The following is a 57,671-nucleotide window of genomic DNA, read 5'->3' as shown; positions in this document are numbered from 1 at the left end:
GGGTTCTGCCGCCGTGGCGCTGCTGCGGGCCGAGCAGCAGGCAAATGTGGACGGCGGCAACATCACCGCCGGCAGTCTGACTGCCCGCAGCGGGCTGAACGAAGGCCTCGACCACATGAAGTATGTGGACCTTGACAAACTGCCCGGCGGCAACATCGTGGCAGCTCCCGCCGAGGATGTGGACGCCAGCGAGGAGAACGCAGCCGTCTTTGCCGGCCTCATCACCGGCAGCGGCGGGGCCGTCTCCGCCGTGGTCAACGTGGCCGCGGCCTATGGCCGGGCCCTCACCCAGGCCGTGGCCGCGCCCTTCAGCCTGACCCTTTCCGGCAAGGCGGACGTGTTCGCCGGCGGCACCGCCAACGTGCTGGCCCAGAGCTTCAACCAGAGCGCCGGGGCCATCACCGCCGCGGTCATCGTGAACACGGCCTATTCCCAGAGCGAATTCTCTGCCATCCTGGACATCCCGGCGGGCAGCAGCGTGACGGCGGGCAGCGTGTCCGTCGCCACCGGCTACACCGCCAGCGCCGTGGCGGCCCTGGCCCCCAGCGCCGGCGGCGCGGACCTGAGCGGCGCCGCCCTGCAGGTGAACGTGGGCGTGGCCAACGCCGACAGCCGCGGCACAGCCGCCGTCACCGGCGCGGGCCTGCTTACCGCGGGCGCCCTCTCCGTCACCGGCCAGGGCGTCGCCACCTCCCGGGTTTACAGCGTCACCCCTGTGGCCAGCCTCACCGCCGTCAAGATCGCCGCCAACGTGCTGGCGGCCCTGCTGGACGCCGAGAACCTGGCCTACATCCAGGGCGTGGAAGTGGAGAATGCGGCCATCACCGTGAACGCACGGCTGAACGCCGCCGACGGCCAGGGCGCCAGCGCCCTGCTGGCCAACAACATCAAGGGCAGCGGCGTGAGCGTGAGCCTCGCCTCCGCCCGCAGCAACACGGCAGTGGCGCTGAACCGCAGCGTCAACAAGGCTTTCATGGATTCCGTGAAGGTCACCGCCGGCGCGGCCCTTTCGGTCATCGCCACCGCAAACAGCCTGGCCAGCGCCAGCGCGGCGGACCCGGGCACCAGCGTGGAGCTGCTCTCTCTGGGCGTGAACGTGATCATCGCCCGGGCGGACGGCACCTTTGCCGCCTACATCAATATGGCGGAAGACCGGCCCGTCTCCGCCGCCTCCGTCACCGTCACCAACATCTACAACGCCCGGGCCGAGGCGGTGTCCCGCCAGCCCAATCAGGGCGTGGGCCTGCTGGATGCGGGCACCAACGTGGCCTATGCCAACGCGGGCGCCGTGGCCGAAGCGGCCATCAAGGGCAGCGCGGGCAGCGTGACCACCGGCGGCGCGGTGAGCATCCTTCTCACCGGCAAAGCCACCGCCGACGCCCGCATCGCCGGCGCCAAGGTGAATGTGCAGGGCGCGAAACTGGCCGTGAACGTAGTGAACGCCATCGTCAGCGCCTGCCAGCAGGCCTACATCGGCCAGCCGGAAGGCGGCGCAGCCAGCGCGGTGAACGTGACCGCCATGGGCGGCATCAGCATCAGGGCCAGCCTGAACGACGCCGCCGGGACCGGTGCAAAGGCTGTCGTGGGCAGCAACGGCTCCGACCGCTCGGTGGCCGTGTCCATCATCGGCGGCAAGGCCTCCGAGGCCAACGCACGCATGGAAGGCGCGTCCAGCGCCCACATCCGCACCACCGGCAGCATCGTCACCGCCGGGCAGCTTGCGCTGGTCAACGCGGCCCGCAGCTGGGCCAAGGCGGACATCGACGACGCCAGCGTGGACGTGACCCTGGTCAATGCCACCCTGCTGCTCACCGAGGTCGTGGCCGGCGGCAGCTTTAAGGCCCTGGCCCAGACCGGCGCTTTGAGCGCGGGCAGCGTGGACATCCAGAACGTCTATTATGCCGAATCCCATTCCGCCACCGGCCCCGCCGGCGGCGTGGGGGTCAATCTGGTCAACACCGACGCCAACCGCGCCGACGCCGAGACCAGCGCCACTGCCGACGCCTCCCTGAAGGTGACCGGCAGCGCCAGCGTGACCAATTCCGTGAACATCCAGAACCTGGGCTACCTGCTGGCCGAGGCCCTGGGCCGCACCCGCAAGGTGAACGTTTCCGGCGTGAGCATCGCCGTCACCGTGGTGGACGCGGTGCTGAAGACCGGCCAGACCGCCGGCGCGCAGTTTGACGGCGAGGCCGTCATCGGCGGGCAGCTGAACGTGAACTCCGAGATCGTGCGCTCCGGCGGCTATGGCATCGCCACCGCCCAGGCGGGCGGTTCCGGCGGCGCGGATGTGAGCCTGGTGGGCGCGGGCGTCAACGACGTCACCGCCCAAAGCGCCACCACCAACACCGCCTCCCTCACCGGCGCGGGCACCCTGAACGCGGGCAGCGTCAGCGTGCGGGCCAAGAGCCTCACCGAGGCCGAGGCCACCGCCAAGTCCAGCGTCAGCGTGGGGCTGGTGCTGCTGGGCAGCCTGAACGCCGCCTCCTCCACCCACGACAAGGTGGATGTGCTGGTGGAAGACATCGCCGTCAAAACCTCCGGGGCCTTCACCGCCGAGGCGGTGGGCAACACCGTGTCCGAAGCTGTGGCCGCCAGCGAGGGCGGCGGCGGCGGCCTGGTGACCGCCGGCGTGAACACCGCCACCGCGAAGGTGGGCGGCTCCGGCGCAGCGCCCCAGACCGTGCGCGTCACCGTGAAACGCAGCTTCATCGAAGCCGCCCGGGACGTGACCCTGCGGGCCTACAACACCGGCGATGCCCGGGCCAACATCGAAAAGGGCCTGAACATCGCCGCCGGCAGCCTGACCGTGAGCGTGCTGCCCACCAACGCCTGGTACGACACCGGCGTGGACGTGCTGGAGGGCGCCGTGGTGCGCTCCACCGGCGGCAGCGTGAGCGTGCTCAGCGAGGACGCCCCCAAGGGCCGCAGCGAAGCCCGGGGCACCACCATCGGCATCGGCGTGAACGCCAGCGTCACCTACGGCGAGAACACCGCCGACACCACCAACACCATCCGGGTGAACGGCACCCTGGACGCCGGCGAGGCCCTCACCGTGGAGGCTGTCTCCGCGGCCCAGCTGAACGCCGCCACCTACGCCGACGGCGGCGGGTTCTTCAGCGGCACCACCCTGTGGTCCAAGAACACCCTGAACCGGGCGGTGTCCATCCTCATCGGGGACAACAGCACCCTGCTTGCCAACTACGGCGATCTGACCGTCAACGCCGTGGGCGGCGCGCGGGACAGCATCAACACCCGCTCCGAGGTGTCCTCCGGCGGCGTGGTCGCCCTGGGCACCGCCACCGCCCTGGTGAACATCGACAGCGACGTGAAGGTCCAGATCGGCAAGAACGCCCTCATACGGGCCCGCTTCAGCACCGTGAACATCATCGCCGACGCCTCCCAGGCGGGCGTGGAGACCAACGTCAGCGCGGACGCCTCCGGCCTGGGCGTGGCCCCCAATTCCTCCGCCGACGTGAATACCAGCCTGGATGCCGACGTGGTCATCGCGGGGGCCGCCGGCGAGCCCGCGGTCATCGAAGGGCGGGACGTGGAGATCATCGCCCGCAACGGCGAATTGTACATCTACACCTACACCTACGCCAAGGGCTCGGCCCTGGGCGCGGCGGTGAACGCCCTCAGCAACCCCAAGACGACCCTGAACGCGGATGTGAACATCGCCGGGGCCGACATCACCGGCCACGACAGCCTGCACATCTACGCTTCCGCCAAGCCCGCCTACCGGGACGCCAACATCGACGTGCGGGCCACCATCCAGCTGAACGCGGCGGGCGAGGCCCTGGCCAAGGCTGGCGGCCGCACCAGCGCCAGTTCCAACACCGCGCTGGGCGGCGGCGTCATCCTGCGGGGCGCCACCGTGGCGGTCACCCGCTACGGATTCGACCGCAGCCGTATCCGGCGGGACGCCCGCAAAGGCGGCTTCATCATCAAGAAGACCAGCACCAGCCACCCCTTCACCAGCGACGGGACCGTCGCGGTGAACGGCGGCACCGCCCTCTATCTGGGCGACGCGGCGGGCGGCGTCTACATCGACATCTCCGAGCACAAGGGCCAGCGGACCGTGCGGGAAGTGGGCGTCAAAGACCCCGGCAACTTCTACCAGGTCGTCGGCGGCAACACCGTCACCCTGCGGGACATCAGCAACAACCTGCCCGGCGTGGCGGACTTCACCCACGACGGCAAAAACGCCTCCGGCAGCGTCATCGTCTACAACCAGGCGGTGCTGCCCCGGGTCATCATCACCAACAGCTCGGGCTTTGACGTGCAGCTGAACGGCATCTACGTTTCCAACAGCGGCTTCATCCAGCCCTCCGTGTTCGGCATCAGCCACACCATCAACAATGTGGCCTATGACAAGCCCGAAGTGCGCACCGAGTTCAGCGGCACCGGCGGCGTGCAGGTGAGCGGCTTTGTGTCCAACACCGACGGCCATGTGGAGTTCGTCTGGACCGGCGAAGAGGGCGGCGCCCTCACCGGCGTGGACAGCGTGGCCGACATCTCCTCCGGCGCCACCGTGTCGCCGGTGTGGGCCCATGACCTGCTGGTCAAGGGCGCGGCCAGCGTGGGCACGGCGGACCAGGCCTTCAACGCCTATGTGTTCTCCGGCTCGAACGGCGTGGTGAACATCGAGGCCAGCGGCGACGTGTTCGTGAACATCGTGCCGGTGACCCTCATCATCGTGGATAAAAACAACGCCGTGCTGGAGCGCCACGACGACCCGGTCTACATCGAGCGGGTGGTCTCGCTGAACGGCAACGTGGAGATGGACCTCCAGGAAGGCGTGCAGGCCACCATGATCGCCGGCGCCACCACCGTCACCATCCCGGTGCCCGGCACCCTGAGCTACATCACCACCGTCACCGTGGAACTGGCCTCCAACTACACCCTCACCGGCAAGGACGTGCTGGACTACTACCTCCAGGGCTACGACGCCGCCGAGCGGCTCTACCGCTACCTGCTGCCCAACGGCACCCTGTTCTACATGGACGCCTGGGGCAATGTCTCCCGCATCGAAGAGGGCGGCGCCGAAACGGCGGTGGGCGACTTCGAGTTTGTGAAGGACGCCTCGGGCAATGTGGTGGAGATCAAGCTGAGCGAAGGCATCTCCATCAACCTGTCCACCGGCTATCTCACCGTGGAAGAGGACGCCTCCTACGAGGTGCTGCTGGAGGCCGTCAGCGCCAGCTGGTTCACCTCCAAGGGCCTGCTGCAAGGCGGCGGGGAAGCCCGCATCCGCCTGGTCACCGCCGGAACGGTGACCGGCCCGGGCGGCGAAAACCTCACCGACGAGGACACCCTGAAGGAAATGGACGTGCAGGTCATTTTGGCGCTGAGCACCGCCGACATCGACTACTACTACCTCAGCGGCCTGCAGCCCACCATGGACGCCATTGCCGGCGCCTCCGACAAGACTTACTACTACTTCCTGCTCCACGACAAGAAGAGCGACAGCCTGCGGTTCTACGCCTTCACCGGCGGCAGCACCGAGACCCAGGATGTGGACCAGGTGAACCAGGACAGCCTCAACAGGGAGCACCTCAACATCTCCAATGACCGGCCTGTGACCAACCACCTCAGCGACGGCGTGACCTATTACGAAGCGAAGTACGACGACGCTGCACGGCAGCACGAGTGGCGCGAGGCCACCCATGTGGGCAAGGTGCGCCGGGACGCTTCCGCCGACTCCTTCACCGTGGAAAACTTCCTGGGCACCGGCTACGAGGTGGTCTGGGATCCCGACAACATCATGACCATCGGCGGCGCCAGCGTGGGTCTGGTATATATCAATGGCCTCGGCTACACCGTGGCCCCCGGCCAGACCCTCAGCGGCGACGCGGCGGGTCTCTATCAGGCGCTCAGCGGCGTCTACTGGATGCCCAATGTGGAGCGGACGGTGGAGAGCAGCGTGGAAGTGGACGGCATCACCTACACCGCCAACGGCAAGAAGAACGGCAGCGACGTGTTCAACTTCGCCGAGTATGCCTGGACGCGGAAAAACGATGACCCGAACAAGCCCACCACCCAGAAGTATCAGACCCGCACCTACACCATGTACAGCTACTCGCTGCAGTTCACCTATGTGAAGATGCAGCCGGTGACCTCCAGCCTCTCCACCGAGTACTACACCAGCGGCGTGAAGTACACCGGCTTTGACGAAGAGATCTACGAGCGCCCCGACGGCACGCTGTACGAGCACTACGACGTGATCCGGGACGAATACACCGGCAAGCTGACCCCCGAGGCCGAGTACCGGCTCATCAGCCAGGTGTACTACATGCAGAACGCCGCCGGCAGCCGCGTCACGGTGGACGGCCAGGAGATCTGGTCTTACCTGAGCGAGGCCACGGCCCAGACGGTGAACGGCAAGACCTACTTCCTGGTGGACAGCCACTCCGGCAGCGGGCTCTACCTTGAAAAAACCACCCAGAACGGCGTCACCGTTTACACCCTGGTGCGCCAGAGCACGAGCGCCCCCGAGACGGTGCTGCCGGCAGAGGAAAACTACCAGCACGACACCGGCAAGGTGACCTTCACCTTTAAGGTGGAGGGCGAGAACGTCACCGTTACCCTGACCCCGAACAACGCCGCCTCCGGCGAGACCGAGTACACGGACCAGACCGGCAGCGACGGCAAGACCTACACCATCGTCTACAAGCCCGGCGAGAACGGCGCGGCGGGCAAATGGTATCTGCGCACCGCCGGCGAGAGCGGCACCACCGACACCGGGCTGGATGACCCCGCCAAGGTGCTGGCAGACACCGGCTGCGCGGTGCTGAACCGCTATGTTTACGATGCAAGCGGCAACCCCACCGCCGGTACCACCGGCTTCCTGCTGAACGGCCTGCAGGCCTACATCGACTTTGCGCCCGGCAGAAACAAGGCCGGCGTCAACTACCGGATCGGCACCCTGAACGGGGAGGGCACGCTGGTGCCCGCCGCCTCGGGCCTGTATGCGATCTGGGACGGCAGCCGCTACCTGCTGTTCGACCCGGCGACCATGTTTGAAATCTACGACACCGAAAACAGCGGCCTGGCGGCGGAACTGGTGGAAAACAGGGAAGCCACCGGCAACACCCTGCTGAAGACCGAAGACGGCGCGGTGTTCAAAAACGCCGCGGGCGACACGGTGTATCTGAACCAGATGGAAAAGGGCAGCTACAGCACCGCGGAGGACGTCTCCGACGGTCTGCTCATCCTGCGGCCCGGCAGCCCCGTGGGCGACGATGAGGAGCCCACCGTGCTGGTGATGGGGCCGCTGGAGGACATCCCCGTCAAGGAGATCACCCTGCCTGCCAACAATCAGGTGAACGGCGGCGGTTACCGCGTCACCGACACCCTCTACCTCACCAGGAGCGGCCTGGTGCTGACTCTGGTGCTGAACGCGGACGGTCAGGTGACCTTCAGCGCCAGGTTCGACGGCGTCACCTACACCTCCGACAAGATCGTGGCCACCGATTTGGGCGACCTGGGCACCCTGCGGGAGTACACCCTCAACGAGGAAGGCAAGCGGGTCTACACCGTGAACGGCAAGGCCACCGCCTACACCCTCAACGGCGACCAGCTCTCCTATATCGACGAGAACGGCCAGCTGGTGGTGCTCACCCCCGAAGAAAGCATGGCGATCCTTTACGAGGCCATGCCCGAAAACAACGACGCCAGCATCACCATCAAGGCGGGCGAGGAAGTGTATCTCGAACGCCTCACCGACCAGATCGCCAAGGACCTGGCGGGCAATTACTACTATTCCGAAAACGGCGAAAGCGGCTGGGCCAAAGCGGACTTCACCCCACTGACCGGCAGCAGGACCTACCATTACGCGGGCGAGGACCACGAACACCAGCTGAAGGGCACCGTGAGCGTGGGCGGCACCGTCTACCTCACCATCTCCGAAGCGATGGACGCCAATGAGACCAGCGCCACCTTTGGCTGGACCATCCTCTACTACGAGCTGGACCAGAAGGAAATTTTGGTGGGCTCCGACGGCAGCGTCACCCTGCTGGGTGAAAACAGCCGCACCCTCAAGCTGGAGCCCAACGCCGAAGTGGAATATCTGTTCGGCTATGTGAGCGCCGGCGAATACCTGGACGGCGCCGACCCCGCAAACAAAAAGAGCGTCACCATCCAGCTGAGCAACGAAAAGGGCTCCCTGGTGGATGGCGACACCGTGACCGGCCATGAGGACGACACCGACATCTGCACCAACGGCGGCGACGTGATCATCCTGGTGCCCAAGAGCGCTGCCGGCACCATCGGCACCGCGCTGGATGCGCTGGAGATCGACATGAACGGCGGCGCGCTGGTGATCCAGAGCTACGTTTCCGGGCAGGAGCCTGTGGACGAGATCGTGATGGATACCTTCATCAATTCCAGCGAGGACGTGACCCTGAAACCCACCGTGGTGGACGGGGCCGAGTTCCATGTGGACACCGAAGGCAGCATCACCGGCGAGGCCCTGGACGTGGTGAACGGAGGCACCGCCGACCTGGACGCCGGCGGCAGCATTTCCATGGGCGACATCACCGCCGGCGGCGGCAGCACTGTGGACTTCGACGCCGAGGGTTCGGTGGAGACCGGCGATATCACCGCCGGCGATGGCAGCACCGTGGACATCGACGCGGGCGAAGACTACACCGGCGGCGACCTGGAGCTGACCGACGGTTCCGAAATGGACGTCACAGCCGGCGGCAGCGCCGGGACCGGCGACGTTTCCGTGAGCGACAGCCGGCTGACCATCGACGCCGAGGGCCCGGTGGAGACCGGCGATATCACCGCCGGCGATGGCAGCACCGTGGACATCGACGCGGGCGAAGACTACACCGGCGGCGACCTGGACCTGACCGACGGGTCCGAACTGGACATCACCGCCGGCGGCAGCGCCGCCATCCCCACCGCCACGGTGGACGACAGCACCTTCACCGCCCAAACGGGCGACGACTTCCGCTTTGAACGCATCACGGGCGTGAGCGGCGACGGCAAAAAAACCAACGTGACCATCTGCGCCAAGGGCGTGGTGGGCCGCCTGCTGCCGGACGGCAAGGACGCGATCATCTCCTTCGGCGAAGGAGCCAACGACACCAACGCCATCCTCTCGGTGAGCGGCGAAAAGAGCGTGGGCGAGGCCGACAGCCGCCTGCAGCTGGACATTCCCGAAACGCTGACCATGTGCATCCCCAAGGCCGGCGACATCTGGATCGACGGCATCGTGGAAGGCGAAAAGGACGCCGAACAGTTCACCGGACGGGGCGAGGACGGCACCATGCTCACCGGCGATGTGATCGACGCCATGGAAGGCGACGACACCACCGTGGGCGTGGAGCTGAACGCCCAGACCCCCGAGGAGATCGCCGCCCTGCTGCTGGAACGGGCGCTGGACGAAGCCGACGCCACCGGCAAGGCCGAACAGCTCCTGAAAGACATCACCGCGGCGCTGGAAAAGACCCTCACCCCCGCCCTCGGCACAGAGGAAGCCTTTGAAGAAGCGCTGGAAAAACTGGACACCACCCCCGGAACCATCGAAAAGGCGCTGAAAGAGCTGGACGAACTGCTCCAGGCGCTGGAAGAGGCCCAGGACCCGGCGGACCCGGACGAACCGGAAGACCCGGCTGACGCCGCCCAGCAGGAGCAGAACAGAAAGCGGCTGCGCCAGCTGCTGGACGAACTGCTGGTGCTGACCCTGCGCGTGCCTGAGGCTGATGAAGACGAAGGCCAGCCGGGAGACGAGCCCGGCCAGGACGAACCGCTCAAGGCTCTGATGGCGGACGAGGACCTCATCCCGCTCTACTGGGCGGCCCTCACCGACGAGGAGAAGCTGGCCCTGGTGGAGGAAAAACTTTGGGAGAAGGTGGAATACCCCGAACCCGTCGAGGATGACCGGGACTTCCGCGACTTCCACCTGGCCATCGGCGAATCCACCGGCGCAGCCAGCGTCACCAACAAGGGCAGCATCACCATCACCCAAAATGAGGGCGCCTTCACTGCCCGCGAGGTGGTCTCCGGCTACGAAAACGTCACCATCACCGCACCGGACATCGCCGGCGTCGAAGGCTTCACCAACGTCACCGGCACCGATCTGGTGTTCACTGCCCTCACCGGCAGCATCCGGGACCTGACCATCGACCAGCGCGACTGGGTGGAGCACACCGTGGTGGACGTGGCCGAACTGCAAAAAGCCCCCGAGGCCATGCCCGCCACCGGCAGCTGGCGCATCACCCGCAACGCCCTCACCGGCCTGCTGGAGATGAATTTCTTCATTGATTTCACCACCATCAGCGTGGACGACCACGACCTGGCCACCACCCTCACCGCCACCGCCGCCGGTGATATCTCCATCACCGAAGTGCAGGGCGACCTGGGCCTGGCAAAGGCCGAAAGCACGGGCGGCGGCAGCATCGACCTGACGGCCGGCCACGGCAGCCTGCTGGATACGAACGCCAGCCCCGACGGGCTGAACCTCTCCACCACCGGCAGCGCCAGCCTCACCGCCAGGGAAGGCGTCATCGGCTCCGCCGAAGCCCCGCTGAACGTGGCGGTGGGCGACACGCTGACCACCCTCTCCCGGGGCGATACCTGGCTGGCCAGCCCCGAAGACCTCACCCTCATCGCGGACGTGCTGGACGGGAACGCCCGACTGGACGTGGTGGGCGGCAAGGACCTGACGGTGAGCAACACCGAGGGCGACCTCAACGCCACCCGGCTGCACGCCGGCGGCGACCTCTCGGTGACCAGCCCGAAGGGCAGCACCCATGTGAACGAACTGAAAGCGGGCGGCACCCTCTCGATGGATTCCGCCGGAAACATCACCGTGGACGAAGCGCTGGGCGACGTGACGGTGAACACCGTGAAGGCCGGGGGAGATATCTCCCTCAACATCCAGGGCGAACTGAAGGACGTGGCCGCCGACCCGGTGAAGGACCTGGCCGAAGCCCAGGCCGAGGCCGCCCGCGCCGAAGCGGCGCAGAAAGCGCTGGAACAGCAGCTGGCCGCCCGTCAGGAGTACCTGGACGCGCTGGAAAGCCAGCAGAAGGATCTGCAACAGCAGCTGGCGGACCTTGAGGCAGAGCACAAGGAACTGGAAGAGCAGCTGCAGCAGGCCCTGCAGCAGCCCGAACCCGACCAGGCCGAAGTGGCCCGGCTGGAAAGCGAGCTGGCGAAGCTGGAAGGCGAGATGGACGAAATTCAGCAGCAGCTGAACGACCTGGAAACGGAACGCCAGCCGCATGAGGCCGAAAAACAGGCCATCGAGGCCGCCCTCGACCAGGCGAAGCAGCAAGCCGAAGCGGCCCGCAAGACGCTGGAGGACGCACAGAAGGCGCTGGAAGGCGCCCCGGGCGCTTCCATCACCGCCGGCGGCAACGTGGATATCCTGCTGGAGAACGGCGGCAGCGTGGGCGAAGAGGGCAACGCCCTCGGCGTGGACGTGGGCGGCGTGCTGACCATCGCCGCAGGCGAGGACGAAACGCTGAAGGGCGTCTGGCTGGAGAGCCCCTCCGACCAGCCGCTGAACATCGCCCCCCTCGAAGCGGAGGAGGCCATCGTCATCAACACGGCGGGCGGCATTGCCCCTGCGGGCAGCACCGTCCCCGGCTGGAACGGCCTGGACTTCACCGCACCGGACCTCACCCTCAACAGCACCACCGGCGACACCGGCGCCAAGGACCGGCCCATCGAGACCATGGCGGACCGCATTTCGGCCATGGGCGACAACGTCTACATCCACAACCATAAGGACACCGAGCTGGGCGAGATCGTGGCCGACGAGACCGCGAACATCACCAGCGACGGCAACATCACCGCCGGCAGCGAGCCCGACGACAAGGTCGTGGCGGGCGACGCGGAACTGACCGCCAAGGGCGACGTGGGCAGCGAGGACGCGCCCATCCGCATCGAGGCCGGCGAAGCCAGCACCCAGGGCGGCAATGTCCACCTGGAAAGCGAAGGCGACGTGGTGGTGGACACCATCGTGGCCGGCAAGGACGTGACCATCCGCACCGACGGTTCCGTCACCGACAAGGGCACCGCCGACGCCATCACCTCCGAAAACCTCACCATCGAAGCGGGCGGATACATCGGCGCCAGGGATAACCCGCTGAACATCCATGTGTGGGGCAAAGTGGACCTGACCGCCGGCATCCCCTGGATCTACGTCATCAATTCCTACATCCATTCCGAAACACCGTGGACCGATTCTTCCAAGCCTGTGACCGAACTGGCGCAGGTACTGACCGAGCAGGCCGGCCGCCGCTGGACCGCGGAGGACGAGCCGGAGCCGGTGGAGAGACCGCAGGAGGAGAACGCCGATGAGGAAGCGCCCAAGGCGTCCCCGGAGCAGCAGCAAACGAGCGGCGGCATCTGCTGGTGCTGCTGGTTGTGCCTGCTTCTGCTGATCCTGGTGGTCATCCTGCTGGCAGTGGTGCTGTGGCTGCTCTGGCTGCTGTGGCGCCGCCGCAGAAAGGAAGAAGACGAAACGGCCGCCAAGTAAAGCAAGCGCCTGTCTCAGGCAGCGGCCCCCAACGCCCTTTTGGCGTTGGGGGCCGCATTTTTCTTTGCAGGCTGGCCCGGCCTGCGGTATAATAAAGAAAAGAAAAAGGGGGAGATACGATGAACGAAGTTCTCAACGCCATTCTTACCCGCCGCAGCGTGCGCAGCTACAAACCGGACCCCGTGCCCGAAGACGTGCTGGAGCGCATTCTCACCGCCGGGCAGTACGCCGCCACCGGCATGAACCGCCAGAGCCCCATCATCCTGGCCGTCACCAACAAGGCCATGCGGGACAAACTCTCGGCCATGAACGCCGGGATCATGGGCTCTTCCAGCGACCCCTTCTACGGCGCGCCGGTGGTGCTGGTGGTGCTGGCGAACAAAGCCGTCCCCACCTGCATCTACGACGGCAGCCTTGTGATGGGCAACCTGATGCTGGCCGCCCACGCCGAGGGCCTCGCCAGCTGCTGGATCCATCGGGCCAAGGAGGAATTCGAGAGCGAGGAGGGCAAGGCCATCCTCAAAGAACTGGGCATCGAAGGCGACTGGGAGGGCATCGGCCACTGCATCCTGGGCTATGCCGGCGGCGAGCCCAAGCCTGCCGCGCCCCGCAAGCCGGACTATGTGCATTACGTCCGTTGAAATCAATAATTGAAAAAAGAGCCTGTTGCAAAATAGCTTGTCTCCAAAATATTGCACAAAAATCGCCCCTCCAAGGAAGCCAAAACAGCTTTCTTGGAGGGGTCTTTTATCTTACTATACCTATTCTTTGTGCAAACTGTTATTGCAATTTCATTTTGCAACACGCCCTTTTTTCGTAACTGCCGGAAACAGCAGTGGACAAACGGGGAGTGAGGTTAGATGCATGCGGATGAAGAAAGATATACTCACAAAGCTAATAAAAATATTCATAAAACAATACAAAAATAGCGATATTATGTTGACTTTAATTTGATTAATGATATATTATGATGAAAATAGTTGGGATTTTTGCAAAGGAAAGGAGAAAATATGAAAACGATCAAAGTTGGTATGGTGGGTTGCGGAAATTTTGGGAATTTTCATTTGACCAATCTGCTCTCCATTCCGGGGGTGGAGATGGTCGCGTTTGCTACGGGCAACAGGGAAAAACTGCTGGCCACAGGCAAACGAGTGCCGTCGGCGCGTTTGTATCCTGACCACAAAGAACTGCTGGAGCAGGAGCCGGAATTGGATGCGCTTGTGGTGAGCATCACGCCGTACCGCCACGGAGACCTGGAAGTGATGGCTGCGAAGCGGGGCGTTGCACTATACATAGAAAAGCCTATTTGCATTACCATGGAAGAAGCGGAGCGCAACCTGGCGGCCATTGAGCAGGCGGGCATTATTACTTCGGTGGGATACCAAGGGCGTTACAATGACGAGATCGACAAAGTGAAAAAGATCCTGGAAAACCACACAGCCGGCCTCGTGGTGGGAAAATGGATCTACAGCGTGCCAGATCTGCCGTGGTGGCGCACCCGTGCCAAATCCGGCGGCCAGCTTGTGGAGCAGTGTACCCATGTGTTTGACCTGTTCCGCTATCTTTTTGGAGAACCGGCCTCGATTTATACAGTGGGCTGCAAAGGACTCAACCCTCCGCAGCCGGATGCGGATACCGAAGACTGTTCTTACAGCACAGTTGCTTTTAAAAACGGCCAGGTGGGGGCCATTTTGGCCGGCTGCTACCTGGACACGGCCAAGGCGGTCGGGGATATCGGTTTTGATATCTATCTGGAAGATTCAAAAATTGAATATGGCTTTTTCACAGGCGTGAAATATATAGACCAGTCGGGAATAAGGGAGGTGCCTTTTGAACCTGTGTATCACAAGCTGGCAATGGAGGCGTTTGTATCGGCGGTGAGAGACCACGATCAGTCCCGGATTAAGTCCAGCTATGCCGATGCGGTGAAAACGCTTGCTTTCACCCTCGCTGCAAACCGTTCGATGGAGACGGGCGCCCCGGTGCTGCTTTGAAAAAGGAGAAAGTCACATGCTCTACGATCTTGTGATAAAAAATACAGTTTATGTGAACCTGTTTACCCATGAGATGTATCCGGCGCAGATCGCGGTGCAGAACGGACGCATTGCGCACGTCACCCAGCCAGGTGAAGCTGAGCTGACGGGAAAGCAAGAGTACGACGCGAAAAACAAGTTCGCGGTGCCGGGGCTCATCGATACGCATCTGCACATTGAAAGCAGCATGATGACCCCTCGACATTTCGCAAAGGCGCTGGCTCCGCGGGGAACGACGACTGTCTGTGCCGATCCCCATGAGATCGCCAATGTAATGGGCCTGGAAGGAATCCGGTATATGCTGCAGGCGACGAAAGACCTCCCTTTGAGAGTGCTCCTGCTTGCGCCTTCATGTGTGCCATCGGTGCCGGAAGTGGAAACGAGCCGGGAACCATTTGGCGGCAAGGAAATTGCCTGGATGCTGGAACAGCCCAGGATATTGGGACTGGGCGAGGTGATGGATTATCCGGGTGTGGTGGCAGACACTCCCCGTATGCGGGAGGTACTGCGCGCTGGCCGGGAGGCAGGTGTGTTTATTCAGGGGCATGCGCCTGATCTGGCCGACGAGGGGTTATCCCGATATTTAGCCGCGGGTTGTGAATCGGACCATGAGACCCATCGGGTGGAAGAAGCGCTGGAAAAACTCCGTGCGGGCATGGTGCTGGAGGTGCGCCATGCCTCCAACTGCTATGACCTGGAACGCCTTTTGCCGTTGCTGCTGAGACTGGATTGCCTGGAGAACATCACATTCTGTACAGACGATACTGAGCCGGGCGATCTGGTGGAACATGGACATTTGGATGAGATGATCCGTATCGCGGTAAAAGGCGGAATGGACCCGATTGACGCGGTCAAAGTGGCAACGGTCAACGCGGCACGGCTGATCCGTCTGCACGACAGGGGAAGCCTCCGCCCGGGTAATCTCGCGGATCTTTTGCTGGTGCCTGATTTGCATGACTTTCGTCCTGACGAAGTGTTCCTGGGCGGAGAGCTGATCGCACGCGGAGGAAGCATGGTTTGGGAAGACAAGGAAGAAAAGCTGACTTACCCCAACACGATGCTACTGAAAACGCCTGTTCGTCCAGAAGACTTTCAGGTGCCGGCACATGGAACCAGCGTGAAGCTGCACACCATTGCCTACAATGATGACGATAAGTTCGTCACGTCACTGGAGACCTGCGAGTTTCCGGTGGAAAACGGCTGTGCATGCATTGGCAATCAAGCGGATTTTTCGCTGTTCGCCGTGTTTGAACGCCACGGACGCAGCGGCAGCCGGGCGTTGGCCCCGGTCCACGGGCTGGGGCTCGTTGCCGGCGCGGTTGCGACCACGATCTCCCACGACTGCCATAACCTTTTTGTTGCAGGCCGTGACCCGCAGGAAATGTATTTGGCGGCATCCACGCTGGCAGCCACTGGCGGTGGGATCGTCTGCGTGGAACAGGGCCGTGTTGTTTTCCAGCTGGAACTTCCCTTGGCAGGATTGATGTGCGACGAACCGCCTCAAGTGATGGCACAAAAGCTGGAACAGCTGAAAAAAGTGCTTTCCAGGTTTGGTCTTCCTGGTCACACGCCGCATATGTTGTTGTCTTCCTTTGCCCTGGCGGTCATTCCGGCAGTCCGGCTGACAGACCGGGGCCTTCTGGATACGATCCGGCAGGAAATGATCCCGCTTTATGTTGATTGAGAAAGGAGAAAACGATGTCTTTGATCAAAACTGTACCGGCGGCGCCCCTGTTCCGCCAGCGGGTGAATGCAGCGCCTGTGTTTTTGGATAAAGAGGACTATCTGCTTCGTGTCAGATTGTTGAAACAGCGAATGGAGAAAAAGCAGGTAGACTTTGTGGTGATTTATGGTGATCGAGAGCATTTTTCTCATATGGAGTATTTCACCAGTTACGATTGCCGTTTTGAGGAAGCGCTCATGGTGATGGACCGAGAAGGAAAGGTGTCCATGATCGTGGGTAACGAGGGACTGAGCTATAGCTATCAGATCCCATTCAAGGTAGACCGGTATGTGTATCAAAACTTCAGCCTGCAGGGGCAGCCCAGAGAGCGGCCGGAGGCGCTTCATCAAATCTTGTCCCGCACCGGCATTTGCGAATGCTCTCGTGTGGGACTGGTGGGAGTGAAGTATTTCGAGGATGGCAGAGAAGGAGACCCGGCGCACACCTTCGACCTGCCGGCATATATTCTGGCAGCGGTATATCGGCTTTGCCCGGCGGAGCATGTTGTGAATTTCACCCGCGAGCTCACTGGTTATCCGGATGGCATTCGTTTGCGGCTGCATACTCCCAAGGAGATCGCTTGGGCCGAATATGCCGGCTGCCGGGTGGCGAACGCTGTGCAGAACATGCTTGAAGCGCTTGCGCCAGGGCGCAGTGAATGGGAAGTCAGCGCCCGTTCGGGGGCTGGGCTGGAGGCAAATAACGTGCACCCAATGATCAATTTTGGCCCGCGAAGCGTGAGCCTTGGCCTGAAATCCCCGCGCCCGGATGTATACCTGGAGCTCGGCCAAGCGTGCGGAGTTTGCTATTCCGTAAGAGGAAACCTCACGTCCAAGATCGCTGTGGCTGCCCGTGATCTGAATTCTTACAGCGAGGAACTCCGCCCCTATTATGAAAATTTCTACAAGGCACATTTTGCTGCGATGGTTGCATGGTATGAAGCGGCGCGGGTCGGCGCGCGCTGCTCGGATCTGTATGAGGCTGTCTATGCGCATATCGACCATGAACGCCATGGCATCACTCTGAATCCGGGGCACGGGACCGGAACGGAGGAATGGATCAACAGCGCGTTCAGCGCCACTTCTGACCACACACTGATGGATGGCGAATTCATTCAGGTGGATATCATCGCAAGCAAGAGTGATCCGGTACGAACTTCCATTTGTGAAGATGCGGTGGTGATCGCGTTGGAAAAGACCCGGCTTCAGCTTGCGAAGGAATTCCCTGATGTGTGGAAGCGTATCCGCGCTCGGCAGCGGGCTATGCGTGAAACGCTGGGCATTTCCATTTCGGATGATGTTTTGCCCATGAGCAACCTGAATGGCGTGTACTATCCGTTTATGCTGGATCTCGGGGTCGTTTTTGCAAAACAGGAGCAGTAAACTGTATAAAAAGACACACCGCGGACAAGTTTGCGGTGTGTCTTTTGCTTTTTGTGGCGTTCTGATTGTGTTGTTTTGTGCCCGATAAAGACAAATTTGACCACAAATTTATGTTTTATATAAATGTATTCTGTAATTTTGGTCAAAAAACCAATTGAAATGCAAAGATAATACCCGTATAATAAAGAAAAAACAACAAAATCAGACGAGAAAGGCAGGGGCTTCCCGATGAACGAACAGCAATGGAGAGACGAGGCACAACACATTGCCGACCGCATTCGGCTTCGGGTCCTTCAGAATACTGTCAGCCGCAATGGCGGATACCTCAGTCAGGCCTGTTCTTCTGCTGAGATTTTTTCCGCTTTGTATACGCGGATCCTGCGGTTGAATGAATTGAATGCACCTCTGATGCCGGGCGATTTTACGGGTACGCCTGGCCCCGGCCACCCGGCGGTCACGGGGGCGGCCTTCAATGGTGCAGGACGGTCCGATTGTGATAATTTCATCCTTTCACCTGCGCAGTATGCTCTGGTGCTCTATGCGACCTTGGTGGAGACCGGCCGCATGGACCCGCGTGGGATGGCTCGATACGATCAGGATGGCAGCGCTGTGGAGATGATCGGCGCAGAGCACTCCCCAGGGATGGAAGTCACCACCGGGTCGCTGGGGCAGGGAATCAGCCAGGCTGCTGGAATAGCGTTTGCCCGGCGTCAGCGGGGAGATCAGGGCCGGGTGGTGCTTCTGATGTCTGACGGCGAGTGTCAGTCCGGCGAGTTTTGGGAAGCCGTGCAGGCGATGAGTTATCACAAACTAGGCAATATGTTGATTTATGTGGATGTGAATGGATACCAGTGTGATGGAAAAATGACTTCTGTAATGAATCTGGAGCCTTTCCATGACAGACTCACAGCGTTTGGTGCGCGGGTATACCGGATTGATGGACATGACCTGCTCAAACTGGCGGAATTGGGCCTGCAGCCTGCATGCAATGTGCCGACGTTTGTTTTGTGTGATACAGACCCATGCCATGGGCTGCCAATTCTGAAAGGTCGCTATCCAAAATTTCACTATGTACGCTTTGCCAGTGAGGTTGAGCGGGCTGCCTACGCCGCTGTGTATCAAGAAATGGCAAAGGAGGTGAGCTGATATGGAAATCCTGAAAAAAGTGCACGCCAGAAATGTGGTCACCTGGGCGAAGGACAAGCCGGATGTGTATGTGCTTTCCGCAGATCTGACGGGCTCCAGCGAGGCGGATCTTTTCCGCGACACATATCCGGAGAGATTCCTCTCAATGGGGATTGCAGAGCAAAACATGCTCGCATTTGCAGGAGGAATGGCCCGCGAAGGGCTGGTTCCTCTGGTGCATACGTTCGCGGTGTTCATTTATCGCCGCGCCTATGACCAGATCGCCATGTCGGTGGCGTATCCAAACCTGCCGGTAAAAATGTTTGGCTTTTTGCCTGGCGTGCTCACGCCGGGCGGCGCCACGCACCAAGCAATTGAAGATATCGCAGTGATGCGTGCGCTGCCGAACATGACCATTCTTGAGAGCGGCGATGCGACGGACATCGAATCTGTGCTGGATGTGGCCTACGCTGTGAACGGACCGGTCTATGTGCGTCAGCTGCGGGGCGAGGTGCCCCGCTTGTTCCCGGCAAACGAGCCGATGCGTCTGGGTCAATGCCGCAAGCTGTCGGAGGGCGGAGACTTCGTTTTGCTGACCAGTGGCATTTGTACGGAGGAAGGGATGCGGGCGGTGGCCGCCTTGCAGGATTGCAATGTTGCAGTGAGCCACTATCACATCTCCACCCTGAAGCCCTTTGATCATCCTGAACTCATGGACGAGATCGCCCGCAGCCGGTATGGAGCGATCACACTGGAAAACCACAGCGTGATCGGCGGCCTGGGCACCATCGTGGCCGAGTGTATGGCTTCCTACGGGGTGGCAAAGCCGCTTTACCGGCTGGGGATCCAGGATACCTTTGTGCACGGTGCCAGCCGGCGATACTTGATGCGCGAGTATGGGCTGGATGCCATGGCGTTGATCGGCACGGTGGAAAAAGCTCTTGACCGGAAGTTTGGCATCCGGGAGCAGGATCTGATGGAAACGTACACCCCGGCAATGCACAGCGACGCAAAACCAGAGGCTCTTTAAGACAAACAGAAAAAGAGGTGTGCTATGGGTTTTGTTACATACGATGACCGGCGCCTGTGCAGCCAGCTGCAAGGGGAACGCTTCCGGGTCACATACCGGCTGCAGGGAGACCTTGCCTCCGCACGGGCACTGGCTGAGGCCGTGTGCCGGGAGCAGACGGTAGAATTTCCGCTGGAAGCGATCCCACAGGGAGCCATTCTGGATCGGGTAGTGGGACGGATGGAAAGCCTGCGGCCAGCGGATGACGGCGGATACCTGGCTTGTATCAGTTACGCGGAGGAAATTGCCGCGGGTGAGTTCACCCAGCTTCTGAACGTTTTGTTTGGAAACATCAGCATTATGCCGGGGATCCGCGTAGAAGCAGTGAAATTTACGCCGGCGTTGCTGTCCATGGTCAGAGGTCCGCGCTTTGGCACGGATGGTTTGCGTGCCCGATTGAGAATTTCCAGACGCCCGCCGGTCTTCACAGCGCTCAAGCCCATGGGCCTGTCTGCTCGTGAGCTGGCGGATCTGGCGGAGGCTTTTGTGGAAAGTGGCGTGGACATCATCAAAGATGACCATGGCTTGACGGATCAGGTGTTTGCTCCCTTTGATGAACGTGTGCGCCGCTGCGCGGAAGCAGTGGCGGAGGCAAACATCCGAACCGGGCGCCGGGCAATGTATGTGCCCAATATCACTGGTCCGGCGGAACAAATGCTTGAAAGGGCGCTGCGGGCAAAGCAGTGGGGCGCCGGTGGTGTGATGGTAGCTCCTGGACTTACCAGCCTGGACGCGATGCGCGCGCTGGCGGAAAACGATGAGATCGCCCTGCCGGTTTTCTCTCATCCGGCGTTTATCGGCAGTTACTCGGTCAATCCACAGGGAATCTCGTTTCCGGTGCTGTTTGGAACGCTGATGCGCATGGCAGGAGCGGATGCGGTCATTTTCCCAAACTACGGAGGCAGGTTCTCTCTGTCCCGCGAGCAGTGCCTTGGTATTGCCGAAGCCGGACGCCGCCCGCTGGGGAACCTGAAGGCAGTGTTCCCAAGCCCTGCCGGAGGCATGCAGCTGGAGAACATAGGGGAAATCGTTTCCAGCTATGGCCCCGACGTGCTGGTACTGATCGGCGGAGGCCTTTTTACCTGCGGCAGCGATGTGAGACGAAACTGCAAACGCTTTGTGACAGCGGTGGAACAGGCATATGACGTGTGGGAAAGAAAAAACGCCGCGCAAAAAAGCGCGGCGGAGGGAGCCTGAGTTATTCCAAATCGGCGTCGATGTAGCAAAAGCCCTTGCTGTTCATGTATTCCTTCCATTCAGGCGAAAGAGGATGGTCTGTCACCAGAGTGCTGATCTCATCCAGCGTTGCGATCTTGGAGAAGGAAGTAGTATCGAACTTTGTGTGGTCAGCCAGTAAGAACACCTGGTCGGAAGACTGAATGGCCACACGCCGCAAAAGGCTTTGCTCTTCGTTGGAATCTGTGATACCATGCCGAATGGACAGTGAACGGCAGGAAACGAAGGCTTTGTCCACATAATAATTTGCCAGCGCGGAGCAGGCACTTTGTCCAAGAAAGGACATGGACGTGTGATGCAGGGTCCCGCCCACGAGAATCAGGCGGATATCGTTGCAGGCGGCCAAACAGTCCGCGACTTTTAACGAGTTTGTGATCACGGTCAGGCTGTACTGGGTCAAAAGCTGAGCCAATTCCAGAACCGTGGTGGAACAGTCCAGGAAGATGCAGTCGCCGTTGGTTATAGAGGGCAGACAGCGGCATGCGATGGCCCGCTTTTCATCCACGAGAATGGTCTGCCGCAAAGAGATGTTCACATCGTTTTGCACGCCCCCGGTACTGTATGCGCCGCCGTATACGCGGGTGACGAGGCCTTCATCCTCCAGCTTTTTCAAATCACGGCGAATGGTTTCCTCCGTCACATTGAAACGGGGAGCCAGTTCGCTGACAAGCACGCTTTTTTGCTGGCGGATGATCTCTTTGATGGCGTTCAGACGAGTAATCGCAAGCATCGGTGATCCCTCCTGATCTGCCGGAAAACTTTTCCCATTCCTATTTTAGGCAAAAAAGAAAAAAATTCAAGGACTGTTTTAAAATTTGTGTTAGTTTGTGTTGGATTCAGGAGAAAACACAATTATTTTCAAAGGAGGCACATTATGAAAAAGTTTTCAGCGATCGTTCTTGCACTGACCCTTATGGCATCCCTTTTGATCGGCTGCGGAGGCAGCCCTTCTTCAGAGCCTGCGGCAAGCGGCGCGTCCGGCGCTGAGCAGACAGGCGCAGAAGTGCCCAGTGTGGTGCTCATCACAGGAAACGCCAGCGACAAATCCTTCTCGGAGTCTGCGGCCAACGGTCTGAAGCAGCTCACCGAACAATATGGCGCAAAGACAAAAGTCATCGAATATGGAAATGACGACACCAAGATCCTGCCTACTCTGGAAGATGTGTCCGGCGGCGAATGGGACATCATCGTTGCGATCGGATTCCAGAGCGCGGAACCCATGGTGGAAGTCGCAGCCAAGTTCCCGGACCAGAAGTATATCCTGCTGGATACGCAGGTAGATCACGAAAACGGCGCGAACCCCAATATCTACTCCGCCGATTACAAGGGTAATGAGGGCGCATTCCTGGCCGGCGCGCTGGCTGCCATGGTCTCCACCTCTGAAGAAATGCCCAATGCGGATCCGGCTTCCAAACTGGTGGGCTTTGTCGGCGGTATGGACATTACTCTGATCAATGACTTTGTGCTTGGGTTTATCCAAGGCGCGCAGTATATCGACCCCGAGATGAAGGTTATTACCTCTTACACCGCTTCCTGGACCGACGCGGCCAAGGGCAAGGAGATCGCCAAGACGATGTTTGATGCGGGCTGCGATGTGGTATATAACGGCGCCGGCGGCGCCGGCCTGGGCGCACTGGACGCGGGAAAAGAGGCGCAGAAATATTCCATCGGCACCGATTCCGACCAGTCGCTGCTGTACGAGGATGATCCCGAAAAGGCCAACCTGATCCTTACCTCCCAGTTGAAGAGCCTGGACAAAAACATCGTGCAAGTGGTGGAACGCTACATGAACGGAGAAGAAGTGTTTGGCACCGGCGAGACGCTGGGTGTGGCAGAAGGGATCATCTGCCTGTCCAACAACGAGTATTATCAGAAGAATGTTCCTCAGGATATCCGTGACCGTATCACCGAACTGGAAGAAAAGATCCTGTCCGGCGAGATCGTGGTGGATACTGCCTATGGCATGGACGAAGCGCAGGTGAAAGAAATCATCAACAATGCCCGTCCGTAACTGCCTGGAGCGAAAGACTGTGTGAACAAGCGTCACCCCGCACTTCTTTAAGCGCGGGGTGACGCAGAATACATCCGAAAACCACAGCCCCAAAGGAGCGAATCGCGATGCAGGAACGAGCAGAAAAAAACGTGCAGACCCCAATGGGCGGTATGCTGCTGGAGATGCGCAGTATCACCAAAGTATACGACAACGGTGTTCTGGCCAATGAAAACGTCGATTTTAGCGTGCGCCGGGGTGAGATACATGCCCTTATGGGCGAAAACGGCGCGGGCAAGTCCACTTTGATGAAGGTGCTGTTCGGAAACGAACGGCCTGATCGGGGCACCATCGTTTACGACGGGCAGCCCAGGCAGATCGATTCGCCTCAAAAAGCAGTGTCTCTTGGAATCGGCATGGTGTACCAGCACTTCAATCTGGCTGAAGAGCTGTCTGTGGCAGAGAACATTGTGGTGGGCATGGAGCCCAACAACGGTATCTTTTTCGACAAGCGCGGGGCCGCCGAGGTGGTAGACCGTCTGGCGGAGAAATACGGGTTCAATGTCAAGGCGGAAGAATTGATCCGCAACATTTCCGTGAGTCAGAAGCAAAAAGTGGAGATACTGAAAAGCCTTTATCGAAACTCGCATCTGATTATTCTGGACGAACCCACCGCGGTGCTTACCCCTCAGGAGACACAGGAACTTTTCAAGCAGCTTCTCCTCCTGAAGGAGGGCGGCTACACCATCATTTTCATCTCCCACAAAATCGACGAGGTCCAGGCGATCTGTGACCGGCTGACCATCATGCGGGCCGGCAGAGTGATGGGGACCTATGAAGTGAAGGAACTGACCGCCCGGGATATCTCCCGACTAATGGTAGGCCGAGACGCGGTACAAACGATCGAAAAACCTCCGATGGAGGAAGGCGAGGCGGTGCTGAAAATACGAGGCCTGAGCTGTGTAGACCGCCACGGCATCACTGTGCTGGATCACGTCAGCCTGGACTTGCACGCCGGTTGTATTCTTGGTGTGGCCGGTGTAGAGGGCAGCGGTCAGAAAGAGCTTGCAGAGATCCTCGGCGGTTTGCAGCAGCCTTCTGAGGGAACGTTCGAACTGTTGGGCCGTCCCGGCAGCGGATTGTCCATCCGGGAACGCCGCGACCTGGGAATGTCCTACATCCACGAGGATCGAATGACATACGGCGTGGCCCGTGAAGAATCCATTACCGAAAACTACATTTCGACCCGTTGCGACGATCCGGAGCTGGGCGGCAGATTCCTCCTCAGCGGGAAAAAGGAAGCGCAGCTGGCGGCACAGCTCACAGAAAAGTTCTCTGTGCACTGCAAATCGCCGTCGGTTCCGGTAAAGATGCTCTCGGGCGGTAACATTCAAAAAGTAGTGGTGGTCCGTGAGATGTCCACCGATCCAAAAGTGCTTATTGCAAGCCAACCTACCCGCGGCATTGACGTGGGGGCGGCAGAGACTATCCACAAAGCGCTGCTTGCGGCACGTCAGGGCGGATGTGCTATTTTGCTGGTGAGTTCGGATTTGAACGAAGTGCTGGAACTGTCTGACCGGCTCATCGTGATGCATGGCGGACGGATCACCGGATTTTTCCCGGATGTAAAAAAGCTGACTGAGGAAGAACTCGGCTTGTACATGCTAGGTCTGGCACAGCAGTCGGAAGAGGAACTCACAGGCCTGTATGACGACGGGGAAGGAGGCGCCTGCACATGCTGAAGAAGATTTGGAGCAGCCGCATGTGTTTCAACTTTATCCGCACGCTGCTGGCTGTGGGCATTGCACTGGGCCTGACACTGGTGATCATTGTGGCAGTCAGTGAAACTCCGGGCGAGGCGATCGGCTATTTTATTTTCGGCCCGCTGAAAAAAATGAGCCGTTTGGCCAACGTTGTGGAGGCGGCGCTGCCGCTGGTGTTCACCGGGCTTGCGATTTCGCTGATAGCCCGCACAAACATCATCAATCTGGCCAGTGAGGGCGCTTTCTATTTCAGCGGCGCACTGGCGGCACTGACCGCTGTACAGCTTGATCTGCCGCCAGTCGTTCTACCGGCAGTTTGTATTCTGATCGCTGCCTTGGGCGGCATTGTCACCATGCTGGTGCCGGTGGTGATACGGCTGCGTTATGATGCCAGCGAGATCGTTGCCTCGCTGATGTTCAACTATGTATTGTTTTATCTTGGCAGCTTTTTGATCCGTACGTTCGTTAAGGACCCTGCTTCCGGAACGCTGCAATCTCTTCCCTTCAACGAGAACGCAGTTCTGCCGCGCATCATTCCCGGCACCCGTATCCATGTGGGCCTTATTCTCGCGGTGCTGTGTGTCATGGCGCTGTGGCTCTATCTGTACAAAAGCCGTTGGGGCTACAAGATGCGCATGGTGGGGTCCAATCGCAAGTTCGCCGTTTATTCCGGCATCAGTGCAGGCACTGCGATCCTGATCGGCCAGGGACTTGCCGGAGCGGTGTGCGGCATTGGCGGCGCCAGTGAGATGCTGGGTATGTACAGCGCTTTCATGTGGAAAGACCTTCCCGGCTTTGGTTGGGACGGCATCATCGTAGCCACACTGGCCCGAAACAATCCGGCACTGGTGCCCCTTGGAGCGTTTTTCCTTGCGTATATGCGCGTGGGCGCGGATATTATGACACGAATGACCGATGTGCCTAACGAGATCGTGTCCATCATTCAGGGCGTGGTCATTATCCTGCTTGTGGCGGAAAACTTCCTGGCCGGCTGGGAGAAAAAACGTACGTTTGCCCAGGCTACGGCCAATGTAAATCTGGAAGGGGGAAAATAAACCGTGGATATCGCTTCGTTGATCTTTTCCCCGACGTTTCTGGCAACCATCATCCGAATGACCACCCCGCTGCTGTATGCCAGCCTGGCGGGAATCGTAGTAGCCCAGGTAGGAATGATGAACCTGGCAATCGAGAGCACAATGCTCACCGCTGCACTGATGGGAGTGCTTTTCAGCGCCTGGACGCACAGCGCCTGGCTGGGCCTGTTGATCGCAGTGGCCATTGGCGTGCTGATGTCCTTTGTGATCGCTTATGCAGCGCTGGTGCTTAAAGCGGATATGTTTATGAACGGCGTTGCTTTCAACCTGATGATGGCTGGCGGCACCACCTTCATCCTTTATGTCGTGACGGGCAGCAAAGGCATGAGCTCGGGCGTGATGAGCCTGACACTGCCCACAGTGGATATTCCGCTCCTCCGCGATATCCCCGTGCTGGGAGAAGTCTTGTCCGGGCATAATGTGCTGACCTATATTGCAGTGCTGATGGCGGTGCTGATGCATGTTTTCCTTTTTAAAACCAAGCTGGGCCTGCGGCTGCGGATGGTAGGCCAAAACGACAGCGCGGCTGAATCTGTAGGGATCAATTCTGTGCGCATCAAGATCCTGGCGATGTGCATCGCCGGTGTGATGGCGGCACTGGGCGGCTGCTTTATGTCTATGGGATATGTTTCCTGGTTCCAGACGAACATGACTGCAGGCCGAGGATTTATTGGCATGGCCTCCGCAGCTTTGGGTGGAAATCACCCGCTGGGCGGCGCACTGGCATCCTTGCTGTTCGGCGCGGCGGATGCTGTGGCCAACACTGCCAGCACATTGAATATCCCCAGCGAGCTGGTACGGATGCTTCCCTACCTGGTCACCATGATCGGATTGGTCGCGGCGGCGAAAAGTGCCGGCAGAATGAAGAGAAAGAAGGTGGACAAACCATGACCAGCCTGTTTGGACCAGGTCTGCTGCGTGCGCCAAAAGGCTCCATTGCGGAAACGGTGCTCCTGCCCGGAGATCCGCTTCGCGCACGCTACCTTGCAGAGCGTTATCTCGAAGACGCCAAATGCTACAATACCAACCGCGGCATGTACGGTTATACGGGTGTTTACAAGGGTGTGCGCGTGTCTGTGCAGGGAACGGGCATGGGGACCACTTCCATTATGGAGTGCTCCTATGAACTGATTGAAGATCATGGCTGCCGTAACCTTATCCGAATCGGCACAGCGGGCAGTAAGGAGCTGGATGTCCACGTGGGAGACACCATTCTTTCCATGGCCAGTGCCAGCGAATCGAACAACACAGTGATGGATTTTGGAGAGTACGATTTCGTTCCCACCAGTGATTTCACGTTGCTGAAAACAGCCTATGACTGCGCAAAAGAAAACGGGATCCCGGTTCATGTGGGAGTAAGCGCTTGCGGAGACGTGCTCTATAAAGAGCCGGATCAGCCTCAGAGTTATCTTGACCCCTGGAAAGGTTACAAAATGGTGGCCAGTGAAATGGAGGGCACAGGTCTGCTGGTGGCAGCCTCGCGGCATCCCCAGGTGCGGGCACTTTTGCTGATCACCTGCAGTGATCACCAGATCTATAAGAGTGAGGACACCCCCTTGGCACAGCGGGAAACAGCGTATAACAACATGATGAAAGTAGCGCTGGAAACGGCGTACAAACTGGCAGAGGAGGGGAGATAAATGGGGTTGTGCCTGACAGGTTCTCCCGGAGATGTGGCGGATATGGTCCTGCTGACAGAGGATGACTGCAACGTTCAGCACATTGCCACCCGCTTTTTGCAAGATGCGGTCTGCTACAACGAGATCCGCAACATGCATGGGTATACCGGCAAGTTCCATAACAAAGAAATCACGGTTCAGGGAACCGGTGTTGGCCCGGTGTCTGCAGCAATGTATGCGGCAGAGATAGCCGGGGAATTCGGGACAAAGTGTTTCGTGAAGCTGGAAGGCTGCACAGCGATCGATCCCCGTCTGAAACCGGGCGACTGGCTGCTGGCGCAGACGGCCCACACTACCTCCCGCATAAACCGCCTGCGCTTTGGAGGACGCACGTTCCCGGCGGCAGCGGATTTTGAACTTCTGAACAAGGCGTGGGAACGTGCGCGCAAGCAGGGACAGCGTGTCTGGGTCGGACCGGTCCTCTCGTTGGAAAGCCGGGACGAACTGCCTGTGGTTTCGCGCTTTGCTGACCGGGGCACATTGGGGCTGGATATGGAAATGAACCAGGTGTATACCGTTGCAGCCCGCTTTGGTTTGCCGGCTTTAGGGCTGCTGTGTGTCTTTGAAAATGCTGTTACTGAAGAAACGCTCAACGCTTTGCAACGCGAGGAGGCTTATAATGCGATCGCCCGCTTTGCATTGGAGCTGCTGGCAGAATAAAGGAGGAGAGCCTCATGAGTGTTGTGGATGATGTGGTGTCCGTCCGTCTGGATGACGAAAAAAACGCACTGATCATTCTGGATCAGACGCTTCTGCCGGGTGAAACAAAATACCTGACACTGACGACGCAGCAGCAAATTTGGGATGCGATCTATCGGCTGCAGGTACGGGGAGCGCCCGCCATCGGCATCGCGGCAGCCTATGGTGTGTACCTGGCTGCCAAAGAATCCTCCGCTACGGAGTGGACTGCGCTGCACGCGGAGTTTACCGAGGCAAGGAAATTTCTGGCGAGCGCACGTCCTACCGCGGTGAACCTGTTCTGGGCGCTGGATCGTATGCAGCGATGCCTGGATGATTGTGAGGGGCAGCCTGTGGACCGGTGCAAGGCCGCCCTTTTGGCGGAAGCCCATGCGATCCGTGAAGAAGACGAACAAGTTTGCAAAACCATTGGCGAAAATGCGCTGGCGCTGCTGAGGCCGGGAATGGGCCTGCTGACACATTGCAACGCGGGCACCATTGCCACGGCAAAATATGGCACAGCGCTGGCGCCCATTTATCTGGGCCAAGACAGAGGTTATGGCTTTCATGTGTTTGCTGATGAGACCCGCCCGCTGCTGCAGGGCGCTCGGCTGACCGCATGGGAATTGCACCAGGCGGGCGTGGATGTCACCCTGCTTTGCGATGACATGTGCTCCATTGTTATGAAAAATGGATGGGTGGACGCCTGTCTGGTGGGTTGTGACCGCGTAGCCGCCAACGGAGATACGGCGAATAAAATCGGCACGTCTACCCTGTCTATCGTAGCTAGGCGTTACGGAGTACCGTTTTATGTTTGTGCGCCCACTTCCACCATTGACATGAATTGTACTTCCGGCAACGATATTCAGATCGAGCTCAGGCAAGGTAGTGAGATCAGTACCCTGTGGTACAAAACACCGCAGGCTCCCGCCGGGATTAAGGCATACAATCCGGCTTTTGATGTTACGGACAACGAATTTATCACCGCGATCATTACGGAAAAAGGCGTTGTCTATCCGCCGTTTGAACGCGGGCTGGCAGAGATCATGAAATGACCCTGCGCGCCTGAAGGAGGAACTATGCGCGACCCGCTGAAAGAGAATGCCCGGCTGATTTGCAGGGTGGGCCGGCTGGCGTATCAAAAAGGATATGTGGCTGCCAATGATGGGAACATCTCTGTGCGGCTGCCGGACAAAAGTATCCTGATCACACCTTCCGGAGTGAGCAAGGGAAGAATGCTGCCTGAACAAATGGTAAACCTTCGGTCGGAGAATGACTGGTATTTGAGGTCGGGGACCGTGCCCTCCAGTGAAACGGAGATGCATAAGGCATTGTATGAGGCCGACTCCACCATTGGCGCAGTGGTCCATTTGCATGCGCCCAGATCTGTGTGTTTTTCTGCACGCGGACCGGGCGCACGCTGGCCGGCATTGTGCGCGGATATTATTTTGCAGGTGGGATATGTCCCTGTTGTGCCGTACCTTCCTTTGGGCAGCAGAGAGCTGGCGCGGGCGGTAGCACTTCATGCAGATTCTTCCTGCGTGGTGCTTTTGCAGAATCATGGGCTCACTGCATGGGGAAAGGATCTGTGGCAGGCATTTGACCGCGCAGAAGCGGTGGAACATTATTTCCGAGTGCTTGCGCTGTATGAGCAGGCGGGCAGCGCGGGGAAGCTGCTGTGCCCAGAGGAGCTGGCGGCATTGGACGCTCTGCGTTTGGCGCAGGGAGAAAGCAGGGGAAAAGGTCCCTGGGCCACAGCGGCCGGGGTGCGTCCGTGAGCAAGATCGCTGTTCGGCATTGTGTGGCGCTGGCTGCTGCCTTTACCTGTGTCTTCATGGTAGGGTTTGCAGTATCCAATAGTATGTACAGCACGATGCTGCCTCGCATGATCGAGGAGTATGCCCTTGATCTGAAACAGGCGTCCGCACTGACCGTAACAGCGGATATTGGCCAGTCATTGGCCATGCTGGTTACGCTTTTACTGGCTGACCGGCTGAACAAACGTATCCTGCTTACATGGATGGCGCTAATCTATGGCACAGCACTGCTGGCAACAGGCGCGGCACCGGCTTATTTCGTCCTTCTGGTGATACGGTTGTGTATCGGCCTGTTTGGAGGAATGGTAGACAATCTCTGTGCTGCGTATATATCCGATTTGTTTGGCGCGCAGCGCGCAAGATATATTTCTATCCTGCACACATTGTTCGCGGCGGGCAGCATGGCTGCGCCTTCGTTCGCAGCCTTCTGTATCAAAACAAAAGGGTGGCAGACAGGCTATCTTGTTAGCGGCGGCGTTATGGCAGGTGCAGCATTGCTGTTTATGGTTTTGAGCCGGCTGGCCGCAAGCGCGCGGGCCAAAGGCACATTGGAGGACGGTGAAAAGAGCAGGAAAACCGGCGCCACGAGAACGCCAAATGCTACACCCCATGAAAAAGAGAATATCCCATACAGAGAAATAGTGTCCAGCCCGTTCATTCGATGGCTTTGCCTGAGCAGCATGCTGCTCTCCGGAGTGACCTATCTTACCATCTGGCTGCCTACCTATTTGGAACAGCTTGATAAAACGGTTTACACAGTGACGTTCTGCACTACGCTGATGACAGCAAATTATGTGGGGATGATCCTCAGCCGTTCGGGATTGGCGCTTCTGGGATCCCGGCTTCCGCCAGAGGCGTATTTGCGCTGGTCCAGTCTGTTGTCGGCACTTTTGGTTGCAGCAATGCTGCTGGTACAGCAGCCGATGTTTTGGATGGTGGGAACATTGCTGTTCGGTATCCTCAGTGGAGCAAGCTATACGGCCCGAATCGTGCTGGCATGCAAGGCATTTCCCCGCTGCTCCGCCACGGTCACTGCAATTACCGGAGTATGCGGCACGTTGGGCAGCATGCTGATCAGCACGGTGGTGGGGGCGATGGCAGATCGCGGGCTGTATACAGTGGCGATGTTCATTCCTGTTACGGTACTGCTTCTGGTGTTCTGTGTGTTTACGTTAGGCATTCGCCCAAAGAGCAGAGCGCAGGATTGATAGATCGGTGTGATTCTATATGGCAGAATATAAGAGCGCGGAGCGGAACTTATAGACAAAAATTGAAAAGACATGAATGAACCAGCGTCGAGATTCGGGGGGTGTTATATAGGTGGGTAGAACATCTGGCCTGCTTAAAGTAGACCATGGAATTACCTCTACTGACCTGCAAAATGTTGCCTGTGCAACGGAAGAACGCCGCGCTTTTGCATACAATAAATGTGTGAGCCCGCCCGGCGGGCCGTGAAAAGAAAAAGGAGCGATTCGCCATGAAGTATGTATGCACTGTCTGCGGCTTTATCTACGACGAGGCGGCCGGCGACCCGGACAACGGCGTGGCCCCCGGCACTGTCTGGGCCGACGTGCCCGAAGACTACGTCTGCCCCCTGTGCGGCGTGGGCAAGGACATGTTCGAGCAGGAGTAATGCAAAAGAAAAGCAGGCCCCGGACACACCCTTTGCGCGGTGTATCCGGGGCCTGCGGTTCGCTTTGCGGCAGACAAAAAGACTGGTTTCGGCTATTTAAAAGAAAAAGGGAAAAAGTTGTTGACAAACCCCCGCCTGATGGTTATAATATTATTTGCCGCTGATGATCGGCGGCAATGTCCGGGTGTAGCGCAGTTTGGTAGCGCGCTTGAATGGGGTTCAAGAGGCCGTGAGTTCGACTCTCGCCACTCGGACCAAAATCCCTCGATCGAAAGGTCGGGGGATTTTTCTTTGTTTATGCGGGTTTGCGGGCACACATATACGATAAAAGGGACCTTTTTGGGGTGGCGAAAATGCCCCGGAAGGCCCCTTTTTTGCGCCGCGTAATGAATGGCGTAATGAATGAGCAAAAAATGGTACTGCCCGAGGGGGCCAAAACTGCAACAATAATCCATAAAAACGCCTAAAACAAGGGCGGGAATTATTCGTCAAAATATAAAATTTTAAAAGATCTGTTTGTGCAGAACGACCACTTTTGCACGTTTTTTGCCTGCGAAAAGGGAGACGGAAACAGGACAACGTTCCTAAGAACCTTGGAACCCTAGCGGACGGATTCCGATACGGGGGAAACATATTTCCAGAGAGGCGTCGTAATGAATAAGATGGCCGCTGCGCAGCGCGTCGGTAGGATCTTTGAATGGTGTCGTGTTTCACGGCACCATTTGTTTATCCCAGCAGCTTGCGCTTTTTCACGATGGCGGAAACCTCTTCCGACGCCCGCAGCCCGTAATCGTAGGTCACATTACGGCGCTCATCCCGGCGCAACTTCTGAATGGTCAGCTTCTCGCCGGAAATGCGGGTCACGGTGCTCGGCTCGGTGTCCTCCACCGTCAGTTCGATGGATTCGCCCGGCATCAAAGTCAGCTCGATGCAGCAGGCGGGCACCTCGGTTGCCTGGAAAGACCCGCCCGCATCGTACCGCAGCGGATTTGCCCGATGATAGAGCGTGGGGCTCACATGTTTTTCGAGACACATTCGGCACAGTTCTGTGGGATTGAGACCGGTGGCCTTTTGGGGAGAAAGGGACTTGTAAGCGTGGCCCATCCGCCGATGGATCTTCGGCGAATTCTGGCCGCTGGAGCAGTAGAGGCGCGTGCAATGGCTGCGTCGCCATGAATGGGCGACAAGCTGGGAGTACAGCTCAGCGTCCTGGGCTTGTTTGTCGAAAAGATACACGCGATCGGCAGCGATCGCCTGGAAGGCGGAGGGCTCGCGCAGCAGCGTCGAGATTTGCGCACGCACCTGCGCTTCCCAGGCGGCTGCTTTGGCAGGACTGTCGTCAAACCCGTTTTCGTCAGATTGCCCGCACATAAGACGCATGGCAAGGTCGCCATACTTTGTTTCCAGCTTGTGCCGATAGCGCACAAGCGCCTCCCCCAGCTCCCGGGAGAGAGGCACCACCCGGTAGGAGTCCTTGGTCTTGGGCAGTTCGGTGCGCTTGCCATCGTCTCCCACCTGCCCGCTGATGTCCAGATAGTACATCCGACCCTGCGAGGTGTCCAGCCAGCGCAAGGAGTCAAACAAAAGACCGGTGCATTCGCCAATCCGCAGACCAGCGTCAGCCAGAATTTCTGCCTGGCCCTGGATGACCGGGTCGGCACAGATGGCACGGAGAATTGCGTCCGGAATCATGCGAGCATGGTCGGTGCGGTTCAGAAGCAGCATCTGGCGGGAGGGCTTCCCGTTGTACGGGAAAGGCGCCACTGGAATGGACACGCCTTCCGCCTTCAGACAGCGAATCAACTCGTACAACAGGAACAGCCGTGTCCGGGCTGAAGAGGGAGGAATCTCGCCGTATTCCCAAGTGTTGTGTTTGGTAGCATCTCTCGCTGCATTCCGACAGATTTTTTCCTGGAGCTGTTTGTAGGCCGCATCGTCCAGACCGCCGGCGCGCAGCCCGGCCAGCTCATCCACCATGAAGTCGTACTGGCTGCTGTATTTTTGTACGGTCGACTTCATCCAGCGGGGGTGGATGTCAAACAGCGTCTGTTTGTATTTCCGGGCCAGTTCGGCGAGATCGGCGTCTTCATCGGGAACCGACACGGCAACGCCGCTCAACAGACCGCGCTGCACCATCACCGAGATCAAATAGTTGGCTGCCGCTTCCCGCTTGCTGTAAACGTCCCAGGGGTCTTTGCCGTGTACGATGTGATTGACCGGCGCGTCGCTGTCTTTGCCATACAACTGCCGTTTTGTAAGGCACTTGCCGGTCATCGGATCCAGCGGATTGATGCGGCCGCGGCAGGGCATGTCCTTGTGCTTGTCCGCGGCCGGATACGTATAACACATGCGAAAATCTACGCCCTGATGCGAAAACGCAGCGGGTGGAAAGGATTTTTTTGTCATGATGTGTTCCCTCCTTTTTTGTTCTGAGCCCAGAATGCATTGAGAGCATAGGGGGCACGCAGGGTCAGTGTGACGGAGTGGTCGGTAGTGTTGTCCACCCGCAGATTGTGGCGGGCGGGTGCATGGGTATAGCCGGTCAGACACCCTTCGCCGGTAAAGGGCAGAGAAGCCGGAGCAAGGGGAGACCAGCGCCGCAGGCGCTGCCAACGAGCCACGGCATATCGGTCGCCCAACAGGTCCAGATATGCTTCTTCGTCGGTGTCGGTCCAGGTGTCACCAAACATGGCGTGTAGCATCACTTCGTCGGCGCCGCACTGTATTGCCAGATAGCGGGCATCCCGCTGCAACAGGGCTATATCCTCTTTTACGGTCTGGCGATAGGCGTGCCCCTGTTTGTCAGTGCGGGTGAGGGTCGCGGCCGGAATACCCGCCTGCCGCAAAAGCTGCTGCAGGCGCTTGGCGAGCTCCTCCGGCCCGACGATGGCGCCGCCCGGCTTTTCTGACGAAAGGCGCATTTCCTGAATCTGATCATCGGAAAGACCAAGGGCGTGCAACTGTTCCAGTCGGCGCAGCAGCACATCCCCAGCCCAGGGAGTGAGCACGAGCCGACGAAACTTATAAATAGGGAAGTTCTCATTGGTTGCCTGCAGCGTGGAATACCGGTCGTAAAGCTTCCGCACCCGGCGGCTGATCAGGATCGTATAACAGCAGCTCCCGTCCCGTAAGGTCAACTCCTCGATATCGCCGTAGGTCTGGCCGGCGATGTCCGCCGGGTCCGCGCCGGAGTAGAGCAGCGCGACCCAAAACAAGTCATACAGATGCTCCGGCTCAAAAAGCAGGCGGAACAGTGCCGTTCGCTGGGCGTCGTCCAGGTGAGCGACACGGCTGTTTTTCAGGATGTCGCTGTTGCGCTCGAGGAGCTTTTGAGGATGTCGATCAGGTGCAGCCCGGCAAAGCAACCCTTCCAGCCACTGCTTTCGATAGCCAGGATGAGCCCCCGATAGGCTCTCTTTACATACCCGCGGGTGGAGCTGCCCACAGGCTCGGAGCTGTTTTGCAGCTTTTGATTGATAGTTTTCAGGGCCTTGGTCTGACGATCGGCATCCAGTGCGTTCAACTTGATCTCACCGACAACGGGCAGTATATAGTTTTTCAAGCAACCGATCAGGCGAGTGCGCGTGGCGGGCGTCTCCCCGGCATACAGTACACTGGCCTGGTACGTCACAAAGTCTTGTACGGTCACATCACCGTATTTCAGATTGCGCTCGTACAGCGGACGATAGAGCAGCTGTGCCAGAGACTCCAATTCGCTCCAGCGCATTTTTTTCAAGCGTGCCAGTGCGCGCTCTTCGGTAGCATCACTGCAGTGCAGAGAGAATTCCGCATCGGGATTTTTCTGTGCCCGGGAAGCAATTTTCGCGATCCATGGCTCCAGCAAAAGAGCCAGGCCGGGATATTCTTTCTTGCGTTGCGCAAGATCTGCCAGCATTTGTGCGTTGGTGTAGACCTTCTTTGTGGCAGGGTTTTTGAGCATATAGCGGGCGTCGTACTTTGACTTGGTTCGCTTCATGTTGTGGTGCACCTTCTGGCGGCCCTCATATCCGGCAATGGCGAAATCGCATTTAGAAGTTCCCATAGTCGATCAGCCTCCTTTCTCACTTTGTGGCTGCAGGGGAAAATGAATTTGTGCTTTGCATTCTGCGCAGGGAAACGGTTCGAAGAATTATTTTGATGAAAAAGAAAAGAGCCATTCGGGGTAAAACCGCGGATGCGGCAACACCGAATGGCTCTTTGGTTGTGGAATATTTTACAAAAGAAAAAAGGCCCACCTCGCCTACGAGCAATTACGTATCACGACATGAACCTTTGATCTTCTATGACTTTATGGTATAACAATCCATAGCGAAAGTCAAGCATTTTCTTAAATTTATTTGATATTTTTCGCTCTTAGCTTATAATATAAAAGTTCTTATGGATATTTTTTAATTATTTTATTGTGGGGTAACTTCTGGTCCCGCGTGCAGAGTTTTTCGGTATAACTTGTGTGCGAAAAGAGCTCGAATGTTGATTTATTGGTGTCCAATGGAATATAATGTTATCGATGAGGTGATGGCACATGACTCTGGAAGAGCGCCGGGCGAATGTACTGATCAACAAGGCTGGCGGAACAGCCGGCCCGGAGGGCAGAAGTTATCGCGTGGTACTGCCGCCGGTGTGGGTCAAGCAGCTGGGGATTACCGAGAACAGCCGCGAAGTTTTGCTGCAATTCGATGGGGAAAGCATCACCATCCGCAGAGCGGGGACAGGGGAGTATGCGGCTTTTCTCAACGAAGCGAGAGAGAAAAAGCACGACCTGCTGGTGCTTCACTATTATGACGGTGAGACCCTTTGCACCAGAATCTGTGCGGATCGGACTGCCCGGCGGCTGGCCATCGAAAATAAGACTGCCGATGTGCTTTCAGCCGCGTTTGGTGTTGATCAAAACCCCAACTGGGAGGATCTGGTGGCCTTTCTGGAATCCCGCTGCATTCCCCGGCAGAGGGACGGATTACAACACTACCTGATCCGGCTGGGGTTGGAACGCTACGATCCGCTGGAGATCATCCGGAAAACGGAAGGCCGCATGGCGGAAGACGACTGCTGGATCAAAATCGTGGAGGGATGAACATGCCGGTCAGATTAACGACAGGAGATCGAATCGCGGAGACCTCCTCCAAAGGCAACCAGGAAAAGTGGCTGGAGGATAGCCGATGGTATAAGCTGGATCTGTTCGGTTACGAGGGCTTGGCCGAAACGGTGACCTCCCGGCTGCTGCGGCAGACCAATGTGGAGGAACTGGGCTTCCGCTATGTGACCTACCGCATGGAGCGGCTGGAAGTGCATCGTCGGACTCGGAACGGCTGTTCGAGCCCCAATTTCCTGTTGCCCGGGGAAAGCATTCTGACCCTTGCCGACCTGTTTCGCAAAGGCATAGGCCCGCACTGGCAGGTTGAAGCCGCGCGGCAGCCCAATCTGGCCGAAAAAGTTCACTGGATGGCGGAACAGACAATACGGCTTACCGGGCTGCGGCAGTTTGGGATCTATCTTACGCTGCTGTTTGAAGTGGATATGCTGTTTGGAAACGAGGACCGCCACCTGAATAACATCGCGGTCCTGCGCAGGAGAGAAGGGTTTGACTATTGCCCTATCTTCGACTTCGGGGCGGGTCTGCTCTCCAATGTGCGCGATTATCCGATGGATGTTGATCCGCGCGCCCTTGTGAAGCAACTTCGGGCGCAGCCGCTGAACACAACATTTGCACGGCAGGTCAAGGCAGCCCGGTCGGTTTACGGTGCTCAGCTGCAATGGGCGTTTTCAGTCGCTGATGTGGCAGCCGCGCTGGAGGAGCCGCTGGAATTCTATGCCGAACGAGACCGGGTATATATTGCCGACAGGGTCAGGAGTTGCATTCACTGGCAGGCGGGCAAGTTGTGATGGGAGCAGCGAACCAACACGAAGAGGGGTTTGGATTTGTCTGTATGATATGCTCCTGCATAAAACGCGCGAAGACAAGACGTAAAACACCTTGTCTTATGATGTGACTTAAAGGTGTGCAAGGGAGCGAATGAATCAATAGAAGGCGTTTGCGTATCTGCTTGAACAGAGTACGTTTATCTGCAAAAGAGCCATTCGGTATAAAGCCGCAAAGATGCGGTAACACCGAATGGCTCTTTTATATTGCAGGATATTTAAGGAAGAAAATGGCCTTACATGTTTCAAAAAATCATAGCAGCTGCCGGATCTGGTCGTTCACAACTGTGCTCAACTTCTCAAGCCGGCCATCTGTTACCGGAATCTGCGGATGTTCCCGGAACGCAAACCCATGCAGGTTTTTCAGGTCAATGCGGATATCTTCTGTCATCAAGGCTCTCGCTGGGGCAATAAAGTCCGATCCCAGCCGTGGGGTAAGACGGGCTATATACCGCTCCGCGTGATCCAATTGATCAGAATCCAGATCAAACAGCAAACTACGGTTATTGTCAAATACCGGCGCCATGGTCTTCACCTGCATGGTATCCGTGTCAAACAGTACACCGAAGTTTCCAAGATGCCGGTCTGTGTTCAGGATAATGGCGTCCAGAACCATCATGCGGCGGAAGGTGTCCTCGCTGCCGATCAAACTGAAATACTCCAGCAAGCCGGATATAGACCGGTCTTCACGGGTAATGGCAGTCATTTTGGCAAGGCCGACAGATTCGCTGGTGAACAGGGGACAGGTAGATACCAGTCGCCCATGGTGGAATCGCATATCATACGAAACTGCACCAGGGCACAGGATACCCGAAAGCTGAGTAGCCAGATATTCAGATAATGGCTCCAGTTCATAGGTGGCACTGCCGGCTTTATAGAGATAGATGCCGTCTTGCTCCCGTTTCCAGCACTTGGCATAATAACCGTCTGTAGCAAATTCCGGCGAAGTGGAAGAAAGGCTTTGCTCGCTGAAGGAGCCGTTCAGCGCAGCCTCGGCGATGATCTCATCAAAGTCATTCTGATACAGGGATACATCCTGCCAGCACAACGGCGAATCTTCCTGTTTTACCCAAAAGGTATCATTGAGGGAAAGCGCGTGGCTGACCTGCAAAAAACCGTCCAGTGTGAGGCAGCCGTATTGCGCAAGAAGCTGCTCAATGTGTTTTCGATGCTTGGGAGCGCGCCGCCCTTCCAGGAAACCCAAAAGAGATCTGTATCCGATGGGCCGCAAGGGAGAAAGCCAGGCCGTTTCCTGGGCTGAAACATCGCCAAATTCGTTCTGATAGGTGGAGAATTTCAGAAATGGCGTATCTTTGTTCAGTAAAATCCAGTCCATTAGCGCACCCCCTTTTCTCTTTAATTGTCATTATACCATAGAATTGGCGCTGTGTATCCCGTATCTGTTGGTATGGCCAGCGTAGAAGGAAATCGCAAGCCTGTTGTTTTCTTCTTGTTGGTGTCCAATTAACGCGTTTTAAGTGGTGAATGGTGGTGTGCTATCAAAGAACCTGAAATTGAGGAATATACTCAGTCGGAGCTGGACGCCTTTCGCGAGGAGAACGCCCAGGGCGTGACCTGGGAGGGACGCCACATGACGGGCTACGAGGCCACCCAGTACCAGAACCGCATCGAGCGCGGCATCCGCACGCAGAAGCACCGGGTGCTGATGAGCGAAGCGGCGGGGGACGAGGAGCAGCTGCTCCACGACCGGGTGAAGCTGACACGGCTGAATCAGGAGTATGTCCGGTTCAACAAGGCCATGGGCTTCAAGAGCCGGGCGGAACGGCTGGAAGTGGTTGGATGGAGCAGCTCTCGAACCACGCAAAAACAGGTGGGCTCCATCAAAAACGATCCGCAGCGTTTCCGTGAAATCGACTTCGAAGACAAGCCCGTTACCAAGGAGTCCATTGCGAGGATAAAGCCTGTAAGTAGCCAGCTGTTGGATGCCACAGGGTAAAAGCGGCTCGCAATCATTCACAAAAATCTGTTGATGGCAGTGTACAAAGCGCCCATTGGAACTGAATATGGGGAGTGCTATAATTTGAACATGGAACGGTTCACACCGCGACCCAGGGTCGGGGAAAAGCTGGGCAGGATTCGCCTTCCCGACTTCGATGAGCCGTACACAGCCGTACACAGTCATCCGAACGGCCAGACCTTTTCCGTAGGCGACATCCGGCGTGTGTTGGAACGCCCGAATTTGAAGATGCTGACTGCTGTGGGAAACAATGGTCAAGTGTACGCAATGGAAAAAGCAAGCGTCTTCAGTCTGGAACCGCTAAAGGCAATGATTGACGAACTGAAAGAACAATACCCAGATTATGTACAAGATGGTGACATATGCTTTGGGGGAGTGATCCAATTTGACCGAGCAGGCAAAAAAGCAGCTTGAAGTCTATCGGACGATGATCCTGTCCGGGAAAAAGGGCATGTCAGACCCGGAAGAGGAACAGGCTCAACAGGATATCATCGCAATCCTGAACGGCGAAGAACCTGTGCTCGACCGGGAAATGCGTGAATCCGCAATTTCCCACTATCTTGGGAGGCCACAGCTTACAGATGACGAATGGCTGGAGCTGGAAAAAGAAGTGCGGCAATTCATTGAGGATGAGGGCCTATCTTTAGATGATCTTGGAGCGTTTGCACACGATGCAGGCGAAACCCTTACCATGGTGTGTAACGGTATTCGGTACGAAAAGGAAAAAGATAGGCCTTAAGGCCGAGGTGATTCCCAATGGATAAAAAGGATGAACGGCAGTTCAGCTCTCCATTGTATATAAATGTGTAAAGGAGAATCTGGAGCGCCACGGAAAAGACAACTGAACATTGTGACAAAAAGGGCCTTCCGGGGTCCTTTTTCAATGCCTTTGAAACGGGCTTGTATGCCTGTTTCAAGGGCATTTTTATGGAACAGAGGGTAAGTATCGAAAAGGAACTTTCTGTGCTTCCAAGGGCACATCGAGAAGCCGCGGAGCCGCAGATTTCCCGGATCCGCGTGGAAGAGAATCCAAACGGAAGTTACTACGACCCGGCTGCAAAAGAACTCATTATGTCCAGCACCAGAAAGCCGGGCGATGTTATCCACGAATACGGGCACGCGCTGGATCGAGCGTTGAAACTCGAACGAGATGCCACGTTCATTGAAATACGCAAAAAAGGAATCGACGTTGCGGCCATCGATAGAATCGCGTATGATGAGGATACGTTCACCGAGCCGATATGGCGTATGACGAACGATAAATTTGTGTCTGAGTATCAGGGTCGAATGTATGAAAGCTATGGCATCTACGACGGTACTGAAATAAACCTTTCCAGCATGAAAGACTATTTCCCGGAAGGCTACCGTGAGTTCTTTATGGACCCTGACAACCTGAAGGCACATGACCCAGATCTGTATGATTATATTCGGGGGCTGCTTGATGACCAAGGATGAATACATGGCTTTGCCCACGGCAAAGGAAATGATGAAAGTGCTTCAGAGCGATCCTCAGCTGCGGAGCGACAAAGAAGCCTGCGCGGCGTTCAACCAGCGTGCGCAGGCAGAGTTTGAGGCCAAGGCAAAAAAGAGCTTTGGTAAGTATTCCCCGCAGGTTCATTACGATTTCGAAAAGAAAAACACGTGATCCATCGTGTAAGACGACTGGACATCTGAGCGATGGGGAGAAAATCCACTTCGGACGTTTGCAAGTAATTGGCTGCGATTTCGTTACCAAAAGCTTCTATTCCAGGTGAAGAAGAAGCGACCGGAATACAAGGAACAAGGACCATGCTTCTGATCATGTGGCAATGGTGTTGGAATTCTTTGAAAGGGCGAAACAATATGGATTACACTTATACACCAGCTCAGATTGAGAAGCTGAAAGCGTATGTGCGAGAACATCCTCCTCAACCGGAATGGGATGAGGAAGTTGAGTGCTTTGACGCTCAGCTTCCGTATGAGGAGGACTGTTCTCGCCTGAAAAGAAGCATCCTTCAAGATTTGGGAGAATGGGACTACGAAAACGACTGCCCCAAACCGTGATAAATCACCATAAAGGCTCACCGCCCGCCCGGGCGGTGCACTTGTCAAACAAAAGCAGACACTAAAAAGGGATATTTGTCAGAAGCCCCGTCCGGCCTTGAACTGAACGGGGCTTTTGCAGCCCACGGCTGCGGCAGGACGGCGGTTATTGAAAAGGCGCACAGATGCATGGCCGGAGACATTCCCGCGGTAAAAATGACAGCTCCATCGCCGATGGAGCTGTCAAAGTTTCTTTGAATCGGAACGGGTCACGGTGGCCGGCGTTCCTCTCCGCGCAGGCATGTTTCTAACACTGAAAATGCAGAGCCGCTCAGTTGGCGCACAGGTTGGATACCGAAACCATTTTGTGCCAGTAGTGCACATATATATCACGACCCTGCGTGCCTGGCTCGAATGGCAGAAGAGGGACTTCCACTTCCTCCAACCGGGGGATCTCACCGTGCACATAGGCGCGGATGCGCTGAATGGCGGTGTCTGTGCGCTGGATCAGGCCGCCAATGCGCAGATCGATTACGTCAAGGCCGAAGGCACTGTTTTCCAAAAGCCACTGCTTATGAAATAACTGCAAGAAGCGCGCCAGTTCATCCTTCAGGGCGGGAAGCCGGCGGCTGCAAATGAGATCCAGCCGGCGGATATCCCCGGCTTCATAGGCCGTGCGTATCTCCAGGCCGACGGAACACTTTTGTTCCAGCACGCCGCACAGGGCGATCATTGTGTCAAACAGATACTGCCAGTTCTCCGGCGTCTTCGCCCTTGCCAGGGCAAGGGCCTGCGCACAGGCGGAAAAGTGCGCCGGGTATGTGGCCGGATCCACATGTGCGTCAAACAATCCGCACAGGGGATCTTGATAGAACAGGTATTTTACAGGGTTGATGGAAACCCTGCCAGGCTTTGGGTTTCCGGGCGTATACTGAGGTTCATCCAGGCATAGAAAACGATCGAAATCGGCGCCCATGCAGCAGCGGGGGAAATGCGCCCTGACCTTTTCGCTCCCATTCGTATAGCACAGTTCAGCCCAGTATTGGAGCGCCGGCAGGATTGAAAACAGGGAGCACTCGGCGCCGTTGTCGGCCCAGGCAGCGACCATCACCCGCTGCACGTTATGCTGAACGCAGCTTGCATGGGCCAGATCTGCCACATGCATGCTGAATCCGTTCCCCGGGCAAAAGCCGGTCCATTTCCAGGCGCCGCCGGCGAAGACGATGTCGTCGGCCATTTCTTTGTGCTTGTGGAACATGGCATCGTAGACGGATCTGTCCTCGGAATAATAGTCCCAATAGATCAGCGACACATCGCCGGGCAGGGTCTGGCGGATGGACGGATCCACCGCGCAGTCTGTGGAATAGTATTCGCCGCCGGTGGCCAAACGAAAGAACATGTCGCTCCAGAGCATCACATGAAATCCATATTTTTGGGCTATCTGGTAAACGCGCTCAAAATGCCGCAGCATCAATTGCATCCGGTCCTGATGACCATGCTGCTTCAAATAAGCGCCCAGCCCGACCAGATGCGCCTCATCCATGCCGATGTTGACCTGGCGGCTGCTAAAGGACTCGGCCAAAGTGCGGAACATCGCGTCGATCAGCTGGTAAGTTTTTTCATTGTCCACCAGCAGGATATCGTCTATGTCAAGCACATCTTCAAAAGCTTTCCAGCGCAGAGACTGGCCCAGATGGGCCAGCGTTTGCACTGCCGGAATGAGCTCCACGCCCATTTGCGCCGCAAAGGCGTCCATCTTTCGCAGCTGGTCCGGGGTGTATCCGCCGCGGCGGTATCCGAAATAAGGATACTCTTCGATTTTATATGTATCCTCCATATACAGCTGCAAGGCGGTGTATCCCATTTTGGAAATGCAGACGATCAACTTGCAAAAGGTCTCGAATGTGGGAACAGCATTGCGCGAACAATCAAGCAGAAGGCCCAGCTGCTGGTAACAGGGATATTCCGAGAGCGTTACTTCACCCCCAAGCGAAAGGGCGTCTTCCAGCAAAAGCAATGCCCGGCCAAAGAATTTTGCGTTCTCCAGCCGGATCACAGCGCGCTGCTTTTCGATTTGCACAGAAATGCCTTTTTCCGCTTTCTCGACAGACACGTCGAGCCCATGCAGAAACCCGGCGCCTTGTGGATAGTATTGTTCCACAGCTTTCTGCTGCGCAGTGGTAAGACCCAAAAACATAAGTGAACCTCTCTTTGAACCATCGGATGCGGAACCCGGCCGCCGCGCCCGCGGCGCTGTTCTTCCTCAATAGAACTATACCATATTGCCCGGCGGTTGCGAAAGGGTTTGAACGGAAAAAGAAAGCTTGGCAAGAAATGCTTTCGGCCTCGCCCTTGCAACAGGAGAGGGTGTGCGAAAAAAGCGGAAAGAGACAGACGGGCCCCGGCTGCAGAAAACTGCCGGGGCCCGCTGCCTGGTTCATGATCCGGTTCAGCCGCGGGTGAGAAGGGCGGCCAGGTCGCCCAGACTTGCCAAATGGAATACCGCGCGTCCGTCGTCTTTGGCGGTGCTGATGCCCGCGGCGGCAAAGCCGCCCGCCACGGCGGCGGAGATGCCGGCGAAGGCATCCTCTACCACCAGACAGCGCGCAGGGGGTAGCTCCAGCTTTCGGGCGGCCAGAAGGAATACCTCCGGGTCTGGCTTGGAACGTGCGATCTCGGTGCCGTCGGCCACCGCGTCAAAGAAACTGCCGAGGCCCAGCCGGGCCAGGATGAAGCGGGCGTTGCGGCTGGAAGAGCCCACCGCCAGTTTCAGACCCATAGCCCGCAGGGCAGCCAGCGCCTGCTTTGTGTCCTCCGAAAGGTCGGCGGGGGAAAGCCCCGCCAGCAGCGCCCGGTAGCGGTCGTTCTTGGCGCTGGCCAATGACGCCCTCTCGGCGGGAGAGAAAGCGCGGTCCGCTTTTTCCAGCAGGATGCCCAGGCTTTCCATCCGGCTCACGCCCCGCATCCGGCGGTTGTCTGCCTCGGTAAAGGGGATGTTCAGCCGCTGCGCAAGCGACTGCCACGCCGCGAAATGAAAACGGTCGGTGGAACAGAGCGCTCCGTCCAGGTCGAAGATGACGCCTTTTATCTCCATCGGACCACCTCGGCGTGCGCAAGCTCTGCTGGCAGCTGCACCTGCTCGCCGTTCCACCGGATGACGAGCGGCGGTGCGTCAGGGACGGCGCGCAAGGCGTATTCCCCCGCTTCGCCCGCCAGCACCAGCCGCGGCAGGGCGGCTGTGTCCGGGCCTGCATCCGCGCCCAGCGGCGCACCTTTGGGAAGATCCAGCGCCAGGGCGCAGCCCTCCCGCAAGAACACCGGGAAGGTCAGTTCAGGGCTGGCCGTGACGGTCTGCCCGCCCTCAAAGCGCTGCCCGGTGAAAAGGGAGTACCATCCGCCCTGCGGCAGCCACAGGGTGCGCCCAGTCTGGTTTTCCTCCAGCAGGGGGGCCACCAGCAGGCTTTCGCCCAGCAGGAATTCGTCCCAGGCGGCGCGGGCTTCGCCGCTGCGGGGCCAGTGATAGACCAGCGGCCGCATCAGCGGGCGGTTTTCGGCCGCCGCGCGCACGGCTTCGCTGTAAAGATAAGGCAGAAGGTTCATCCGCAGCCGGTGCCAGAAAGCCATCTCCTCGGCAAAGCCGGGAACGGCCCAGGCGCTTTCCATGTTCCAGGGGCTGCGCTCGTTGTTGCCCTCGCCGCCGGGCATCAAATCCCGGAACTGGCCGCCGTCCGGCTCGGAATGCCACTGCATGACGGGGCAGAAGCAGGCCAGCATGGTGGCGCGTCGGTAGAGGTCGGGGGTGGGCAGCGGACCGGCGAAGCCGGCAATGTCGAACCCCCAGAAGGGGATGCCGGTGAGCGCCGCCGAGAGCCCGGCACGCAATGCGCCGGCCAGTTCGCTGTTCTGCGACTGCTGGTCCCCCGCCCAGTGGCAGGGGGTGGTGTGCTGGCCGGCCCAGCCGGCCCGGCTGAAGAGCACCCGGTCCGGCCCGATGAAATCGGAATAGGCGGCTGCGTACTGCTGGGGATAGCGGTTGCGGCCCTCAAGGCCGGTGGAACCGTCGGCAAAGCGCACGTCATCGGAACAAATGAACTCGCCGCCATCGGTTTTGAAGCCGTCCACACCCCAGTCCAGCAGATACTGCCGGCGGGAAAACCACCGTTTCACCGTTTCCGGGTTGGTGAAGTCCGGCACCATAGACCCGGCGAACCAGTGCCCCTCCGGGATGGTGTAGGGGGTGCCGTCGGCGTTGTGAACGCAGAGGCCCAGCCGTTCCGCTTCTTCCCGGTCCCGGTCGTTCTGAGGACATGGCGGTTCTTCCGGCCCCTGTTTTTTGTAGACCGGCACCTGCCAGAGCACAAAATGCGCCCCGGCATCGTGCAGCTTGCGGATCATGCCCTTCGGGTCGGGCCAGGGGCTGCCGGAAAGGTCGAATTCCTCCCCGGAGGGACCCTCCGCAGGCAGCGGCGCATAGTGTGCGCCGTTGAAAATGGAGAAGGTGGCCTCGTCGCTCCAGGCCTCGGCCACCAGCACCGTAGCGGGGCAGTGGTGGCGGCGCAGTTTTTCCAGCTGGGCCTCCACCGCCGCCTGGCTGTTCCAGTGGTTGGCGGAGATCCAGGGGCCGAAGGCCCACTTCGGGGGCAGCTTTGCCGGGCCGAACAGGCTCATGTATTCCCGTATCATCTCCTCCGGCTGGCCGGAAAAAAGCACTGCGCCGCACCCGGCGGGCAGAGAAATGCGGATGACATCCTCCTCAAAGGAGAATTCGGTGACCCGGTCGGTGGCGGCGTAAAAGCCGAAGCCGGAGTCGGTCCAGAAGAAGGGGGCGGGGCAGTAGGTGTGTTTGCCCTGGAAACAGAACTTTTCCTCCACCAGGTTTTTCACCCGATGGCCTTTCTGGTTCAGGCTGTCGTATTTTTCGCCCATGCCGTAGGCCCCGCTGTAAGAGACGGATACGGTCAGGTGTATCTCGCCGGCCTGCGTCTCCCAGGCCAGCCGGGCCGCGCCGGCGGGCAGCGGCCAGTCCCGATTGCCGCTTTCAGAAAAAGATATTTGGTTCATCGTGTTATCCCTTGACTCCTCCCGCCATAAGGCCGTGTTTGAAGTATTTCTGGGCAAAGATGTAGATGAGGATGATGGGGATCATGGAGATGAGGCTGCCCGCCATCATCACGTTGTACTCGGTGTCGTACTGGCCGTTCAGGGTGGACAGGGCGATGGGCAGCGTCATCTTCGCCTTGTCGGTGAGCATCAGCAGCGGCCAGAGGTAATCGTTCCAGGAATCCATGAAGTTGGTCACGGCCAGGGTGGCCAGCGCCGGCGCGCACAGAGGCAGCGTCACCTGACGCCAGATGCGCCAGACCCCTGCGCCGTCGATGCGGGCGGCGTCCATGTAATCCGGCGGGATGGTGCGCATCTGCTGCACCAGCAGAAACACCGCGAAGGGACGGAAGATGGCCGGCAGGATGACGCTGCTGTAGTGGTTGATGAGGCCGATCTGGTTCATCACCACGAACAGGGGGATCATGGTGACCTGGGTGGGGATCATCATGGTGGCGAGATAGAGCCCCAGCAAAAAGCCTGAGCCCTTGAACTGTATCTTGGTGAAGGCAAAAGCCGCCATCGAGGCGCTGACCAGGGTGAGCAGGGTGTAGCACACCGCGATGAGCAGGCTGTTGCCGATGGCGCGCAGGAAGGGGAACCGCTCGAACACCGTGAAATAGGCGTCCAGAGTGGGCTCTTCCGGGATCCACTCGATGGGGATGGACATCAGCGCGCCCCGGCTCTTGAAGGAGGTGGAGATCATCCATGCAAAGGGAACCAGGGCGATCAGCGCCAGCAGTATGGCCGCAGCGTAATAAAACGCTGAGCCGGAAAAGCGTTTACGTGTCATAATTCACCCACCTTTTCTGCCCTTTCATCTGGATGAAGGTGCACACCATGATAATAGCGAACAGGATCCAGGAGAAGGCCGCCGCGTAGCCCATGCGGTAGTAACGGAAGCCGTATTTGTAGATGCGCTCCACCATCACCTGGGTGGCGCCGTTGGGGCCGCCGTCGGTCATGATCATGATCTGGGGGAACAGCTGGAAGGCGTTGATGAGGCTGACGATGAGGACATAAAAGATGGCCGGCGTCATCAGCGGCAGGGTGATGCGCCAGAACCTGGCCCAGGGGCCGGCCCCGTCCAGAGAGGCGGCCTCGTAATAGCCCCGGTCGATGCCGATCATGCCCGAAAGCAGGATAAGCCCGAAAAAGCCCATGTCCTTCCACACGGACACAAGCACGATGGCAGGCATGGCCCAGGCTTCATCCAGCAGCCAGCCGGGGCCCTGAATGCCGAAAAGCGCCAGGAAATTGTTCAGCGCGCCGTATTGGGGCGAGAGCACCGATTTCCAGATCAGCGAGGCGGCCACCCAGGAGGTGAGCACGGGAATGTAGTAGACGACCCGGAAGGCGGTCACGCCCCGGCGGCTCTGGCTGAGCAGGCAGGCCACCGCCAGGGAGGCGGCCAGCATGCAGGGGATATACAGCACGATGTAGCGGCAGGTGTTGCCCAGCACCTGCAAGAATTCGCTGCTGGTCAGAATGGCCCGGAAGTTATCCAGCCCGACGAAATGCTCCGCGAACATGCCGGGGGCCAGCAGCTCATCCAGACCGTTCCAGTCGGTGAGGCTGATGACGCCGGAGATGATCAGCGGCACAAGGGAGAACACCAGCATGCCGGCGAAACTGGGCGCGAGAAAGGGCAGCGCGGCCCGCAGCCCGGCCGCGTGCAGGCGCTTTGTGCGGGCTTTGGGAGAAGCAGTCATCCCAAGGACCTCCTTTGTGATGATACAGTTAGGGCGGGAGGGCGCATGCGTCCCTCCCGCCCGCACGGAAAATTTATGCCAGGGTGATCTGGGCTTCGCATTCGGCCTGGGCCTCGTCCAGCGCCTGCTGCACGGTCATGGAACCGGCGGCGGCCGCGGCCAGCTTCTGGCCGATGATGTCGCTCATGAGGGCGTAGTCCTCAATGGTGGGAGGCAGCACCAGATGATCCAGGGAATCGAACACGGCCTGCCGGTTGTCCGGCGGGGTCTGCTCCAGATAGGGAGCCAGAGCTTCCTCGTCGTTGATGGCGGGCAGGTCCCAGCCGGCGGCGATGCGCAGCTCGGCGGCTTTGTCGCTGGAGCACAGCCAGGTGATCCAGGTGGCGGCGGCTTCCTTGTTGGGGCTGTCGGCGTTGATGACACAGGCGTTGGAGAAGAAGGCGGTGGCCTTCTGATCCGCGCCGGGTTCAACGGCAATGTCCCAGGCAAAGTCGCAGCCTTCTGCGAAGCTGCTGAACGCCCAGATGCCGGTGGGGATCATGCCCAGCCGCCCGCTCATGAACAGATCCCAGTCGCCCATGCCGCCCATCTGCACTTCGGTGGGCTGCACGTTGCTCTCCAGCACGCGGTCCACCATCATCTGGGCGGCCTTCACGTTCGCCTCGGAGTTGATGGTGAAGGCGGTGCCGTCCTCGCTCAGCAGGCTGCCGCCGTACTGGGCGGCCACTTTGTAGAACTCGTTGTAAGTAACCGGCTGGTAGTAGCCGAAGATGTCGTCACCCAGGGCGCGGATGGCCTCGGCGGCCGCCTGCACGTCCTCCTGGGTCCAGTCGGCGGTGGGGTATTCCACCTTTGCCTGGTCGAACAGGTCCTTGTTGTAGATGAGCACCACATTGGAGAAGTTGCCGGGCAGGCCGTACTGCTTGCCGTCCACATTGAAGGCGCTCAGGGCGGTCTCGTCGATGCGGCTCAGATCCACATCGGTGATCTCGGCCAGCACGCCCTTGTTGGCGTAGGCCGCGAAGTTCTCGATGTTCAGCTCGTAGCAGTCGGGGGCGGTGCCGCCGGCCACGCGGGTCTGCATCTGGGTGAAGTAATCGTCAAAGCCGATGGTCTCGATCTCTACGGTGATGTTGGGGTATTCCTCGTGGAACGCCTCGTACATCTCCTGCAACACCTCTTCCTTGCCGCCGGAGGCGTTGAAGTTGCAGTAGGTGATGGTCACGGGTTCGGCGGCGTCGCCGCCGGACGGGGCCGCTGCGGACTGAGAGCCGGGCGTTGAGGCGGGCGCGCCGCCGCAGGCCGAGAAAGCCAGCGCGATCGTCAAAAGACCGGCTGTGAGCGCGAAAAGTCGTTTTTGCTTTTTCATCGTTTCTCCTCCTTGTGTGTTGCTTTTTCGGCCCTTTTCGCGTAAAATGAGAAATGCGGAAAGAGCCTTGCATGGGTTCTTGTCTGCGTATGGTTTGCGCGTGTTTTTGACCGGACCCGCGCAGACCATTTTTATTTTTCGCCGGGGTTCACCCGGCGGCAAACCGTAATCAGGGCCTCAGCCCAGGCGGCGCACCGAGCCCCGCTCCACCAGCTGCAGGGGAAGGATCTCTTCCTGCTTGGTCAGGTCGGGCTGGGCGATGTGCTTAAGCAGCAGTTCCACCGCCCGCTGGCCCTTGAGAGAGATCTGCTGGCGCACGGTGGTGAGGCCCGGGGTGAGGTACTGGGAGACTTCCAGATCGTCGAAGCCGATGACCGAGATGTTGTCCGGCACCCGAAGCCCCGCCTCGTAAAAGCCTTTCATGGCCCCGATGGCCAGAATGTCCGCCGCGGCTACCACCGCGGTCACCGGCAGGCGGCTTGCAACCAGTTTGCCCGCAAGCTCCACGCCGCTGGCGTAGTCGATCTGGCCCTCAAACACGTATTCTTCCCGAAAGGGCACGCCAAACTCCGCCAGCGCCTTCTGATAACCGGTCAGGCGCTTCTTCATCACGCCGTTCTCCTGGATGCACCCGGAGAAGAAGGCTGCCTCCCGGTGGCCGCACTGCAGCACATACTGGGTGGCAAGATAGCTGCCATAAGCATCGTCAATGCGGATGTTGTGATAGTAATAATCGTTGCAGTAGCTGTCGATCAGCACGATGGGGATCTGGGATTTTTTCATCTGCTGGTAAAACTCGCTGGGATACATGCCGATGACAATGATGCCGTCCAGGTTCCGCTGCTTGGCCAGGGTGAGATAACTCTCGTTGGCGTCGGTGGCGGAGATGAGGATGTGATATCCCTGCTGGCGGGCGTGGTATTCGATGCTGCCCAGCACCTCGCTGTAAAAGCTGTTTTGAAACATCAGCCGGTCTCCCGGTTCGGTCTGGGGCACCACCACGCCGATGAGCTTGGAGTCCCGCATGCTCAGGCCCCGGGCGTTCAGGTCGGGGACATAGTCCAGTTGGCGAACGGCCTCCATCACCCGGCGGCGGGTGTCCTCCGAGATGGTGCGCTTGCCGTTGAGCACGTAGGAAACGGTGGCGGAGGAAACGCCCGCCAGCTGTGCAACGTCTTTCAATGTGGCGCGCATTTTGGCCTCCCCCTTTCCACAAAATGTTTGCTGGTGATTTAAGCGGTTAAATTCATTTTGCAATATCATCATAGCGAATCAACGAAGAAAAGTCAACATCTTTTCTTAAAATTTGTGAAATTGCTTGACTTTGCTCTGGGTTATGGTACACTTTTCTCAACGAAGCGTGTTTAAACGCTTAATCTTATCGCGGAGGTGTTCAAGGTGGACAAATACCTTCCCACCGGCAACGAGATGCTCTCCATCCCCAGACTGGCCGAGGCTGGCGGCGCGGTGGAGGACGTCACCTTTTTATATATGGGATGCAAGGGCCTTATCGATCTGCGGGGCGCGCAGGATGAAGCCCTGATGGCGCCTTTTGTGGAGGTGAACGGTCAGGCTTTGCCGTTAAAGGGCCTATGCTGGGAGCGGCTCGGCTTCTGGGTGCCCCGGTTTCACTGCAAGGCGGGCCCGCTGGAAGTGGAGGGCACCCTGCTTGCCCCCACGGGGGAGCGGGGATTCGGCTACCGTCTGGTCCTGCGCAACACCGGCGAAGGCTGCGGTGTCCGCTTCGGCCTTTCGGGATGCTGGGCGGGGGCCTGGCACTGTGTCAACGAAGAAAAGCCCATCGAGGGCCGCCTCGGCTGCTTTCACAGCCCTTGGAACAACGGCCCGGTGTTCGACATGACCTGCGGCACGCCGCTGTTCGCCTTTGCGCCCATGTCCGACGCGCCCTGCCGCTGTGATTTTGAGCAGAAGGAAAAGGGTGTGCGCTACCGGCTGACCCATGAGGCGGACCTTGGCCCCGGCGAAAGCTGTGCGGCCACGGTGTGGTGGGGCTTTGGCTATGAGGAGGTCTCCGCCGCCACCAGCGCCAAGGAGATGCTTCGCCAGGGCTGGCAAACCGAGCTGGCCCGCACCCTCGGCTGGCTGGCGCGGCGCAGCGCCGACCTGGGGGACGAGGCTCTGACCCGCTGGTACAACACCAATCTGTTTTTCTGCATCCACTTCTCCACCGGCGTCACGCTGGACACCGAGGAGCTGGTACTGGTCACCAGCCGCAGCCCCCGCTACTATGTGAGCGCCGCCTATTGGGACCGGGACAGCCTGCTCTGGAGCTTCCCGGCCGTCCTCGGGGCGGACCCGGCGCTGGCAAGGCGGATGCTGGACCATGTGTTCGGCCGCCAGCGGCGCAACCTTGGGGTGCACTCCCGCTTCATCGACGGCACTGTGCTGGAGCCGGGCTTTGAGCTGGACGAGCTGATGGCCCCGGTGCTGGCGCTGGAGCGGTATGTGGCCGCCACCGGTGACCAGGCGGTGCTGCAAAAAGAGGACGTGCGCCAGGGCGTGGAGGAGATATTGGAGAAACTGGCCGCCCGCCGCCATCCGGACACGCCCCTTTATGAGACCTTCCTTCAGCCCACCGACGACGAGCGGGTCCATCCCTATCTCACTTACGACAATGCGCTGGTCTGGCGTGCACTGCGCGCGCTGGCACGGCTTTACCCGGAGAAGGCGGCGCTGGCCGAAGAGGCCGAGGCGGTGCGCCGGGCGGTGAGGGAGCACTGCGTGAAAATGAACGCGGACGGCGCGCCCTATTTCGCCTGGAGCGTGGACCTTGCGGGGAACAGCGATGTGTACGACGAACCGCCGGGGAGCCTGCAGCTGCTGGCCGAGCTGGGCTTTTGCGAAAAAGACGACCCGGTGTGGCAGAACACCGTGGCGATGATCCGCGCACCGGAATACCGCTACAGCTTTGCCGGCTGCCCCATCGCGGAGATCGGCTGCCCCCACGCGCCCCATCCCTGGCTGCTCAGCGTGGCCAACAGCCTGCTCTGCGGCAGGGTGGAGCAGAGCCTGGCCATCCTGCGCGCCGCGCCCATGGACAACGGCATCGCCTGCGAGAGCATCGATGAAGTGACCGGCGAGTGCACCACCGGCGAGGCTTTCGCCACCTGCGCAGGCTTTGTGTGTTACGCGCTGCGCCGGGCGCTGAAGGGAGGGAAAGAGGATGCGTGAGGACATCCGCCTGAGGGACTGGCGCATTTGGGCGGACGGCCCCTTCCAGGACGATTTTCTGGAGAGCGTTTTTTTCTGCGGCGGAGGCCGCATGGGCGTGCGGGGCTACGCCGCGGGGGACCCTCAGCCCAGTCCGGTGCGGCAAGGGCTGTTTCTGGCGGGCATGTTCGATGAGATCAAGCCCGGCATCACCGACGTCATCCATCTGCCCACCCCGGTGTGGCATCACCTCACCGTGAACGGGAAGGAGGCTGCCCTCTGTGGCAGTGTGCGCCGCACCCTGGAACTGGACAAAGGGCTGCTCCGGCTGGAATACCGGCTGCAAGGGGAGGCGGCGGCGCTGAAGGTGAGCGAGGAGCGTTTCTTTGACCCGGAACGGCCGGCGCTGCTGGCCCAGCGGCTGACGGTGGAACCCCTGGCCCCGGCGCAGCTGCGGCTGGAGAGCGGCATTTACTCCGCCAGCTGCAACTGCCCGGTGCCGGACGACCAGGTGAAGGAGAACACCGAGACGGTGCAGCTGATGGAGGAGCTGCAGCCGCAGTTTGAAGAAAATATGGTCGCGGGCCGCTGGCGCAGCCGCACCACCTGCCTGGAACTGCGTCAGCAGCTGACCTTCCGTGTCAGGGGCGGGGCGGTGGCCGGCAGTTTCTACCGCCCGGGCGAGGCGCTGGGCCTTGTCGTGGAAGGCGATGGCGGGCCGCTGGTGGTGGAAAAGACGACGGCCCTGTTCACCAGCCGGGACAAAGACCCCCGCATCGCGTCTGCTCCAGAAGGGGAGGGCTGGGAGGAACTGCTGGCGGCGGCGCAGCGTCATTGGGCCCGCCTCTGGCAGGTGATGGATGTGCAGGTGGAAGGGGACGCAAGCGCCCAGACCGCCTTGCGCTATCTGGCCTATCAGCTCACTGCCAGCTGCAGCGGAAAAGACGACACGGTGAACATCGGGGCGCGGGGGCTCACCCATGCCCGCTATAAGGGCTGCTATTTCTGGGATACCGATCTCTTCATGCTGCCCTTCTTTCTCTATACACAGCCGGCGTCTGCCCGCAGCCTTGCCCAGTACCGGGTGAACTGCCTGCCCCAGGCCAAAGCCCACGCGAGGAAGATGAACGGCGCAGGGGCCCGCTATCCCTGGATGGCCTCCTTTGACGGCAGCGAGCAGTGTGAAAGCTGGGACATCGGGGCCAGCGAGGTGCACATCACCGCCGACGTGGCCTATGCGCTGGACCAGTACCTGCAGGCCACCGGCGACGAGACCTTTGCCCCCGGCGCACGGGAGGTGTTTGTGGAGACGGCCCGCTTCTGGCGCAGCCGCTACACCACGGAGCCGGGCGCCGGGCAGGAGAACCTGCTGTTCTGCAAGGGACCGGATGAATACTGCGGCATCACCAGCAACAACTTGTTCACCGGCGAGATGGCGCGCCATAACCTGGACCTGGCCCTGGCGGCGGCAGAAACGCTGCGCAAGGAGCAGCCGGAGCGGTACGCCGCGCTGGGCCTCTCGGAAAAGGAGACCGAAGGCTGGCGGAAACTGCGGGAGGCCATCCCCGTGCCCCGCGACCCGGCCACCGGGCGGCTGCGGCCGGATGACACCTTCCATCTGCTGGAACCGGTGGACCCGGCGGCGCTCAAAGAGGGGGACGAGGCCAGCTACCACAAGGTCTGCTTTGACCGCCTGCAGCGCTATCAGGTCATCAAACAGGCGGACACCCTTCTGCTGATGACCCGCCTGCCGGATCGGTTCACCGGGGAAGAAAAGAAAAACGCCTGGGAGGATTTTGAACCCAAGTGCCTGCATGATTCCACCCTCAGCTTTGCCAGTCACGCCCTCTTTGCCGCCCAGAACGGGTATGACGATGCTGCCTGGCGCTATTTTGAAAAGGCGTTGTATCTTGACCTGCGGGAGGTCATGGGCAACACCGGCAAGGAGGGGCTGCACCTGGCGGGCCTGGGCGAGACCTGGCAGGCGGCGGTGTTCGGCTTTGCAGGCCTGCGCTTTGGGCCGCAGGGCCCCGTCCTTTCGCCCCGGCTGCCCACCGGCTGGAAGTCCCTGCGCTTCCGCTTTTATTGGCGCGGCAGACTCTATGAGGCGCGGGCGGACCAAAAAAGCGGGGACGTTGTTCCCTGCGAAACGGACATCTGAATAAAAAGCGCGGGGCCGAGCAACCATTCTGCTCGGCCCCGCGCTTTTAGTAATGCGGGCCTGTCGTTTCAGATCTGCTTTTGCAGCTGCTTTTGGAAGAATTTCGTGTTGTAGAGCTTCAGCGCCACCGGAACATTCAGCCGGCTCTTTTTGTAGCCCAGAACGATCTGGCAGTTGTTGGCCATGTCCACGATCAGCAGCTGGCCGGAGACGAACCGGGCCATGGGCGAGTTCAAAAACAGCAGGGGTTCGGCCATCTCGGCGGGGGAGGCAAGACGGCCGGCAGTGCCGTTCTCCCGCAGAAGGGCCTCTTTGCCGCCCGCCATCTTCTCGAATTCCTGCTTCATGCCGGTGTCGGTGGAGCCGGGCAGCACCGCGTTCACGCGAATGCCGCGGGACGCCAGTTCCACAGCCTTTTTGTTGGTGTAGTAATTCATTGCCCGCTTGGAGAGCGAGTAGGCCATGATGCCGACGCCGTTTTTGGGGGCGACCTTCTTCATGAAGGCGGTCATCTCTTCCCAGGTGGAGCAGTCCATCACCGCGCGGTACTCCTTCTGCCACTTTTCCCACATCAGGCCGCCGGTGGAGGTGACATAGGCGATGGCGTCGCCTGCCTCCATCCGCTTTTCCAGATAGGCTTCGGTGATGTATTTGTTGGCGCTGAAGTTCACGGTGAAGGTGGTCCACCAGTCGGTCTTCGCGCCGGACAGGCCCGCCACGCCGAAGAAGCAGTGAATGCGCGCGGGCAGCAGGGAAAAGGCGTGGTCAATGCTCGCCTTGTCGGCCAGGTCAGTGGGGATGAACTGTGCCATGCCCTCAGGCAGATATTCGTTGCGGTCCAGCCCGTAGACCACAGCGCCCTGGGCGATCAGCATCTCGCACACCGACCGTCCGATGCCGCTGGCAGAGCCGGTCACAACACACACCTTGCCTGCGTAATCCATCAAGTCCGTCCCATTTTCGCTCATGTTCGATTCTCCCTTTCAGTAGACATTTGTCTATGTAGACATTTGTCTATATTGTGAAAAAATTATATAATGAAAAAAGGGCCGCGTAAAGCGCCCGGAAGGCAAATGAAACAGAATGGGGGAAACTGACTCATGGCCAAAAGCAGGGTGCAGGAATACATCACCGGCGCAATGTTCGAGCTGCTGGAGAAAAAGGACTATACTCACATCACCGTGCAGGATCTGGTGGACCGGGCCGGGGTGTGCCGCGCCTCGTTCTACCGCAACTATTTCACCATGGACGAGGTGATCGACCGCTTCCTGGACGGAGTGTTCACCGAGGCCTATCCCCGGGAGGCCATGTCCCCGGCCAATGTGGAGGAGTGCATCCGGCATTTTTTCAAAACGGCCTTGAAGTACCGCCGGCAGCTGCGGGTGCTTCTGCGGCGGGGTCTGCTGGACCGGGTGAGCGTGGCGTTCTACCGCCAGACGCTGGAGCAGATCCGCCATCTGCAGGTGCTGAACAACAAATACCAGCCCTATTTCTTTTCGGGCGCGTCCGCCGCCATGCTCTGCGCCTGGGTGGAAAACGATTTTGCCGAATCTCCCGAAGAGATGGCCCGCATTTTTATGGGATCGCTGCGGGGCTATATGGAACTGGCATAAAACAAACAGCGCCCCTGGCAGCAAACGCTGCGCAGCGCGCGGTGAAAGGCAAAAGCGCAGCCGCCCGGCGGGCAGGAAACCTGACCCTCTTTTTTGCCGCCCTTGAACGGATGTGCTAAAATGGATGTAAAAGCGCAGGGGACGCGGCAAGGCGGCCCCGAAGAAAGGGAAGGGAACATCATGCTGGCATATACATATGTGGAAAAGGGCAGGTTCGAGCTGCTGGAAAAACCCAAGCCGGTCCTGCAGGACGAGCGGGACGCCATCGTGAAGGTGACGCTGGCCAGCATCTGCTCCAGCGACCTGCACATCAAGCACGGCAGCGTGCCCCGCGCGGTGCCCGGCGTCACCGTGGGCCATGAGATGGTGGGCGTGGTGGAGCAGGTGGGCGCCGCCGTGACCACCGTGAAGTCCGGCGACCGGGTGACGGTGAATGTGGAGACCTTCTGCGGCGAGTGCTATTTCTGCCGCCACGGCTGGGTGAACAACTGCACCGACCCGAACGGCGGCTGGGCCCTGGGCTGCCGCATCGATGGCGGCCAGGCCGAGTATGTGCGGGTGCCCTATGCGGACCAGGGCCTGAACAAGATCCCGGAGGGGGTCACGGACGAGCAGGCTCTGTTTGTGGGGGATATTCTGGCCACCGGGTTTTGGGCGGCCCGCATTTCGGAGATCCGGCCGGAGGACACGGTGCTGATCATCGGCGCGGGGCCCACGGGCATCTGCACCCTGCTGTGTGCCTTGCTGAAAAGCCCCAGGAGGGTTACTGTCTGCGAGCGGGAGGAAGCAAGACGGCAGTTTGTCCGGGAGCACTACCCCCAGGTGCTGGTCTGCCGTCCGGAGGAGTGCCAGCAGTTTGTGGGGGAGAACTCCGACCACGGGGGAGCTGACGTGGTGCTGGAGGTGGC

General features: G+C 59.2%; 43 protein-coding genes and 1 tRNA gene (1 of these 44 running past the window's edge). 31 read left to right on the top strand and 13 right to left on the bottom strand.

Features of this window, described 5'->3' with window-relative positions; genetic code table 11:
• The 8 genes from ACH2AT_RS00220 to ACH2AT_RS00185 all read left to right on the top strand — a co-directional run.
• On the top strand, nucleotides 1–12,499 hold the 3' portion of the coding sequence (locus ACH2AT_RS00220) for a hypothetical protein (RefSeq protein ID WP_394962478.1). Its footprint begins 12,881 nt before the window's first position; the window shows 12,499 of its 25,380 coding nt (coding positions 12,882–25,380); the start codon falls outside the window, past its left edge; it ends in the stop codon at nucleotides 12,497–12,499.
• A 119-nt stretch (nucleotides 12,500–12,618) separates the two neighbouring features.
• The gene (locus tag ACH2AT_RS00215) at nucleotides 12,619–13,140 is read left to right on the top strand and encodes a nitroreductase (protein ID WP_394962476.1); all 522 of its coding nucleotides are present in this window, start codon (nucleotides 12,619–12,621) and stop codon (nucleotides 13,138–13,140) included.
• 369 nt (nucleotides 13,141–13,509) lie between these two features.
• Complete coding sequence (locus tag ACH2AT_RS00210) at nucleotides 13,510–14,493, top strand: Gfo/Idh/MocA family protein (RefSeq protein ID WP_394962474.1); 984 nt, start codon at nucleotides 13,510–13,512, stop codon at nucleotides 14,491–14,493.
• 16 nt (nucleotides 14,494–14,509) lie between these two features.
• On the top strand, nucleotides 14,510–16,216 hold the full coding sequence (locus tag ACH2AT_RS00205; RefSeq protein WP_394962472.1) for an adenine deaminase: 1,707 nt from the start codon (nucleotides 14,510–14,512) through the stop codon (nucleotides 16,214–16,216).
• Between the two features lie 14 nt (nucleotides 16,217–16,230).
• Nucleotides 16,231–17,637: a M24 family metallopeptidase gene (locus ACH2AT_RS00200; protein ID WP_394962470.1), complete on the top strand. Its 1,407-nt coding sequence runs from the start codon at nucleotides 16,231–16,233 to the stop codon at nucleotides 17,635–17,637.
• A 228-nt stretch (nucleotides 17,638–17,865) separates the two neighbouring features.
• Nucleotides 17,866–18,783, top strand: coding sequence for a 1-deoxy-D-xylulose-5-phosphate synthase N-terminal domain-containing protein (locus tag ACH2AT_RS00195; protein ID WP_394962468.1), 918 nt, complete (start codon nucleotides 17,866–17,868; stop codon nucleotides 18,781–18,783).
• A gap of 1 nt (nucleotide 18,784) precedes the next feature.
• Nucleotides 18,785–19,792, top strand: a complete 1,008-nt coding sequence (locus ACH2AT_RS00190; RefSeq protein ID WP_394962466.1) for a transketolase family protein — start codon at nucleotides 18,785–18,787, stop codon at nucleotides 19,790–19,792.
• Between the two features lie 24 nt (nucleotides 19,793–19,816).
• Nucleotides 19,817–21,028, top strand: a complete 1,212-nt coding sequence (locus tag ACH2AT_RS00185; protein ID WP_394962464.1) for a RuBisCO large subunit C-terminal-like domain-containing protein — start codon at nucleotides 19,817–19,819, stop codon at nucleotides 21,026–21,028.
• Between the two features lies 1 nt (nucleotide 21,029).
• Here the strand turns inward: ACH2AT_RS00185 and ACH2AT_RS00180 are convergent, their stop codons facing one another.
• On the bottom strand, nucleotides 21,030–21,797 hold the full coding sequence (locus tag ACH2AT_RS00180) for a DeoR/GlpR family DNA-binding transcription regulator (RefSeq protein WP_394962462.1): 768 nt from the start codon (nucleotides 21,795–21,797) through the stop codon (nucleotides 21,030–21,032).
• Nucleotides 21,798–21,941: 144 nt separating this feature from the next.
• Between ACH2AT_RS00180 and ACH2AT_RS00175 the strand changes: the two genes are divergently transcribed.
• The 11 genes from ACH2AT_RS00175 to ACH2AT_RS00125 all read left to right on the top strand — a co-directional run bounded on the left by ACH2AT_RS00175 (nucleotide 21,942) and on the right by ACH2AT_RS00125 (nucleotide 31,978).
• Complete coding sequence (locus ACH2AT_RS00175; RefSeq protein WP_394962460.1) at nucleotides 21,942–23,078, top strand: BMP family protein; 1,137 nt, start codon at nucleotides 21,942–21,944, stop codon at nucleotides 23,076–23,078.
• A gap of 107 nt (nucleotides 23,079–23,185) precedes the next feature.
• A complete protein-coding gene (locus ACH2AT_RS00170) occupies nucleotides 23,186–24,799 on the top strand; it encodes an ABC transporter ATP-binding protein (protein WP_394962458.1) in 1,614 nt (537 codons plus the stop codon).
• Nucleotides 24,793–25,875, top strand: a complete 1,083-nt coding sequence (locus ACH2AT_RS00165; protein ID WP_394962456.1) for an ABC transporter permease — start codon at nucleotides 24,793–24,795, stop codon at nucleotides 25,873–25,875. Before ACH2AT_RS00170 ends, ACH2AT_RS00165 begins: the two co-directional genes overlap by 7 nt.
• A 3-nt stretch (nucleotides 25,876–25,878) precedes the next feature.
• Nucleotides 25,879–26,805 carry an ABC transporter permease gene (locus tag ACH2AT_RS00160; RefSeq protein WP_394962455.1) on the top strand — a complete coding sequence of 309 codons (927 nt, stop codon included), beginning with the start codon at nucleotides 25,879–25,881 and terminating at the stop codon, nucleotides 26,803–26,805.
• Nucleotides 26,802–27,554, top strand: coding sequence for a purine-nucleoside phosphorylase (locus tag ACH2AT_RS00155; protein ID WP_394962452.1), 753 nt, complete (start codon nucleotides 26,802–26,804; stop codon nucleotides 27,552–27,554). The genes ACH2AT_RS00160 and ACH2AT_RS00155 overlap by 4 nt, the downstream gene beginning before the upstream one ends.
• Nucleotides 27,555–28,253 (top strand): hypothetical protein, encoded by a 699-nt coding sequence (locus ACH2AT_RS00150; protein ID WP_394962450.1) that lies wholly within the window; start codon nucleotides 27,555–27,557, stop codon nucleotides 28,251–28,253.
• Nucleotides 28,254–28,267: 14 nt separating this feature from the next.
• Nucleotides 28,268–29,326 (top strand): S-methyl-5-thioribose-1-phosphate isomerase, encoded by a 1,059-nt coding sequence (gene mtnA, locus ACH2AT_RS00145; protein WP_394962448.1) that lies wholly within the window; start codon nucleotides 28,268–28,270, stop codon nucleotides 29,324–29,326.
• 24 nt (nucleotides 29,327–29,350) lie between these two features.
• Nucleotides 29,351–30,049 carry a class II aldolase/adducin family protein gene (locus tag ACH2AT_RS00140; protein WP_394962445.1) on the top strand — a complete coding sequence of 233 codons (699 nt, stop codon included), beginning with the start codon at nucleotides 29,351–29,353 and terminating at the stop codon, nucleotides 30,047–30,049.
• A complete protein-coding gene (locus ACH2AT_RS00135; protein ID WP_394962443.1) occupies nucleotides 30,046–31,296 on the top strand; it encodes an MFS transporter in 1,251 nt (416 codons plus the stop codon). The genes ACH2AT_RS00140 and ACH2AT_RS00135 overlap by 4 nt, the downstream gene beginning before the upstream one ends.
• Before the next feature lie 269 nt (nucleotides 31,297–31,565).
• The gene (rd, locus tag ACH2AT_RS00130) at nucleotides 31,566–31,721 is read left to right on the top strand and encodes a rubredoxin (RefSeq protein WP_394962441.1); all 156 of its coding nucleotides are present in this window, start codon (nucleotides 31,566–31,568) and stop codon (nucleotides 31,719–31,721) included.
• A 180-nt stretch (nucleotides 31,722–31,901) separates the two neighbouring features.
• A tRNA-Pro gene (locus tag ACH2AT_RS00125) sits at nucleotides 31,902–31,978 on the top strand.
• A gap of 469 nt (nucleotides 31,979–32,447) precedes the next feature.
• On the opposite strand, the gene ACH2AT_RS00120 is transcribed toward ACH2AT_RS00125, so the two are convergent.
• The 3 genes from ACH2AT_RS00120 to ACH2AT_RS00110 are packed head-to-tail and all read right to left on the bottom strand — an operon-like array spanning nucleotide 32,448 to nucleotide 35,763.
• The gene (locus ACH2AT_RS00120) at nucleotides 32,448–34,127 is read right to left on the bottom strand and encodes a hypothetical protein (RefSeq protein ID WP_394962439.1); all 1,680 of its coding nucleotides are present in this window, start codon (nucleotides 34,125–34,127) and stop codon (nucleotides 32,448–32,450) included.
• A complete protein-coding gene (locus ACH2AT_RS00115; protein WP_394962437.1) occupies nucleotides 34,124–35,086 on the bottom strand; it encodes a hypothetical protein in 963 nt (320 codons plus the stop codon). The genes ACH2AT_RS00120 and ACH2AT_RS00115 overlap by 4 nt, the downstream gene beginning before the upstream one ends.
• Nucleotides 35,020–35,763 (bottom strand): hypothetical protein, encoded by a 744-nt coding sequence (locus ACH2AT_RS00110; RefSeq protein WP_394962435.1) that lies wholly within the window; start codon nucleotides 35,761–35,763, stop codon nucleotides 35,020–35,022. Before ACH2AT_RS00110 ends, ACH2AT_RS00115 begins: the two co-directional genes overlap by 67 nt.
• A 480-nt stretch (nucleotides 35,764–36,243) precedes the next feature.
• On the opposite strand from ACH2AT_RS00110, the gene ACH2AT_RS00105 reads away from it, so the two are divergent.
• Complete coding sequence (locus ACH2AT_RS00105; protein ID WP_394962433.1) at nucleotides 36,244–36,792, top strand: AbrB/MazE/SpoVT family DNA-binding domain-containing protein; 549 nt, start codon at nucleotides 36,244–36,246, stop codon at nucleotides 36,790–36,792.
• A 2-nt stretch (nucleotides 36,793–36,794) separates the two neighbouring features.
• Entirely contained in the window at nucleotides 36,795–37,601 is an 807-nt protein-coding gene (locus tag ACH2AT_RS00100) for a hypothetical protein (RefSeq protein WP_394962431.1), read from the top strand.
• A 289-nt stretch (nucleotides 37,602–37,890) separates the two neighbouring features.
• Here the strand turns inward: ACH2AT_RS00100 and ACH2AT_RS00095 are convergent, their stop codons facing one another.
• A complete protein-coding gene (locus ACH2AT_RS00095) occupies nucleotides 37,891–38,973 on the bottom strand; it encodes a HipA protein (RefSeq protein WP_394962429.1) in 1,083 nt (360 codons plus the stop codon).
• 162 nt (nucleotides 38,974–39,135) lie between these two features.
• Here ACH2AT_RS00095 and ACH2AT_RS00090 point away from each other — a divergent pair, with 162 nt between their 5' ends.
• From ACH2AT_RS00090 to ACH2AT_RS00065, 6 genes are all read left to right on the top strand, one after another.
• Entirely contained in the window at nucleotides 39,136–39,594 is a 459-nt protein-coding gene (locus ACH2AT_RS00090) for a phage minor capsid protein (protein WP_394962524.1), read from the top strand.
• Between the two features lie 84 nt (nucleotides 39,595–39,678).
• Nucleotides 39,679–40,029: a hypothetical protein gene (locus ACH2AT_RS00085; protein WP_394962427.1), complete on the top strand. Its 351-nt coding sequence runs from the start codon at nucleotides 39,679–39,681 to the stop codon at nucleotides 40,027–40,029.
• Nucleotides 40,001–40,354, top strand: coding sequence for a hypothetical protein (locus tag ACH2AT_RS00080; protein WP_394962425.1), 354 nt, complete (start codon nucleotides 40,001–40,003; stop codon nucleotides 40,352–40,354). The genes ACH2AT_RS00085 and ACH2AT_RS00080 overlap by 29 nt, the downstream gene beginning before the upstream one ends.
• A gap of 188 nt (nucleotides 40,355–40,542) precedes the next feature.
• The gene (locus tag ACH2AT_RS00075; protein ID WP_394962423.1) at nucleotides 40,543–41,070 is read left to right on the top strand and encodes a hypothetical protein; all 528 of its coding nucleotides are present in this window, start codon (nucleotides 40,543–40,545) and stop codon (nucleotides 41,068–41,070) included.
• Entirely contained in the window at nucleotides 41,057–41,260 is a 204-nt protein-coding gene (locus ACH2AT_RS00070; RefSeq protein ID WP_394962421.1) for a hypothetical protein, read from the top strand. Before ACH2AT_RS00075 ends, ACH2AT_RS00070 begins: the two co-directional genes overlap by 14 nt.
• 143 nt (nucleotides 41,261–41,403) lie before the next feature.
• Entirely contained in the window at nucleotides 41,404–41,658 is a 255-nt protein-coding gene (locus ACH2AT_RS00065; RefSeq protein ID WP_394962419.1) for a hypothetical protein, read from the top strand.
• Nucleotides 41,659–41,968: 310 nt separating this feature from the next.
• Here ACH2AT_RS00065 and ACH2AT_RS00060 read toward each other — a convergent pair whose 3' ends face one another.
• The 7 genes from ACH2AT_RS00060 to ACH2AT_RS00030 all read right to left on the bottom strand — a co-directional run bounded on the left by ACH2AT_RS00060 (nucleotide 41,969) and on the right by ACH2AT_RS00030 (nucleotide 51,012).
• Entirely contained in the window at nucleotides 41,969–43,834 is a 1,866-nt protein-coding gene (locus ACH2AT_RS00060) for a beta-N-acetylhexosaminidase (protein ID WP_394962417.1), read from the bottom strand.
• Between the two features lie 252 nt (nucleotides 43,835–44,086).
• The gene (gene pgmB / locus ACH2AT_RS00055) at nucleotides 44,087–44,731 is read right to left on the bottom strand and encodes a beta-phosphoglucomutase (protein WP_394962415.1); all 645 of its coding nucleotides are present in this window, start codon (nucleotides 44,729–44,731) and stop codon (nucleotides 44,087–44,089) included.
• Nucleotides 44,722–46,698 carry a TIM-barrel domain-containing protein gene (locus tag ACH2AT_RS00050; protein ID WP_394962413.1) on the bottom strand — a complete coding sequence of 659 codons (1,977 nt, stop codon included), beginning with the start codon at nucleotides 46,696–46,698 and terminating at the stop codon, nucleotides 44,722–44,724. Before ACH2AT_RS00050 ends, pgmB begins: the two co-directional genes overlap by 10 nt.
• A gap of 4 nt (nucleotides 46,699–46,702) precedes the next feature.
• Complete coding sequence (locus tag ACH2AT_RS00045) at nucleotides 46,703–47,530, bottom strand: carbohydrate ABC transporter permease (RefSeq protein ID WP_394962411.1); 828 nt, start codon at nucleotides 47,528–47,530, stop codon at nucleotides 46,703–46,705.
• Nucleotides 47,520–48,449: a carbohydrate ABC transporter permease gene (locus ACH2AT_RS00040; RefSeq protein ID WP_394962409.1), complete on the bottom strand. Its 930-nt coding sequence runs from the start codon at nucleotides 48,447–48,449 to the stop codon at nucleotides 47,520–47,522. Before ACH2AT_RS00040 ends, ACH2AT_RS00045 begins: the two co-directional genes overlap by 11 nt.
• 73 nt (nucleotides 48,450–48,522) lie before the next feature.
• Nucleotides 48,523–49,818: an ABC transporter substrate-binding protein gene (locus ACH2AT_RS00035; RefSeq protein WP_394962407.1), complete on the bottom strand. Its 1,296-nt coding sequence runs from the start codon at nucleotides 49,816–49,818 to the stop codon at nucleotides 48,523–48,525.
• A 177-nt stretch (nucleotides 49,819–49,995) separates the two neighbouring features.
• Entirely contained in the window at nucleotides 49,996–51,012 is a 1,017-nt protein-coding gene (locus ACH2AT_RS00030; RefSeq protein ID WP_394962405.1) for a LacI family DNA-binding transcriptional regulator, read from the bottom strand.
• A gap of 204 nt (nucleotides 51,013–51,216) precedes the next feature.
• Here ACH2AT_RS00030 and ACH2AT_RS00025 point away from each other — a divergent pair, with 204 nt between their 5' ends.
• Nucleotides 51,217–53,010: a glycoside hydrolase family 125 protein gene (locus tag ACH2AT_RS00025; protein ID WP_394962403.1), complete on the top strand. Its 1,794-nt coding sequence runs from the start codon at nucleotides 51,217–51,219 to the stop codon at nucleotides 53,008–53,010.
• Nucleotides 53,003–55,150 carry a glycosyl hydrolase family 65 protein gene (locus ACH2AT_RS00020; protein ID WP_394962400.1) on the top strand — a complete coding sequence of 716 codons (2,148 nt, stop codon included), beginning with the start codon at nucleotides 53,003–53,005 and terminating at the stop codon, nucleotides 55,148–55,150. The genes ACH2AT_RS00025 and ACH2AT_RS00020 overlap by 8 nt, the downstream gene beginning before the upstream one ends.
• Before the next feature lie 68 nt (nucleotides 55,151–55,218).
• Here the strand turns inward: ACH2AT_RS00020 and ACH2AT_RS00015 are convergent, their stop codons facing one another.
• A complete protein-coding gene (locus tag ACH2AT_RS00015; protein WP_394962398.1) occupies nucleotides 55,219–56,118 on the bottom strand; it encodes an SDR family oxidoreductase in 900 nt (299 codons plus the stop codon).
• Between the two features lie 132 nt (nucleotides 56,119–56,250).
• On the opposite strand from ACH2AT_RS00015, the gene ACH2AT_RS00010 reads away from it, so the two are divergent.
• Nucleotides 56,251–56,763: a TetR/AcrR family transcriptional regulator gene (locus tag ACH2AT_RS00010; RefSeq protein ID WP_330057032.1), complete on the top strand. Its 513-nt coding sequence runs from the start codon at nucleotides 56,251–56,253 to the stop codon at nucleotides 56,761–56,763.
• 180 nt (nucleotides 56,764–56,943) lie between these two features.
• Nucleotides 56,944–57,671, top strand: a 728-nt coding sequence (locus ACH2AT_RS00005; RefSeq protein ID WP_394962396.1) for an alcohol dehydrogenase catalytic domain-containing protein, incomplete at its 3' end; no start/stop codon positions are given.

Origin of the sequence: Candidatus Allofournierella excrementigallinarum (assembly GCF_944388085.1) — a bacterium.
Taxonomy (GTDB): domain Bacteria; phylum Bacillota; class Clostridia; order Oscillospirales; family Ruminococcaceae; genus Allofournierella_A; species Allofournierella_A excrementigallinarum.
This window is presented reverse-complemented; position numbering and strand designations above follow the sequence as displayed.

What these genes read in the sequence shown, in the direction of transcription:
- ACH2AT_RS00215 (WP_394962476.1), top strand. Translation starts at nt 12,619, where the DNA reads ATGAACGAAGTTCTCAACGCCATTCTTACCCGCCGCAGCGTGCGCAGC.
- ACH2AT_RS00210 (WP_394962474.1), top strand. Translation starts at nt 13,510, where the DNA reads ATGAAAACGATCAAAGTTGGTATGGTGGGTTGCGGAAATTTTGGGAAT.
- ACH2AT_RS00205 (WP_394962472.1), top strand. Translation starts at nt 14,510, where the DNA reads ATGCTCTACGATCTTGTGATAAAAAATACAGTTTATGTGAACCTGTTT.
- ACH2AT_RS00200 (WP_394962470.1), top strand. Translation starts at nt 16,231, where the DNA reads ATGTCTTTGATCAAAACTGTACCGGCGGCGCCCCTGTTCCGCCAGCGG.
- ACH2AT_RS00195 (WP_394962468.1), top strand. Translation starts at nt 17,866, where the DNA reads ATGAACGAACAGCAATGGAGAGACGAGGCACAACACATTGCCGACCGC.
- ACH2AT_RS00190 (WP_394962466.1), top strand. Translation starts at nt 18,785, where the DNA reads ATGGAAATCCTGAAAAAAGTGCACGCCAGAAATGTGGTCACCTGGGCG.
- ACH2AT_RS00185 (WP_394962464.1), top strand. Translation starts at nt 19,817, where the DNA reads ATGGGTTTTGTTACATACGATGACCGGCGCCTGTGCAGCCAGCTGCAA.
- ACH2AT_RS00180 (WP_394962462.1), bottom strand. Translation starts at nt 21,797, where the DNA reads ATGCTTGCGATTACTCGTCTGAACGCCATCAAAGAGATCATCCGCCAG.
- ACH2AT_RS00175 (WP_394962460.1), top strand. Translation starts at nt 21,942, where the DNA reads ATGAAAAAGTTTTCAGCGATCGTTCTTGCACTGACCCTTATGGCATCC.
- ACH2AT_RS00170 (WP_394962458.1), top strand. Translation starts at nt 23,186, where the DNA reads ATGCAGGAACGAGCAGAAAAAAACGTGCAGACCCCAATGGGCGGTATG.
- ACH2AT_RS00165 (WP_394962456.1), top strand. Translation starts at nt 24,793, where the DNA reads ATGCTGAAGAAGATTTGGAGCAGCCGCATGTGTTTCAACTTTATCCGC.
- ACH2AT_RS00155 (WP_394962452.1), top strand. Translation starts at nt 26,802, where the DNA reads ATGACCAGCCTGTTTGGACCAGGTCTGCTGCGTGCGCCAAAAGGCTCC.
- ACH2AT_RS00150 (WP_394962450.1), top strand. Translation starts at nt 27,555, where the DNA reads ATGGGGTTGTGCCTGACAGGTTCTCCCGGAGATGTGGCGGATATGGTC.
- mtnA (WP_394962448.1), top strand. Translation starts at nt 28,268, where the DNA reads ATGAGTGTTGTGGATGATGTGGTGTCCGTCCGTCTGGATGACGAAAAA.
- ACH2AT_RS00140 (WP_394962445.1), top strand. Translation starts at nt 29,351, where the DNA reads ATGCGCGACCCGCTGAAAGAGAATGCCCGGCTGATTTGCAGGGTGGGC.
- rd (WP_394962441.1), top strand. Translation starts at nt 31,566, where the DNA reads ATGAAGTATGTATGCACTGTCTGCGGCTTTATCTACGACGAGGCGGCC.
- ACH2AT_RS00120 (WP_394962439.1), bottom strand. Translation starts at nt 34,127, where the DNA reads ATGACAAAAAAATCCTTTCCACCCGCTGCGTTTTCGCATCAGGGCGTA.
- ACH2AT_RS00110 (WP_394962435.1), bottom strand. Translation starts at nt 35,763, where the DNA reads ATGGGAACTTCTAAATGCGATTTCGCCATTGCCGGATATGAGGGCCGC.
- ACH2AT_RS00105 (WP_394962433.1), top strand. Translation starts at nt 36,244, where the DNA reads ATGACTCTGGAAGAGCGCCGGGCGAATGTACTGATCAACAAGGCTGGC.
- ACH2AT_RS00100 (WP_394962431.1), top strand. Translation starts at nt 36,795, where the DNA reads ATGCCGGTCAGATTAACGACAGGAGATCGAATCGCGGAGACCTCCTCC.
- ACH2AT_RS00095 (WP_394962429.1), bottom strand. Translation starts at nt 38,973, where the DNA reads ATGGACTGGATTTTACTGAACAAAGATACGCCATTTCTGAAATTCTCC.
- ACH2AT_RS00075 (WP_394962423.1), top strand. Translation starts at nt 40,543, where the DNA reads ATGGAACAGAGGGTAAGTATCGAAAAGGAACTTTCTGTGCTTCCAAGG.
- ACH2AT_RS00070 (WP_394962421.1), top strand. Translation starts at nt 41,057, where the DNA reads ATGACCAAGGATGAATACATGGCTTTGCCCACGGCAAAGGAAATGATG.
- ACH2AT_RS00065 (WP_394962419.1), top strand. Translation starts at nt 41,404, where the DNA reads ATGCTTCTGATCATGTGGCAATGGTGTTGGAATTCTTTGAAAGGGCGA.
- ACH2AT_RS00060 (WP_394962417.1), bottom strand. Translation starts at nt 43,834, where the DNA reads ATGTTTTTGGGTCTTACCACTGCGCAGCAGAAAGCTGTGGAACAATAC.
- pgmB (WP_394962415.1), bottom strand. Translation starts at nt 44,731, where the DNA reads ATGGAGATAAAAGGCGTCATCTTCGACCTGGACGGAGCGCTCTGTTCC.
- ACH2AT_RS00050 (WP_394962413.1), bottom strand. Translation starts at nt 46,698, where the DNA reads ATGAACCAAATATCTTTTTCTGAAAGCGGCAATCGGGACTGGCCGCTG.
- ACH2AT_RS00045 (WP_394962411.1), bottom strand. Translation starts at nt 47,530, where the DNA reads ATGACACGTAAACGCTTTTCCGGCTCAGCGTTTTATTACGCTGCGGCC.
- ACH2AT_RS00040 (WP_394962409.1), bottom strand. Translation starts at nt 48,449, where the DNA reads ATGACTGCTTCTCCCAAAGCCCGCACAAAGCGCCTGCACGCGGCCGGG.
- ACH2AT_RS00035 (WP_394962407.1), bottom strand. Translation starts at nt 49,818, where the DNA reads ATGAAAAAGCAAAAACGACTTTTCGCGCTCACAGCCGGTCTTTTGACG.
- ACH2AT_RS00030 (WP_394962405.1), bottom strand. Translation starts at nt 51,012, where the DNA reads ATGCGCGCCACATTGAAAGACGTTGCACAGCTGGCGGGCGTTTCCTCC.
- ACH2AT_RS00020 (WP_394962400.1), top strand. Translation starts at nt 53,003, where the DNA reads ATGCGTGAGGACATCCGCCTGAGGGACTGGCGCATTTGGGCGGACGGC.
- ACH2AT_RS00015 (WP_394962398.1), bottom strand. Translation starts at nt 56,118, where the DNA reads ATGAGCGAAAATGGGACGGACTTGATGGATTACGCAGGCAAGGTGTGT.
- ACH2AT_RS00010 (WP_330057032.1), top strand. Translation starts at nt 56,251, where the DNA reads ATGGCCAAAAGCAGGGTGCAGGAATACATCACCGGCGCAATGTTCGAG.